Raw genomic sequence first — 48044 nt, forward strand, 5'->3', positions numbered from 1 at the left:
GCGCTGGGCGTACATGTAGGCGTGCGCCATGTCGCCCAGCGTCTCGCGGCCCTCCCAGCCCACCGACTCCCACTGCTCCGCCGTCAGCGGCTCGGTGGCGATCATGGAAGAGTTCATGGGCAGCCAGGTGCGCCGGTGGCCCTTCAGGCTCGCGGTGAAGCCCTCCGTGCAGCGCAGGACGTACGGCGCCCGCACGGTCCCGTACGGCGTCACCGCGAGCCTCGGCCGGATCTCCGTCACGGGCGTCGACTCGTGGACGGTCACCCCGAGCGCCTCGACGGCGGCCGCGAGCCCCTTGACCAGTTTCGCGGGATGCAGGCGCGCCCCGTGCGGGGTCCAGGAGGAGCCGACCGCGCCGGCGACCCTGATCCGCTCGGCGGTCTCCTCGGCGCCGTACAGCTCGCGGTCCTTCTCGCCGTACGACAGCTCGTGCTCGTGGAAGGCCCTCAGGCGTGCCGCCTGGGCCGGTGAGGTGGCTACCTCGAGGACTCCGCCCTTGTGGACGTCCGCCTCGATCCCCTCCTCCGCCGCGGCCCTGACGACCTCGTCGACGGTGTCGTTCATGGCCTTCTGCAGCCGCACGGCGGCCTCGTGGCCGTGCAGCCTCGCGTACCGGTCGCGGCCCGCGATGCCGTTGTAGAGCCAGCCGCCGTTGCGGCCGGAGGCGCCGTAGCCGCAGAACTGCTGCTCCAGGACGACGACCCGCAGGGAGGGGGCGGCCTTCTTCAGGTAGTACGCCGTCCACAGGCCCGTGTATCCGCCGCCCACGATCACCACGTCCGCCGTCGTGTCGCCGGGCAGTGGCGCCCGTGCCGTCGGGAGGCCGTCGTCCGCGTACCAGAAGGAGATGCCGCCGTTGACGGCACCACTGCTTGCCGAGCTGCTCATGGCGGGACGTTAATCCCTGATCGTGGCCGGTGTCTCCTTCGGATTCCATGCTTTTCCACGGCCTGTGGACAGCGGACGGCACCCGAGCCCGACGAGGACCGCCACGGCGTGCCCGAGATCGGTGAAGGTGGGCGCGAAGGCGAGCGGAAGGCCGTAGACGGCGGCGACGGCCGCCAGGTACACGTAGCGCCAGGGCACCGCGATCCGGTAGGCCAGGACGGCTATCACACCCGCCAGCGCGTAACTGACGCCGATGTCGAGGGTGTCGGCCGCCGACCGGGGGGCGACCCCGTCGCGTATCGCCAGCAGCAGGACGCCCTCGCTGACGAGCGTCGCCAGGACGTGCGACGCCGCGCACACCAGCAGCCAGCGCGCCGTCCCCAGCCATCGTTCGGCCTGCGCGTGGAAGACGGTGTAGAGCACGGCGTACGGCAGCCAGTGCCCGCCGTCGATCCACATCGCGCTGGCGAACAGCACCCGCACGGGGTTCTCGGACAGCTCGTGGAGGTTCGTGGAATGCCGCCGCAGGAACTCGTGCTCGAAATGCGGCGACATGTGGTGCAGCGCCACGGTGGTGACGAACAGGACGGCCAGCCACACATAGGTGCCGGGGGCGCCGCGGACGTACGCCCACGCCCTGTTCGGACCCCGGTCGCTCCGCCTGCGGCGCTTCACACCCGCAATTATCGGGGTGCCCGGGGCGATCGGCGCGGGAGTGACCGGCCGCCCGGGTCCTCGCTCGCATCGCCGGCACCGCTCACCCCGCTCGCACCGGCCGGCCGACGGACGGGTCGGCCGCGCGGTACCGTCCCGGACGTGATCGACCTTCCGATCGACATTCCGCGGGAGCTGATCGACCGGCACGAGCGGTTCGGCGGCGAGGCCGGGCGGGCCTTCGTCGCGGGGCTGCCCGAACGGGCCGCGCGGTTCCTCGACCGCTGGGAGCTGCGGCCGGACGGGCCGTCGTGGTGCGGCCGGTGGGCGCTGGTGCTGCCCGTGCTCCGCGCCGACGGGACGCGGGCCGCCCTCAAGCTCCAGGACGTCGACGAGGAGACCGCGGGCGAGCCGGTCGCGCTGCGGACCTGGGACGGTGACGGCGCCGTCCGGCTGCTGGCCGCCGAACCGGCGTCGGGCACGCTGCTGCTGGAACGGCTCCGTGCGGAGCGGCCGGCGGCCGGCCTGCCGGACTCCCGCGAGGCGACGCTGGTCGTCGCCCGGCTGCTGGCCCGGCTGACGTCCGTACCGGCCCCGGCGGGGCTGCGGCGCCTCGGCGACATCGCGCCGCGGCTCACCGAGCGGGCCGCGGCGGCGCTGCCCCGCCTCCCCGACCCCGGCGCGCGGCGGCTGCTCGCGGACTGCGCGGCGGCGGTGCGCGAGGTCGCCGCCGACCCCGGCGACCGGCTGCTGCACTGGGACCTGCACTTCGACAACGTCCTCGCCGCCGACCGCGCGCCCTGGCTCGCCATCGACCCCAAGCCGCTCGCGGGCGATCCCGGCTTCGAGCTCCTCCCGGCCCTGTGGAACCGCTTCGACGCCGACGAGGTCGGCTGGCGCTTCGACGCCATGGCGGACGTCCTCGGACTGGACCGGGACCGGGCACGCGCCTGGACGCTGGGCCGGGTGCTGCAGAACTCGGTGTGGCAGCTGGAGGAGGACCGCGCCCCGCTCGCCGCCCACCTCGAGATCGCCCGCCGCCTGCGCGGCCGTACGGGTTAGCCTCGCGGCATGATCCGCACCGCGACACCCGCCGACGTCCCCGTCATCCACGCCATGGTCCGTGAGCTCGCCGAGTACGAGAAGGCCGCGCACGAGGCGAAGGCCGACGAGGCGCAACTGCGCGAGGCCCTGTTCGGCGAGCGCCCGGCCGCCTACGCCCACATCGCGGCCGACGACAGCACCGGCGAGCCGGTGGGCTTCGCCCTGTGGTTCCTGAACTTCTCCACCTGGCGCGGCGTCCACGGCATCTATCTGGAGGACCTCTACGTCCGCCCCGCCGCCCGCGGCGCCGGCCACGGCAAGGCCCTCCTCACCGAACTGGCCCGCATCTGCGCGGAGCGCGGCTACCAGCGCCTGGAGTGGTCCGTCCTGAACTGGAACGCCCCGTCCATCGCCTTCTACGAGGCCCTCGGCGCCCGCCCGCAGAGCGAGTGGACGGTGTACCGCCTCACCGACGAGCCCCTGACCCGCCTGGCCGACGCCACCTGATCAGTACGTCGGCATCAGTACGTCAGTACGTCAGTACGGCCGGACCGCTGCGCCCGCCGCCAGCGCCCGCCCCAGCGCCAGCGGGTCGGCGGCGCCGCCCAGTTCGGCGTGCAGGGCGATGGCCAGCTCCGGGCGGGACAGCAGGCCGGCGCCGGCCGGGTCGCCCTCGGCGCGGGCGGCCAGGCCCAGGCCCACCCAGGTCTCGGGGTCGGCGGCGCCGCGCAGGACGCGGTCCCGCAGGGTGTGCAGCGCCTCCGCGGTGCGGCCCTCGACCAGGGCGACGTCCTCGGGGCGGGCGCCGGCCACGGTGGCGCCCGGATCGTCGCGCAGGTCCGCGAAGCCCGCCGGGTCGGCCAGCAGCCAGCGCAGCAGCACCGCCCGCGTGTCCAGGCCGCGTCCCGGGCTGCCGGGCACGAGCGCCGGCTCGTCCGCGCCCGCGGGCAGCGGCCCGCCGCGGGTCCAGGCCGCCGCGTGGGCGCGCACCGCCCGCGGGTCGGGCCGCAGGTGGTACGCCCGCCAGGTCGCCCGGTGGTCCGCCACCGCGAGCGCGGCGGCGGCACGCGTCCGCGCGTCCACCGGTTCGGCGAGCCAGGGCCGCGTCCGCCGCGTCAGTTCCGCCACCAGCCGCCGTCCGAGGCCGGTGAGCCCGTCGGCCGCGGCGATCGCGTGCAGCGCGTGCGCGGTCTGCTCCCGCCACAGCGCGAACTCGAACCGTCCGAGCGGATGCGGACGGCGCCGCCAGAACCCGGTGACGCCGGAGAACGCGTACACGCCCTGCAGCAGCCCGCCCAGCGGCCGGGGGTCGTCCCGCCACGGGGCGTAGAACAGCCGACCGCCCGGGTCGTCGTACAGGGTGAACAGGTGCATGAACGCGCTGAGCTTGTTGTGCTGGAACTCGTGCACCAGCGTCGAGGCGAACTGCTCGCCGTCGTCCGGCACCGACGCCAGCGCCGTGCCGAACGCGTCGCCCGAGGAGGCGCTGTGCGGGCGGAACCGCTCGGCGCGCGGGCGGGGCACCACCGCCGTCAGCCCCCCGGCCAGCGCCCGGGCCACGCCGTCGTCGGTGTCGCACAGCACGGTCCAGGCCGAGTCGAACAGCTCCTGCCAGCGCGCCGCCGGGCCGGCCGGCTCGGGCAGCGCCGGTGCGCGCAGGGTGCGGTAGGGGTCGGTGTCGTCCAGCAGCAGCGTGCAGCCGTCGGCGCGCAGCCTGGTCAGCGGGTGCCAGTGCGGTCCGGCCGGCGGGCGCCCGCCGATCAGCACGTTCCCGTCGCGGGCCGACACCTCCGCCACGCTCCACGGCTCCCGGTCCCCGGGCAGCCGCATCGCGCCGAGCATGGGCAGCACCGCCCACCCGTGCCGCACCGGCACGGCCGTACGGAAGTCGAGCCCGGCCCGGACCGCCGCCACGGCGGCGATCGCGTGCAGGTGCCCGAGGTGCACCCACAGGGGCGCGTCGTCGGCGGCGCTGCCGCGCAGCCGGCGCAGGGTGTGCGCCGCCCACACGCCCACGTGCGGGTAGCGCAGCAGTTCGTCCACCTTCTCCGCGGCCGCCGCGCCGGCCCGCGCCAGCAGCCGCCAGGCGTCCGCGGGCGGCGCCAGCGGCCCGGCCGGCGCCTCCGGCGCCGCGTCGAGCAGCGCCCGTACGACGAGCAGCCGCCAGCTGCGTTCGCCCCGGCGCAGCGCCTGGACCGCGGCGGGGTCGCCCGCGCCGGCCAGCAGGTCGCCGAACGCCTCCGGGGTCAGCTCATGGGGTCGGACCGTCTGCCACACGCCGGGTCCTAGGCGTCGTCGCGCTGCGGGTCGGCGTCGTCGCGCTGCGGGTTGTACCCGCCGAGGCTGCTCGCCGGGTCGTCGATACGGCTGAGCAGCCGCCGCATGGAGCCCTCGGCGTCCGCGTCCGGCAGGTCCAGCGACGGCCAGGCGTGCAGCGGGACGTCGCCGAGGTCGATCAGCTCCGACTGGACTGCTGGCTGCTCCATGTCGCCGTCCCTGTGCCCGTGTTGGTGAATATGTGTCAGATATCCGGCCTGTACCCGTACAGTGAAGTTTCGGGCGCTATTTCAGACCTCGTGGTGACCCTAGTGCATCGCGCGCACCGTACGGCCCGGTTGGCGTCGCGGACGCGGAATCCGCCCGGATCGAGTGACCGAACGACCGAGCGGGTAAGGAAGCGTGTGTGATTGAACTCGCTGAGCTGATCGAGGAGTTACGCCGGGAGCTGACCACGGCCAAGACCGCCGCCGACGGCGCGGACCTCTACTTCGAGGTGGGCCCGGTGGAGCTGGAGGTGGCCGTCGCGGTGGAGCGGTCGGCGACGGCGGGCGGCAAGATCCGGCTGTGGGTGGTGGAGGCCGGCGCGGACGGGCGGCTGGCCGGCAGTGTCACGCACCGGGTGAAGCTCACCCTGGATCCGCACACCCGCAGCGCCGGCGGACGGGCGCCGTGGGTGTCGGGCGCCGAGGGTGAGGGCGAGCGCTGAGCACCGTGCCGGGGGACGGACGCCGGGGCCTGGACCCGGTCCGGGTGGCGGAGGTGCTGGTGCGGCCGGCGACCGGCCCCGGACGGCGCGGCTCCGGCTACCGGGTCGCGGAACGCTGGGTGCTCACCTGCGCGCACGTGGTCCACGACGCCGGGGCCCTCCGGGTGCGCTTCGAGGCCGACCGGGCCGACGAGTGGACCGCGCCCGCCGAGGCGGTGCTGGCCAGCGAGAAGGCCGACGTGGCCCTGCTGCGGATCACCGGCCCGGTGCCCCCGGGCGTGCACGCGGAGGCGACCGCGCCGCCGGTGTACGGCGCCCTCCCCGACGCCGACGTCGTCCTGCCGTGCAGCGCGGTGGGCTTCCCGCGTTTCAAGCTCCGCGCGGACCGGATGCGCGTCCTGGACGACGGCTCGCCGTCCCAGTACCGCGACTCCTGCCACGCCACCGGGATGACGTCGGTGCTGTCCAACCGGCGCGAGGGGACCCTCGAACTCGTCGTCGAGCCGCCCGCGTCGGACGTGGAGAAGGACCGGTCGCCCTGGGAGGGCATGTCCGGCGCCGCGGTCTGGCACGACGGCACGATCGTCGGCCTGGTCACCGCCCACCACCGCGCCGACGGGCTCGGCCGGCTGGCCGCGGTGCGGGTGGACCGCCTCCACGACGTGCTGACCCCGGCCGAACTGGCCGTGCTGGAGCGGCACGCCGGGCTGCCGGCGTCGGCGTCCGCCCTGGCGCGCCCCGCCGCCGAACCCGGCCCGGCGGACGCCCCGGCCGGTCTGGCCCACCTGCCCGACGGCCTGCCGCTGCGCGAACTGAACGGCCTGGTGGGCGCGTTGACCGCGCTGCCCGCGGTGAGCAACCCCACCACCCTGGCGCTGCTGCTGGACAGCATCGACCCGATGGTCGCGGCCATGAGCCCCCGCTCGCCCTCCCTGCGCCCGGACGTCTTCGGCATCCTGAGAACCTGTCTGCGCTATCCGGGGTCCCTGGACCAACTCCTGGAAGCGATACGGTTGATGGAGGGTGACTCCGCAGGGGTGGCCCGCATGGACCAGGAGGCGGCGGAGTTGTCCCGGCGCCACCGTCGCCCCGGCCCGGCCCGCTGACCTGATATCGCGGAGCCGCCGGGGGCCGGGGTTTCATCGCTCGCACGATGGGTCACTATCTAGAGGATGTGGGCAGCCCAGCCACAACCGACTTCGGGGGAGAGGGGTTTGGCCGTCATGGAGCCGTCTGTGGCCGCCGTCGAGTCCAGTCTGGTCGACCTCGCGGGGGTATCTCTTGAAACGCTGCGCTCCATCGACAGCCACGTCCTCGCCGCGTCGCTGCGGGAGTTGCTTTCAGGAATCGACCACCAGACCGCCAGTGTCGCAGGCATCGACGGCGGCGCCGAACGTTTCGACTGACCGGGCCGGGGCCGCTCATGAGCGCTGAGTCCGCGCTGCCGCATCATCGCCTGCCGCCCGGCAACCTGGCCGAGCTGGTCAGCGGCGAGGGCGGCCCGGAGACTCTCACCCTGCTGCTGGCCGCCGAACGCAGCCGCCGTCTGCTGCTGTTACGGGCGCTCGACGACACCGTGGACCTGGGCCCCGCCTGGGACCTGCTCAGCCGCGCTCAGCGGCACGCGCCCGATGTCGTCGACGACCTGCTCATGTACCCGCAGACGGGCATGTGGCTGGCCACCGCGCTGCGCGGACTGCGCGAGGTGACGGCGGACGACGATCCGCCGCAGTGGGTGCTGCTGGGCCATTTCGCCGCCCTCGCGGCCGCGGCGGGGCTGCGGGCCGGGCTCGACTTCACCCTCGAGGTGCCCGTCCGGCACGGGCGCGTGCCGCTGCCGACCCTCGGCTGTGCGGTCCTGCCGGTGACCGAGCCCTGGACGACGGGCAGCGTGGCCGCCAGGTCCGGGCGAGCCGTGGTCGAGGCGGGCGGCGCCCGCGTCGCCGTACCGCTGCCGCCCGGGTCGGCGGGGCCGGGGTGGCATCCGTTGCGCCGGATCGCGGTGGGCCCGGCGGGCCGACGGCTCGACGTCATGCTGGACGACGTGGACCCGTACCGGACGTATCCGCGGCCGACCGAGCCCCGCCCCCTGTCCGAGGAGTCCGTGGCGCACTGGCGGCAGCTGCTGGAGCAGGCCTGGGAGGTGCTGCTGGCTCAGCAGCCGGAGACGGCCGGAGCCATGCGGCGAAGCCTGCTGTCGCTCACGCCGACGGCGGCTAGGGAAAGGTTTCGGCCACGGAGTGTGACATCCGGGGACGCCTTCGGCGGCATCGAGGCGTCGGAGCCGGACGACCCCGTGCAGCTGGCCGTCACCCTCAAGCACGAGTTCCAGCACACCAAACTCGGCGGTCTGCTGCACCTGACACCCCTGCTGACGCCGGCCGCCGACGAGGAACCGGAGTGGTGGTACGCGCCCTGGCGGGACGACCCCCGGCCGCTCGCGGGACTGCTGCAGGGCATCTACGCGTTCGCCGGCATCACCGACTTCTGGAGCGCGCACCGCACCGCCACGCGTACGCAGACCCCCATGGCGCACTTCGAGTTCGCGCTGTGGCGCCGCCGTACGGCCACGGCGCTGGAGCAGGTCCGCCGCCATCCCCGGCTCACGCGGGTCGGTTCGGCTCTGCTGGAGACGCTGCACGCCCGGTGCGCCGAGTGGCTGGCCCAGCCGGTCCCCGGGCAGGAGTCGGCCCTGGCCCGGCTGTGCGCCGACGACCACGTCGCCCGCTGGCGGGTCCACCACCTGCGGCCCCCCGCACCGGCCGTGGACGCGGCCGTGCGCGCCTGGCTGGAGGGAGCCGACGCTCCTCCCGGCGCCCTGGCGGCCGAGGCCGAGATCGTGCCCGATCCGTCGGCCCGCTGGCTGGACAGCCTGGCGACGCTGGTCCGCTACCGCCTCAGCGGCGCCGACGACGACCGTCTCCCGGCCGACGGAGCCGAGAAGGCCGCGGCCAGGGTCACCGGAGCGCTCGTCGGCGACGCCCTGCTGGCCGCCGGCGACGCCGCCGGGGCCCGCACGGCGTACCTGACCCAGCTGGCCGACGCCCCCCTGCGGCCCGGCGCCTGGGCGGGCCTGGCCGGCGCCCTCGCCACGGGCGGGACCGAACCCGCGGCGGCCCGCCTGCTGCTGCGTCACCCGGAACGGGCCCGGGCGGTCCACCAGGCCCTGCTGCGCACGACGGGCACGGCACCGGACCCGGTCCGGCTCGCCGCCTGGCTCGGATCGCCCCCCGCGTGACCGCCCGCCGGGAATCCGGGCGCTCGGATTCCGGGCGCCCGGATCACGCGCCAGGCCGGCACCTCACATCGGCATCGGGTCGATGTCGCAGTCGTTGCGCTGCCCCGCCCGGGCCTGCTCGGTCGCCGGGTGGGGAGAGGCGCCGCCGGTGTGCATGCGCGGCTCGTCCAGGACTCTCTCCATGCGCGCCAGGGTGTCCTCGCGCAGCGCCCGGCCCTCCGTCTCGTCACCGAGCGCGACGAGGTCCAGGGCGAGGTTCGCCGCGCACACCAGGGTGGTCGGGTGGTCCTCGCCCAGCCGCTCCCGGCACAGCGCCAGGGTCCTCTCGCCGAGGTCCCGGGCCTCGCGCACCTCTCCCAGGGCGCTGAGGTCACTGGCGAGGTTGATGGCGCAGGCCAGCGCGATCGGATGGCTCTGTCCGAGGCGCTCGGTCAGCGACGCCAGCGCCGACTCGTCCAGTCGCCTGGCCTCCTGCACCAGCCCCAGCCGCCGCAGCGTCACCGCCAGGTCGACGTCGGCCCCGCGGACGTGCGGGTGGTCGGCGTGGAAGATCTGCCGGAAGCGTTCGCACGCCTTCTCGCCCCGTTCCCGGGCCTCTTCCAGGTCGCCGTTCTGCCGCAACGCCACCGACAGGGCGAGCTCGGCCGTCAGGGCGTCGGGGTGCAGGCTGCCGTAGCGGCGGGTGAACTGCTGGAACGTCTCGCGCGCCAGTTCCAGCGCGGTGGCGTGGTCACCCTCCTTCCGGCAGGCCTCGCTGAGCTGCCGCATGGTCTCCAGCGTGGTGGGGTTCCGCGGCCCGAAGGCGGTGCGGTAGCCGTCGAAGACCGCCTGCTGCAGCGCCCGCGCGCCCACGTAGTCGCCCGTCTCGCGCACGTCGACGGCGACGCTCGCCTCGGTCACCAGCGCCTGCTGGTGGTCGCGGCCGAACAGCCGGGTCTTCATCGCGTGCGTACGCCGGTCGAGTTCCAGCGCGCGCGGGAAGTCGCCGACCAGCCGCAGACTCACGCCGAGGTTGTGGGCGGTGACCAGGGTGGTCGGATCGTCCTCGCCGAAGGCGCGCCTGGCCTGCCGGTAGGCGATCTCGTCGATCTCGGCGCCGGCCGCGAAGTCGCCCTGCACCCGCCGCACCGCGGCTTCGAGGTTCATCGTCACCAGCGCGTCCTCGCGGTTCTCCTCGCGGTCCGCGGGCGCGGTGCGGCCGTAGACGTCCCTGAGCCCGGAGACGACCCGGGAGGCGTCGTCGTAGCGGCCCACCCGCAGGTAGAGGAAGCCCAGCCACCAGCCCATCAGCAGGGTCTGCTGGTCATCCTCGCCGAACTTCTGCGTCCAGGTCTGGTACGCCTGCTCGGTGAACTCCCGCGCGACCTTGTGATCCCCCCAGTACCACAGGTACTTCGCGACGTTCATCACCAGCTCGCGCACCCACGGCTGGTCGGACTCGACGGCGCCGGAGGCGATGACATGGCCGTACAGCTCGGCGTAGCGCGGCCAGTTGGCGGCCTGGTTGGGGCCCTTGGGGTCGGCGGCGGCCAGCAGCGTGTGGGCGCCGTTGCGCATGCGGGTCTGTTCCTCGGGACTCATGCGGTTCATGAGAACCGCCTGGACCAGGCGGTGCATCTCGATCGAGTTGGTCCGGTGGTCTATGCGGGCGAGGGAGTAGCGGTTGATCTCCCTTATGGCCCGCGCGAGCCGCATGGGGTCGTTGAGGGCGCGGTCGAGTTCGGGGTCGATGCTGGAGCCGCCCAGGCCCGCGAAGATGGAACGCGAGATCGGGTCGGGCGCGAAGTAGGAGCACAGCTGGAGCAGACGCAGCGCGGTGAGGCTGCGGGTCTCCAGGTGGTCGAGGGAGACGTTCCAGGCGGCGGCGACCGGGAGCTGGTAGTCCGGCGGCGGGGACACCTCGAGCAGCTCGGTGCGCTTGTGCTCGAACAGGCGCAGGTACTCGGAGACGGGCATCCCCGTCTCCGCGCGCCAGGCGGCGGCCTGCTCCAGCGCCAGCGGGAGGTCGCCGAGCGCTTCGGCGAGCCGGTCGGCCTCGGCGTCGTCGAGGTCGTCGCCGTGCGGGCCGGAGCGGCGCAGCAGCTCCTTGCTCTCCTCGCGGGTGAACACGTCCACCTCGAGGGAGCTGCCGAGCAGGCTCCAGCGCCGGTTGCGGGAGGTGACGAGGATGGTGCCGCTGCCGCCGGTCGGGAAGTAGTCGCGGACCCGCTCGGGGCTGTCGGCGTTGTCGAAGATCAGCAGCCAGCGGGAGTACGGCCGGCCTTCGCGCAGCGCCTCGCGCACCGCGGGCCCGGCGATGTTGGCCTCGGCGCTGGTGACCAGGCCGAGACGCTGGGCCAGCTCCACCAGGGCCTGGCCGATCTGGCCGGGGCGCTCGGCGGGGATCCACCAGACGATGTCGTACTCGGACTGGTGGCGGTAGGCGTACTCGATCGCCAGCTGCGTCTTGCCCACGCCGCCCATGCCGTGGATGGCCTCGGGCAGCACCGTGGTGGTGCCCTCCCGGCGCAGGCGGTCGCTCAGCATCTCCAGAAGGTCCACGCGGCCGGTGAAGTTCGGGTTCCGCGGGGGGACGTTGCCCCAGATCCGCGGCTGCGTCGAACGCCCGCTCTCCACCGTGGGCTGCTGCGTGGCGGTCATGGCCGTCGCTCCTTCTGAAGTTGTCCCGGGCCCCTCGGGGGCGCTGTCGGCAGCCTGGTCCCGGGTGCGGTCCCGGGCGCCTGCGCCCTTGCGCAAGCTGACGGTGTTCTGGTGGTCGTAGGCGCGCAGCGCCTCGGCGAGCCGCTCGGCGCGCGGCAGGAAGCGGCCGGACAGGGCCCGCAGGGCGAGCAGTTCGACGCGCAGGAAGGCGACGTTGCGCCGGGTCACGAGCGGCACCGCGGCCGTCTCGTACGGCGCTCCGGCGTCCGGGTCCGCCGCCTCGGATCCCTCGGTGCCCGCCACCACCAGCGGCCGCACGTCCCGCAGCACACGGGCGGTGTCGCGGCGGCGGCTGAGCGCCAGTAACTCCTGGCGGATGTCGGGGCCGAAGACGAAGACGACGTCGTCCGCCCGCTCGGCCGCCGCCCCGGCCGGCCGGACCAGGCCGCTCATCAGCAGCTCGGTCAGGTGGGCGGGCCCGGCGCCCGGCACGGTGGCGCACACCGCGCGCATCACCGGCAGCGTGAGCGGCGCCGCCGCGAGCCGGGTGGCCAGGGCGAACGCGGTGGGCGACGCGGCGGCCCGGAACTCGGAGACCCGCTCCCAGGCGGGCACGGCGCTGCCCGGATCGGGCACGTCCTCCACCCACGGCACGGCGCGCGCCGCGTCCTGCCGCCGTTTCCACTCCCGCGCCCGGATCCCGGACATCTCCGCCCAGCCGCGGACGCGCCCGGCGACCAGGTCCACCCAGGCGGAGGTGGAACGCTCGGCCAGTTCCAGCACCGGCACGGGCACCACGCCGGCCCGCGCGTCGGCGTCGTCGACGGCTTCCAGGGGCGAGGTGTGCAGCTCCCAGCGCAGCTCGGCGTTGGGCGTCCAGGACCGTTCGGCGCGTAACCGCATCCGGTGCACGTCCAGCCCGCTGCGGCCCCACAGCCGCTGCGGCAGCAGGTGCAGCACGGCGACCGGTTCGCTGCGGCCCAGCACCTGCAGCAGCGGCAGCACCGCGTCCGAACGCCAGCCCGCGGCCAGCCCGTCGGTCACCACCAGCACGACACGCCGGCTGCCGATCGCCGCGGGCAGCTCCGCCAGCCGGACCCGGGCCGGCTCGGTGTCGTCCGAGGACAGCAGGAGCACGCGGGACACCCGGCCCAGGCCCGGCTGGCGGGCGAGCGAGGCGGCCAGTTCGTCGACGGTCTCCTGCCAGACCTGCATGGTCACGTGGGCGTCCACCACGAGCAGGACGTCCGGGCGGTCGTCGGAGTCCGGATCCCGGAGCGCGTTCAGGCTGTGCGGCACGGCGTCGGGCGGGGCGCCGTCGGCCTCCGGCGCCCGTGCTGATCGTGGGACGTCGTCACAGCGCATGGGCACTCGCAGCACGTCCGGCGACACCCGGGAACGTAAGGAGTGCCGAAGACGAGTCCCGCATTCCGCGGGCATGCGTGACATCCACGTGCCAAGCCTGGCAGCGGTGTGCGGGAGGTGCAAGACGGCAGGCCACAGGGGGGTGACGGAGTGAGGGTGCAACGGGGGCGTGTGCGGCGCGCCCCCCGGTGAGGCCGCGCACGTCCGACCGGCGACGGGCCGGTCCGCGCACCAGCCTGGCACCTCGGCCGGGCGGGTGCAAGGGCATCCCGTGTCCGGCCCGGCGTGGCGGCCGGAACCCCGCTCCGGGCTCGTCCCGGGTCCGCGGCGGCATCACGGCCTACACCGGCCCGGCCGGGCCGGGCTTGCGCTCCGGGTCGTCGAGGAGGATGGCCAGATGGCGGCCGACGTGCTGGTCCCAGCCCCCGGGGCCGAGGGCCAGCGCCTTGTTGCGCCACCGCCCGACACGCTCCACCAGGCTGCCGAGCTCCCGGTCCTGCAGGATCTCGCTGACGGCGTCCTGGAAGGTCGGGTCCGAGCAGTCGGCGCGGTGCCAGATCATCGCCGGCACACCGGCCCGCAGCCCGGCGAGCACCTCGCGCCGGCCGATGCCCGAGTCGTCGTCCGGGGGGCGGCTGAGCACCAGGCACACCGCGTGGCTGTCCTCCTTCAGCTCCCGCTCCAGGTGGAAGAAGTAGCCGTCCTCGTCGTCCGGGCGGCTCCAGTGCGGGTGGCTGTCGGCGGGCCGCTCCCGCAGCTGCCGCCACTTGTTGTGCCAGGGCCGGTGCCAGGCGGCGCGCTGCAGCCGCTCCAGGCTGCGCACCACCACCGGGTAGTCCAGCGCCAGCGGCGTCGGCGCGTCGGAGTCGGACTCCTTCAGCCACCACTCGACGGGCTCGTTGAGCAGCTCCCACGGCAGCACGAACTCCAGGATCACCGGCTGCCGCAGGTCCGCCCACAGGGCCTCGGCCTGCTCGATCAGCTTCTCCACCGCGCCCGGCAGGTCGTCCCGGCCCAGGTGCTCCGTCTCGCCGCGCACCGGGTGCCAGCCCTCTGAGTCGGACTGGCGCCAGTGCGAGAGGTAGTAGCGGTCCGGGTCCATCCGGTCCGGCTCGAACTGGATCAGCAGGTACGCGGGGATCAGCGACGGCTCGGGCGGCGGGAACTCCGGGTGCTGCCAGCCGGCCAGCAGGCTCTCGTGCCCGAGCGCCTTGGCCTGGCCGCGGTTGAAGCGGCGCAGCAGCTCGGCGTCGTCCGGGCGGCCGTCCTCCATCAGCCGGTCGGCGGCCAGCGCCAGGAACGCCATGCCGGGCGGCAGTTCGCCGTCCGGGGAGTTCACGCCCGACAGGCGCAGGAAGACCTGCCACGCCGTGTGGCACCACGGGGGCAGCTCCTGCACCCGGGAGCGGCTGGCCCGGCGGGCCATCAACGGCAGGTCCGGCGAGTTCATCGACAGCAGCACGGGCATCAGCTGGCGCAGGTCGGCGTTCGGGTAGAAGTCGAACGCCTCCCACTCGTCGACGAGCGGCCACAGCCCGGCGACCGTGGCCGACTGCTGCTCCACGTACTCCAGCGCCCGCACCAGACAGGCCAGGCCGTCCCCGACCTCGGTGCACATCCGCACCACCTGCAGCAGCCAGGGCCGTAAGCGGTCGCCGCCGAACGGCTCGACGGGCGCGGCCAGCTCGCCCGCCAGCATCTCGCGCCACAGGTCGCGGCTGCTCGACTGGTTCACGGTGGGCGAGCCCTGCAACGCGTCCACGATGGAGACGATCAATTCGTTGCGGACACGCTCCGGACTGCGCCCTTTCACCCCGTTGCCTCCAGACAGCCGGCGCGGTTCCCTGATGGTGCCGACCAGCGTACGGCCACGGGGCGTGACGGGGCAGAGAAAGCACAGCCATCGTGCGCCGGGCGGCGCGCCGCGGTGCGCGGGTGATACCTCGGAGCCCCCTGTCGGATTCGAACCGACGACCTTCGCTTTACAAGAGCGGCGCTCTGACCAGCTGAGCTAAGGAGGCCTGCACGCACGCGGGACGTGCGCGCCCGTGCAGTGTACCCAGGTCCGGGGTGCGGGCCGCCGGGAATTTCCGTGAAGTTCACATGGCCTGGAGTACTGACAGATCGGGTGGACGCCAGGTAGCGTCCTGACCCAGTTCACCCTCGTGGACTACACCACCACCTTCCTACAACGGATCGTCCGGCACGTTCCTGCCGGTAGAAGGGGGCCCATTCACCATGGCCACTGTCTCGTTCGACAAGGCGACCCGGATCTACCCGGGTTCCACCAAGCCCGCCGTCGACTCGCTCGACATCGAGATCGCGGACGGCGAGTTCCTCGTCCTGGTCGGCCCGTCCGGCTGCGGCAAGTCCACCTCGCTCCGGATGCTCGCGGGGCTCGAGGACGTCAACGGCGGCGCCATCCGCATCGGCGACCGCGACGTCACCCACCTGCCGCCCAAGGACCGGGACATCGCCATGGTGTTCCAGAACTACGCGCTCTACCCGCACATGACGGTCGCCGACAACATGGGCTTCGCCCTGAAGATCGCCGGCGTCAACAAGGCGGAGATCCGCAAGAAGGTCGAGGAGGCCGCGAAGATCCTCGACCTGACCGAGTACCTGGACCGCAAGCCGAAGGCCCTGTCCGGCGGTCAGCGCCAGCGTGTCGCGATGGGCCGCGCCATCGTGCGTGAGCCGCAGGTCTTCCTCATGGACGAGCCGCTGTCCAACCTGGACGCCAAGCTGCGTGTGTCCACCCGTACGCAGATCGCCTCCCTGCAGCGCCGCCTCGGCATCACCACCGTCTACGTCACCCACGACCAGGTCGAGGCCATGACGATGGGCGACCGCGTGGCCGTGCTCAAGGACGGTCTGCTCCAGCAGGTCGACTCGCCGCGCAACATGTACGACCGTCCGGCCAACCTGTTCGTCGCCGGCTTCATCGGCTCCCCGGCCATGAACCTGGTCGAGGTCCCGATCACCGACGGCGGCGTGAAGTTCGGCAACAGCGTCGTCCCGGTCAACCGCGACGCGCTCAAGGCCGCCGCCGACAAGGGCGACAAGACGGTCACCGTCGGCGTCCGCCCGGAGCACTTCGACATCGTCGAGCAGAACGGCGGCGCCGCCTCGGCCCTGTCGAAGGACACCGAGGACGCCCCGGCCGGCCTCGCGGTCTCCGTGAACGTCGTCGAGGAGCTCGGCGCCGACGGTTACGTCTACGGCACCGCCGAGGTCGGCGGCGAGACCAAGGACCTGGTCGTCCGCGTCGAGGGCCGCCGGGTGCCGGAGAAGGGCGCCACGCTGCACGTCGTGCCGCGGCCGGGCGAGACCCACGTGTTCTCCACCTCCACCGGCGAGCGCCTGACCGACTGACCCGCAAACCCCCGGCCGGGAAAACCACCGGCCGGGGTGAATTCACCCGGGTTGACGAAGAGGGGCCCCGCAGCCTGCCGCGGGGCCCCTCTTCGCTGTCGCCGAATACCCCGGCAGACCGGTCATTTCGAGCGGTGTACGTCAACCCGCCGACCGCGGGGAAGCGCCATCCTGTCCCTCGAAACGGTGACTGAATGTCGCCACATCATTACCGGACGCTACCCTCACTCGCGTGAAGCACTCCACTAACCAACAGACACGACGCGGCCGGGGCCCCGCCCGCCGGGTCGGCCGCAGTCTCGCCCTCGTCCTGCCCGTCGTCCTGGTGCTCTCCGGGACCCTCGCGGTCACCCGAGTCGACTGGTCCGGGAACTCCTCGGACTCGGTGCTCACCGCCTCCGCGGCCACGGACGTCACCACGGGCGCCGCCGCGGCCCACCATGCCCCGCAGGACGTGCTGCGCGACCGCCTCCTCGCCGAGCTCCAGAAGAAGGACCCCGGCACGGTGCTCACCCACCTCCAGCAGGCCGTGACCGAGCGGCCCTCGCTCGCCGGACACTGCGTGGCCATCGCCCGCACGCTCGGCCGCGCCGCGGTGCGCAGGTACGGGCCCTCGCGGGCACAGTCGTACGCCCGGCCGGTGTGCGACACCTCCTTCGCCTCGGGGGTCACCGCCGCGCAGAGCTGAGCGACCGGCCCCGGCCGTCCCTCCTCCGGATCCGCGGGGTCCGGAGGAGGGACACAGCCGGTGGAGGAGGGACACAGCCGGTCGAGGAAGGAAACACCCGGTGGAGGAGGGAAACAGCCGGCCAAGGAACGGCTGCCCGGCCCGGGGCGCGGGCGGGGCGGGCCGTACAGTGCGTTCATGACCGATCCGAACGTCGCCTCCCGCCCCGTTCAAGCCGTCGTCCTGGCCGGGGGCCAGGGCTCCCGGCTGCGCCCCTACACCGACGACCGGCCCAAGCCGATGGTCGAGATCCCCGGTACGGGCACCCCGATCATCGGCCACCAGCTCGCCTGGCTGGCCGAGGAGGGCGTGACGGACGTGGTGGTGAGCTGCGGCCACCTCGCCGACGTCCTGGAGAAGTGGCTGGAGTCCACCGACCTGCCGGTGAACGTGACGACCGTCGTCGAGACGGAGCCGCTGGGACGCGGCGGCGGCCTGAAGTACGCGGCCGCACGCCTGCCCGACCCGGACCGGCCCTGGTACGCCACCAACGGCGACATCTGGACCCGCTTCTCGCTGCGGGACATGGCCGGCTTCCACGCCGAGCGCGACGCGGTCGCGACGCTCGCCCTGGCCCGGCCGCGCCTTCCCTGGGGCGCCGTGAAGACGGACGGGTTCGGGCACATCACCGACTTCATCGAGGCGCCCCCGTCGACCTTCGAGATCAACGCGGGCGTGTACGTCTTCTCCCCCGAGTTCGCCGGGCTGCTCCCGGCGCGCGGCGACCACGAGCGCACCACGTTCCCGCGGCTGGCGCGGGAGCGGCGGCTGGCGGGCTTCCCGATCCCGCACGGCGCCTACTGGCGCGCGATCGACACCGCCAAGGACCTGACCGAGGCCGCGAAGGAGCTGGCCGCTCTGGGGCGGTGACGAGCCGTCCCCGTACCGCGAGACCGTGAAGGGGTCCCCCGCGCGTGACGCGCGGGGGACCCCTTCGGTGTGTGGGCCGGTGATTCAGCCGGTGGGCCTGCCCAGCATGCCGCCCACCGGCTCGGCTACCCCAACAGGCCGCCCACGAGGCCCGGCTGGCCGGTGGAGGAGCCCGAGCCGGCCGAACCGCCGCCCGAGCCGCCGGTCGAACCGCCGGACGCGGTGCCGCTGCCCGTGCTGCCGCCGGAGGTGGGTCCGGAGCTGGTGCTCGGGGCCTGTCCGGCCGGGGCGGGCTGCTGCGGCGGGGCCTGTCCCGCGGTGCCCTGCGTCTGGCTGGGCGAGCCGCCGGTGACCGCGCCCGTCGAGCGCTCCGCGCCCGGGGTGGTCGCGGCGCCGGTGGGGTCAACGCCGGCCGTGGCGCCCTGGGTGGGCCCGTTCGAGGCGGACGGGGACTGCCGGTGCCGCTCGCCGGGCTCCTGCGGGAGCGGGGAGCCGGGCAGCTCGTTGCGCGGGGCCTCGCCGGGTCCGGGGACGACCACCCGGCCGGCGTCGCGGACGGCACTGCCGAGCACCGAGCCGACGAGCAGGGTGAGCCCGGTGACGATCGCGGTGACGAGGGCGCCGCGGCGCAGCACGTAGGCGCGCAGCTCCCAGATGTCGGAGCGGGGCCCGAGCCGGCGCCAGGCGCTGCCCGCGAGGCGGCCGTCGATGGAGTAGACGGGCGCGCCGGCGATGATCAGCGGGGACCAGGCGGCGAGATAGATGATGTCGGGGGCGTCGTAGACGGGGACGGTCTTCCAGCTGACGGTGACGATGAGCGCGGCCGACAGCAGGGCGCCGAAGACGGCGGCGACGCGCTGCCAGCAGCCGAGGACGGTGAGGACTCCGACGAGCACCTGGGCGAAGGCGATGACGAGCCCGGAGCCGACGGGGTGGTGCAGGGCGAACTGGCGCAGCGGCTCGGCGACTTCCCAGGGGTGCAGGCTGTTCAGCCACTTGACCATGGAACCGCGCTTGCCGCCGTCGAAGTAGACGGGGTCGCAGAGCTTGCCCATGCCGGCGTAGACGGAGATGAAGCCGAGGAAGATCCGCAGGGGCAGCAGGACGACGCCGAGGTTCATCCGGCGGCCGGGGAAGTAGGCGTGCCGGGACGGGTCGTCGGCGCGGCGTTTGCCGGGCCGGGCGGCCGGGTCGGTCCCGGCGTCCTCTCCGTCCTCGCCGGTGTCGTCGTAGTCGTCGTAGTCGCCGTACTCGTCGTAGGCGCGGTACTCGCCGGTGTCGTCGTAGGCGCCGTACCCGTCGTCGCCGTAGCGGGGCTCGTCGTACGCGCTGCCCACGGTGCGCATGTTCGGCAGCAGGCGCGTCTGGCCGGGGGCGGGGCCGGGCGTGCGCTGGTGGCCGACGACGGGGGTCTCGACGGTGCGGGTCAGAGCGTCGTCGTCGTAACCGGGGTCGGCCACGACGCGCGGGATGACCTGCGTGGCCCCGGCGTCGCCGGACGGCTGCTCGCCGTGCCGGACGCTGCTGCCCCGCGCGGCCTGCAGCAGGCGGTGGGCGCCGGTGTCGTCGGGGGCGGAACGGCCGCTCCAGACGACGGGACGGCGGCGGGCGGTCGCGCCGGCGGCCGGGACGCGGGCGGTGTCCGCGCCGGCGCTCACCTGCCGTGCGCCCCGCGGGGACAGGGAACGCCGGGACGACGCGCCCAACTGCACGCGGAAGCTCGCATGATTGACGATGACCTGCGCCGGATCGCTCGGCACCTTCACCATGCTCAGCGCGGGAGAGTCGCCGGCCTGCGGCGAGCGGTCCCCCGTGGGTGTGCGGGGTGTTCTGGTGTCCACACTCATCTAACCGAGTGACGTGTGGTTAGGACACTGCCGCGACCGGTCCGAAGTGTCCGGACCGCGTCAAGCTCGCCCAGGACGCCCAGAACACCCCGATCGGGGGATGGCGCCGAACGTCCGTTCAGCTCCGCCGGCGCGCCGCCTCGTACAGCACGATCCCCGCCGCGACACCGGCGTTGAGCGACTCCGCGCCGCCCGGCATCGGGATGCGCACCCGGAAGTCGCAGGTCTCGCCGACCAGGCGGGACAGGCCCTTGCCCTCGCTGCCCACGACGATGACGACCGGGCCCTGCAGGGCGTCCAGCTCACCGAGTTCGGCCTCGCCGTCGGCAGCGAGGCCGACCACCACGAGACCGGCCTTCTTGTACGCCTCCAGCGCGCGCGTGAGGTTGGTGGCGCGGGCGACGGGCGTGCGGGCGGCGGTGCCCGCGGACGTCTTCCAGGCGCCGGCGGTCATGCCGGCCGCCCGCCGCTCCGGCACGACCACGCCGTGGCCGCCGAAGGCGGAGACGGACCGGACCACGGCGCCGAGGTTGCGCGGGTCGGTGACGCCGTCGAGGGCGACGATCAGCGGGTCCTGGTCGTCGTCGTGGGCGGCGGCCACCAGGTCCTCGGGGTGGGCGTACTCGTACGGCGGGACCTGCAGGACCAGGCCCTGGTGGTTGAGCCCGTTGGTCATGCGGTCGAGCTCGGGGCGCGGGGCCTCCATGAGGTTGATGCCGCCGCGGTCGGCGGCGAGCTGCAGCGCCTCGCGGACCCGCTCGTCGTTGTCGATGAACTGCTGGACGTAGAGGGTGTTCGCGGGCACGCCCTCGCGCAGCGCCTCGACGACCGGGTTGCGGCCGACGACCAGCTCGGACGTCCCCTTGCCGCCCCGGCGCTGCGGCTGGCGCCCCTGCGCGCGGCGCGCCTTGGCCTGCGCGGCGCGCTGCTTGGCGTGCCCCTTGCGCATCTCGGCGGGCGGGGTCGGACCCTTGCCCTCCAGGCCCCGGCGCCGCTGGCCGCCGCTGCCGACCTGCGCGCCCTTCTTGCCGGACATGCGGCGGTTGTTCGCGGCCATGACCTACCTGTCTGTCGTGAGAATGTCGTACGTACGTCTATGCAGTGTGCCGCCCGGGAGGCCGGGCGGCACAGTCGATCTCCGGTGCTCCGCGTCAGCGCGGGCCGAGACTCCAGCGCGGGCCCTGCGGGCTGTCCTCGATGGTGAGGCCCGCCTGGCCGAGCTGGTCGCGCAGGGCGTCGGCGGTGGCCCAGTCCTTGCGGGAGCGGGCCGCCTCGCGCTGGTCGAGGACCATGCGGACGAGGCTGTCGACGACGCCGTGCAGGTCCTCGCCGCGGTCGGTCTCGCCGGCCCAGTGCGCGTCGAGGGGGTCCAGGCCGAGGACGCCGAGCATGGCGCGCACCTCGGCGAGGCGGGCCACGGCGGCTTCCTTGTCGTCGGCGGCGAGGGCGGAGTTGCCCTGCCGGACGGTGGTGTGCAGCACGGCGAGGGCCTGCGGCACGCCGAGGTCGTCGTCCATCGCCTCGGCGAAGGCGGGCGGCACGTCGGCGGCCGGTTCGACGGTGCCCGCCTTCTCCACCACGCGCTGGATGAAGCCCTCGATCCGCGCGAACGCCGACTCGGCCTCGCGCAGCGACTCCTCGCTGTACTCGATCATCGAGCGGTAGTGCGGGGTGCCGAGGTAGTAGCGCAGCACGATCGGCCGCCAGGTCTTGACCATCTCGCTGACCAGCACCGAGTTGCCGAGCGACTTGGACATCTTGTCGCCGGCCATGGTCACCCAGGCGTTGTGCAGCCAATACCGGGCGAACTCGTCACCGAACGCCTTGGCCTGCGCGATCTCGTTCTCGTGGTGCGGGAAGATCAGGTCGAGGCCGCCGCCGTGGATGTCGAAGGCCGAGCCGAGGTACTTGTGGGCCATCGCCGAGCACTCCAGGTGCCAGCCGGGGCGTCCGCGGCCCCACGGCGTCGGCCAGTTCGGCTCGCCCGGCTTGGCGGCCTTCCACATGGCGAAGTCCCGCGGGTCCCGCTTGCCGGTCTCGCCCTCCCCGGACGGCTGGAGCAGGTTGTCCAGCTCCTGCCGGGACAGCTCCAGGTAGCCGGGGAAGGAGCGCACGTCGAAGTAGACGTTGCCGTCGGCCTCGTAGGCGTGGCCGCGCTCGATGAGCCGCTGCATCATCTCGACCATCTCGGGCACGTGACCGGTGGCGCGGGGCTCGTACGTCGGCGGGAGGCAGCCGAGGGCGTCGTAGCCGTCGTTGAACGCCCGCTCGTTCTCGTAGCCGATGGACCACCACGGGCGGTCCTGCTCCTGGGCCTTCGCGATGATCTTGTCGTCGATGTCGGTGACGTTGCGGATGAAGGTGACGTCGTAGCCGCGGTACCGGAACCAGCGGCGCATGATGTCGAAGTTGAGGTACGAGCGCACGTGCCCGATGTGCGGCGGTGCCTGCACGGTGGCACCGCACAGGTAGATCGAGACACAGCCCGGCTTGAGCGGGGTGAAGTCGCGGATCTGCCGGGCGTTGGTGTCGTACAGGCGAATAGTCACCACTCCAGGGTAGTGGGCGCAGGACAGTGCCCCACTACCCCTGGCTCAAGCAGCACGCTTTCGTGACCTACGCGGGCGGCTCGGGACGTGCGCGGGCGGCTCGCGACGTGCGCGGGCGCTCAGACGTTGCCGACGACCTTCCGCGGGACGATCCGTACGACGACCCGTTCGGCGTCCTGGGCGGACGCCGGGTTGAACTCGGCGTACTTCTTGCCGGTGTACTTCAGCGAGAGCCGGTCGATGAGCTCCTGCCCGCCCTCGGTGGTCAGCTCCGCCTGGCCTCTGATCTCCGCGTACTCGTACGGGGAGTCGGGGACCTGGACGACGACGCTGACGCGCGGGTCGCGGTCCAGGTTCCGCTTCTTGCGGCGGTCCACGGTCGTGGAGATGAGGAGGTCGTCCCCGTCGCGCGCCACCCAGACGGGGGAGAGCTGGGGGCTGCCGTCGGGCTGGATCGTGCCGACGTTCACGAAGACCGGGCTGTCGAGCAGTTCCTTGAGCCGGTCGGACAGTACGGCTGACATGGGGCACCCTTCCGTGGACCTCGATCGTTTCCCGGTGACGAGTACCCCGTCGGCCGTCAGCTCACCCGTACCACGAGCGCGGTGGCGATCGCCATCAGTCCCTCGCCCCGCCCCGGGAAGCCGAGCCCGTCCGTGGTCGCCCCGGACACCGACACCGGCGCCCCGGCCGCCTCGGAGAGGATCTTCTGGGCCTCCTCGCGCCGCTTGCCGATCTTCGGGCGCGGCCCCACCACCTGTACGGCGACGTTGCCGATCCGGAAGCCCGCCGCGCGCACGATCCGCGCGGCCTCGGTCAGCAGCGTCACCCCGGACGCGCCCGACCACTCGGGGCGCCCGGTGCCGAAGTGCTGCCCCAGGTCACCGAGTCCGGCGGCGGAGAACAGCGCGTTGCAGGCCGCGTGCGCGACGACGTCCGCGTCGGAGTGGCCGGCCAGTCCCGGCCCCTCGCCCTCCCACTTCAGGCCCGCGCACCACAGCTCGCGGCCCTCCTCGAAGGCGTGGATGTCGGTGCCGATGCCGACCTGGGGAAGCGGGATCCCTGGGGTCCCGTCAGAAGAAGCCATCGTTGAGCCTCCTGCGGGCCAGGACCGCCTCCGCGAGGACGAGGTCGAGCGGGCGGGTGACCTTGAAGGCCTCCTCGTGGCCCGGCACGGCCACGACCGTCAGCCCGAGCCGCTCCACCATGCCGGCGTCGTCGGTGACGTCGTCGGTGACCGTCTCGTGCGCGCGGACCAGCGTCGCCCGGTCGAAGCCCTGGGGCGTCTGGACGGCGCGCAGCCGGGCCCGCACCGGGGTGGCCACCACCGGCTCCGGGTCCCCGGGGACGGCGGCCGGCTCGACCTCCTTCACGGTGTCCGCGAGGAGCAGCGCGGGGACGACGGCCGGGGCGCCCGCGCGCACCGTCTCGATCACCGCGTCCACGGTGTCCACCGGCACCAGCGGCCGCGCCGCGTCGTGCACCAGCACGATGTCGTGGCCGGGCGGCAGCGCGTCCAGGCCGAGCTTGACGGACTCCTGGCGGCTGTCCCCTCCGGGGACGACGAGGAAGTCGGTCCGGTCGGGCAGCGCGTGCGCGTCGAGCAGCGACTTGACCTCGGCCACGCCCTCGGGCGGCGCCACGACGACGACCAGGGACACGGCGCGGGAGGCGGCCATGGCGCGCACCGCGTGGATGAGCATGGGGGTGCCGCCCAGCGCGCGGAGCGCCTTGGGCGCGCCCGGACCGAGGCGTACGCCCCGGCCGGCGGCCGGAATCACGGCTGCCGTACGCAGTTCCGTGGGCGAAGGGCGCGAATCGTCAGACATCGGTTCCTGTCAGGTTTGTGTGCTGGCCCGGCTTGGGTATGGCAGGGGAAGTGCCGGGCACGACGCCTTGACCGGACCCTTCCGTGACACCGGTCGAGCCGACTGCCCGGGCCCGGCACACCAGTATCGGGGCACCGAGTATCGGGGGAAGTCATCCCCGAGCAGGTGTACAGACGGCGTCCGCGTAGTACGGAGCGTCCGCGCTACGGACATCCGCGTACGGACATGCCGCAGCGCCCGGCGACGGAAAAGCGTCATCGGGCACCGCGGCATTTCCATGTTCCGAGTGCTGAAGCGGGCTCGCGCCTGCGTCAGTCGTTCAGGACGCGAGAACCTCGTCGAGCAGGGCCTCGGCCTTGTCCTCGTTCGTGTTCTCCGCGAGGGCGAGTTCGCTCACCAGGATCTGGCGGGCCTTGGCGAGCATGCGCTTCTCACCGGCGGAGAGTCCGCGCTCACGCTCACGACGCCACAGGTCACGCACGACTTCCGCGACCTTGATGACATCGCCGGAGGCGAGCTTCTCCAGGTTTGCCTTGTAGCGGCGCGACCAGTTCGTGGGCTCCTCGGCGTACGGCGCGCGCAGCACCTCGAAGACCCGGTCCAGCCCGTCCTGACCGACCACATCACGCACGCCGACGAACTCCGCATTGTCCGCTGGCACACGTACCGTCAGGTCACCCTGGGCGACCTTCAGCACCAAGTAGGTCTTGTCCACGCCTTTGATCTGGCGAGTTTCGATGGCCTCGATCAGCGCGGCCCCGTGATGGGGATAGACCACGGTGTCGCCAACCTTGAACGTCATGTGACAGGTACCCCTTCCGTGGCTATCCAGGGTAACACGGAAACCGCGGGTTCTGAATGGCGTTTCCGCAGGTCAGGGCATATCTCAGGGCTTGACAACAGCAACCGGAACGTGCTGCGCGGGGCCGGCGGGAGAAGGTATTCGCAGGTCGGAGCCGCTGTCCGGGGCAGGTGAAACGCGTACGTTACACGCATCCGGGGGCCCGCCGGAGCGTCCGAACGTCCCCAAATGTCTGGTTCCACACGTGCGACTTCCGCTACTCCGTTCGGCAGACGGGAGTCGGGTACGAGACGTTTCCGGAATTGATCACGGACCCCCGGCCGAGCGGCGTGTGCTCGATTTCCGGGCCGCCCCGCATTCCTTCACGGAAATTTTGCGAGCGGGCTTATGTGAATGCCGTACGGGCGTCACGGCAATGTGACTGGTGAGTCGGATGAGGCAGGTGAGACGCAGGTGAGATCGATGAGCGTTAGGTCCCGCGGAGGGAAGACGGGGCCTTGAGGGAGGGTCGGGTGCGGGCCCCGGGGAACGGCTCGGTAACCTGAGGCCGCTGACAGACACTTAGGGCGGCTTTATGGTCGCCACGCTCGAGTCAAGGAGTTGCCGCCGCCGTGAGCAGCAGCCTTCGACGCGGCGCCCTCGCCGCCTCCGCCATCGCGATCTCGATCGCCTCGCTCGCCGCGTGCGCAGCGGGCAACGACGCCCAGACGCTGCAGATCAAGCCGGACAACGCGGCGACGGCCGTCGGTGACCTCAGGCTCCAGAACGTCCTGATCATCACGCAGCCCGACCGTGAGTCGAAGGGCCCGGCCGTGGTCTCCGCGACCGTGTTCAACACGGGCGACAGCGATCAGACGCTGGACTCCGTCACCTTTCCCGGCACCAGCACGTCCGCCCGGATCACGCCCGCCAAGGGCACCGGTCCGCTGACCGTCCCGGCGCACGGCTCCGTGGTGATCGGCGGCAAGGGCAACGCCTCCGCCGTCCTGGCGAGCGGCCGCGAGGCCCTCAAGGACGGCAACGCGCAGAAGATCACCTTCACCTTCAGCAAGACGGGCGAGATCAGCCTGCGCGCGTTCGTCGTCCCGGCGGAGAGCTACTTCTCCTCCTGGGGCCCGAGCGAGATCCCCTCGGCGACCGCCTCGGCCACCGAGACGCCGTCCGCGTCCGCCTCCGCGTCGGCCTCGGCGAGCGAGTCGCCGTCCGGCGGGGCCACCGCCACCGGCTCGGCCACCGCGAGCGCCACGGCCACGGCCGGCTGAGCAGCCGTACGCCGAAGGGCGGGACCTCCCGGGGAGGTCCCGCCCTTCGGCATGTCCGGCACCGGCCGACGACCTGGTGACACAGGTGACACAGGTGACCGAGGTGTCATGGCGCTGCGGGGTCGGCGGCTCGGCGCCGGCGCTTCGGGTCGGCGGCTTACGGCTCGAACTTGTAGCCGAGACCGCGGACCGTGACCAGGTAGCGCGGCGCGCCCGGGTCCGGCTCGATCTTCGCCCGCAGCCGCTTGACGTGCACGTCGAGGGTCTTGGTGTCACCGACGTAGTCGGCGCCCCACACCCGGTCGATGAGCTGCATACGGGTCAGCACCCGGCCGGCGTTGCGCAGCAGCATCTCCAGCAGGTCGAACTCCTTCAGCGGCAGGTCGACCTTGGAGCCGGAGACCGTCACCACGTGCCGGTCCACGTCCATGCGGACCGGGCCCGCCTCCAGCGCGGCCGGCGTGACCTCCTCCGGCTCGCCCCGGCGGCGCAGCACCGCCCGGATGCGGGCGACCAGTTCCCGCGAGGAGAACGGCTTGGTGACGTAGTCGTCGGCGCCTATCTCCAGGCCGACGACCTTGTCGATCTCGCTGTCCTTGGCCGTCACCATGATCACGGGGACGTTGGAGCGGCCGCGCAGCTGACGGCACACCTCGGTACCGGGCAGACCCGGCAGCATCAGGTCGAGGAGGACGAGGTCGGCGCCGTTGCGCTCGAACTCGTCGAGTCCGTCGGGCCCGGTGGCCGCCACGGCGACCTCGAAGCCCTCCTTGCGGAGCATGTACGACAGGGCGTCGGAGAAGGACTCCTCGTCCTCGACGACGAGCACACGGGTCACGGAAGGACCTCCGGAGCGGGAAGCGGTTCGTACGGGGTGGTGTCAGGAGATACGTCGCGGGACTGCCCGGTCTCGTCATCGTGACCGGGGTGCTCGTGCGCACGGTCGCGGGTCGCGCCCGCCTCCGGCAGTCGCAGGGTGAACGTGGAGCCCTGTCCCTCGGAACTCCACACCGTGACCTCCCCGCCGTGCGAGGCGGCCACGTGCTTGACGATCGCCAGACCCAGGCCGGTGCCTCCGGTGGCACGGGAGCGGGCCGGGTCGACGCGGTAGAAGCGCTCGAAGATGCGCTCCTTGTCCTTGTCGGAGATGCCGATGCCCTGGTCGGTGACGGCGATCTCGATGCTGTCGCCGCCGGGTCCGGTCACCCGGCGGGCGGCGATGCCGACGCGGGTGCGGGCGGGCGAGTAGTTGACGGCGTTCTCGACGAGGTTGCCCAGGGCGGCGGCGAGCTGGCCGCGGTGGCCCCACACGCGCAGGCCGGCCGTGCCGCCGGAGGCCATCGTGATCTGCTTGGCGCCGGCCGCGTGCCGGCAGCGGTCGACGGCCTCGGCGACCAGTTCGTCGACCCGGACCGGCTCGGCGTCCTCGAGGGGGTCGTCGTTCTGCACTCGCGACAGGTCGATGAGCTCCTGCACCAGGTTGGTCAGCCGGGTCGCCTCGATCTGCATGCGGCCGGCGAAGCGCTCCACCGCCTCGGGGTCGTCGGATGCGTCCATCACGGCCTCGGACAGCAGGGAGAGCGCGCCGACCGGCGTCTTGAGCTCATGGCTGACGTTCGCCACGAAGTCACGCCGGACCGCCTCGATGCGGCGGGCCTCGGTGAGGTCCTCGACGAGCAGCAGCACCAGCCGGGAGCCGAGCGGGGCCACCCGCGCGGAGACGGCGAGGGCTTCCCCGCGCCCGGTCCCGCGTCTGGGCAGGTCGAGCTCGACCTGCCGTATCTCACCGTCCCGCCGGGTGTCCCGGGCCATCTGCAGCATGGGCTCGACGGAGAGCCGGCCGCCGCGGACCAGTCCCAGGGCGTACGCCGCCGAACTGGCCTTGACGACGGCGTCCGCCTCGTCGAGGACCACGGCGGACGACCGGAGCACGGACAGGACGGTGTCCACGCCCGGCGGAAGCACCGGGTCGGTGTGCAGAGAGGTGCGGGTGGGGCGTTTCAGCTCCCGCTCGCTCCAGCGGAACGCCAGCATGGCGATCACACCGGTGAGCACACCGGCGATCGCTGCCGCTGCGGCGACCGCCGCGTTCACGTCCATGCGTCCAGGTTAGGCATGGGGTAAGTCATGCCCACAGCCGTCGCGGTGCGACCTCGGACACTCGTCGCCCAGAGTTCACCTTGGAGCCAGGGATGGTTCATTTGGGGTGACGGAAACGGACGCGTACGGGCCGGAACGTGGGAGCGTGGGGTGCGAAGCGCCGGTTTCGCGCCGGCCCCGGCCCCCGGGCAGCCCCCGGATGAACACGTACGAGAGGGAATGCGAAGATGCGGGACGCGTACCACGAGGAACTGGACTCGATCGGCGACGGTCTGGTGGAGATGGCCCGGCTGGTCGGGTCGGCGATCGGGCGCGCCACGACCGCGATCCTCGACGCCGATCTGAAGCTGGCCGAGAGCGTCATCGAGGCCGACAAGAAGGTGGACGAGCTCCACCACGAGCTGGAGGCCCGCGCCATAGCGCTGCTGGCCCGCCAGCAGCCGGTGGCGACGGATCTCCGGATCGTCGTCACCAGCCTGCGGATGTCCGCCGACCTGGAGCGCTCGGGCGACCTCGCCCAGCACGTGGCCAAGCTGGCCCGGCTGCGCTTCCCCGAGCGCGCGGTGCCGCGCGACCTGCACGCCACGATCCTGGAGATGGGCCAGCTCGCGCAGCGCCTGATGGCGAAGGCGGCGGAGTGCATCATCACCAAGGACGTCGACCTGGCGCTGCAGCTGGAGGCGGACGACGACGCGATGGACCTGCTGCACCGCACGCTGTTCCAGCACCTGATCGACGACCGCTGGAAGCACGGCATCGAGACGGCGGTGGACGTCACCCTCCTCGGCCGCTACTACGAGCGGTTCGCCGACCACGCGGTGGCGGTCGCCAAGCGGGTGGTGTTCCTGGTCACCGGCGAGCACGCGGACGAACTGCAGTCGGACGTCCAGCCGGTCACGGGCGGCGAGGGGGCGTAGCCCTTCGGGGGCGCAGGTCATGGGCGCCCCCGCCCGGTTGCCGGTTGCCGGCTGCTCTGACCGGGCGGTGTGCGCCGTTGCCTCCGTGCGCCGTTGATGCGCCCAGGGGGACGGGGATGCAATGGGCAAAGGCACCCGCCTCGAGGAGGACCCATGGCCGAAGCCCCCATCACGCCCGACCCCACGCAGGAGCGCGAGACGGACCAGCCCGCCGAAGCCCGGAGCCTCCCGCTCTTCGGCGCGTGCGGCTGCGGCTCGGGCTGCGGCTGCGGCTGCCAGTCGGGCGGCGCGTGTCAGTGCGGCTGACGACGCCGCACGACACGTAGGACGCGACCAGGGGCCCCGGCACCTGACGGCCGAGGCCCCCTCGCACGCTGTGACCGCCGTCAGAGCGTGAGGCGAACGGCGTTCCCCTGCCCCAGCAGACGGTCGACGTGCTCTTCCCAGTAGCGCGTCAGCGCGGGCACGTACCGCTGCTCGACGGGCCCGCCGGACCGCACGCCCTCCAGCGTCAGCCCGGCGCACTCGGGTCGGCCGGCCGGCCACACGAGGCTGAGCGTCTCGGCGTCGAACGGCTCGGTGGCCGAGTCCACGTCGAACCGCACGAACGGCGCGTCGCCGCCCACGTCGAAGAGGTCCCGGCAGTAGGCGGCGCTGAGATCGGCGCACCCCTCGTCACCACGCACCTGGTCACCAGGCTCGGCGGCCACAACCCGCCTGCGGGCCAGCACCCCCTCGTCCACGTCGGCGACGAACACCGTGTCCCCGACCTGAACGGAACGGTCGAAGACGTACCAACGGTCGGTCCACCGCTCGCCGTCCCGCGCGCACGCGAAAATGTCGTGCATGCCGTAGAACAACCCCAGCTCATCCCTGAGACACCGCACAGCCACGCCCAACTCCCCCTCTGCTCGGCATTCTTGGCCCCGTCCCCGTGCCCCGTGGCCCGCCCCTGTGGGAGAGCGCATGGCGGCTGTCGGCGGCCGTCCCGTCGACGCTCGCTGTGCCGCAGTGCGCGGCGCTGCTTTCCCGGCAGGGTGGCGGCCAACTCGCCCACCGGGGCGACGTCGTGGCAGCCACCGTCCCGGCCGCCCCGGCACCACCACACCGGCGGGTTCGCCGCGTCCATTTCGCCCTGGTACCGGTCCTCAGCGGTACCGGCGGGACGCGGATGCATGCCGATCCTGTGTTCCCGGCAGACCGGCCAGACCTGCCACAGCAGTTCCATGACGGTCTCCTGCGCCGCCTTCGCGACCACCGTCAGGACCGTCGCCGCGTCGTCCGGCTCCGGCGGGTCGCCCTCCTCCAGGTCACACGCGTTCACCGGATTACCCTGCCAACTGCCGTCCGGCATCGCCACGTAGACCTGATCCTCGTCGTCGATCCCGCCCGGTGACGAAGGCCGCCGGGACGGCACGACCATCAGCACCAGCGCGTCCCGGCCCGGCAAGGTCGCCGCCAGGTCCCGGTTGACCACAGCGAGCGCGGCCTCCAGCTTCGGCCAGTCGCCGGGCTCGGCCCGCCTGGGCTCCGGGAAGGGCCGCCGGTCATGACCGTCACCGAGGCCGGCATACGAGAAGTAGTGCACTCAGGCATCGTCCCAGCCGACGCCGCAGGGACACCGGCGGCCCCGGCGGTGGGTCACATGAACCCCATGCCGCGCCAGGGCCTTCGGCTTCTGGCGCGGCATGGGGTCTGCGGAGGAGCAGCGTGGTGCCGGCACAGGGCGCTGCCCTCCCGTCCGGAACGAAAGGGCGCGGAGATCAGCCGACGCAGCCGGGGACCGGTGTCGGGCTGTTGAGGCAGTTGTTCGGCTTGTTGGCGGCCACCAGGCTGGCACGCAGGGTCACGGTGCCGCCGTTGTTGTAGATGCCGCCCGGGTTCGTACCGCTTGCCGAGTTGTTGACGATGGCGCTGGCGGTCACCGTGGCGGTGCCACCGGCGGCAGCGGGTACACCGTTGGCCAGGCCCCCGCCGCCGTTCGGCGCCGTGTTGTTCATGATGCTGGTGCCGCTGACCGTCAGTGTCCCGATGTTGGCGATGCCGCCGCCGACGTTGCCGGCCGTGTTGCCGCTGATCTGGGAGGCGGTGACGGACGCCGTGCTGTCACTGACGACGGCGCCGCCGTTCTGGGTCGCGCTGTTGCCCGTGAAGACGCTGGCGCTGATCTGCGCCTGGGATCCACTGAACACACTGACGCCACCGCCGAAGTCGGCGTGGTTGTTCCTGATCACACTGGCGGCGAGGTTCAGGCTGCCGTTGCCGGTGACGACGATGGCGCCGCCGGCTCCGTTCGCGATCGAGCTGCCCGTGGCGTCACCGTTGCTGAGGACGATCTCTCGGAGGGTCAGGGAGCCGGCGTTGACCGTGAGTATGCGGAACGTCCCCGACACCCGGCTGATGGTGTCGCCATTGCCGTTGATGACGATCGGCGAGGTGATGGCGGGCAGTTCGGCGGTCAGCCGGTACGTGCAGCGGGGCGCCAGGTTGAGGGTGTCGCTGCCGGGGGTGCTGTTGGCCGTGTTGATGGCGGACTTCAGGGCGGCCTCGCTGCACGCCACGGTCAGTGTCGCGGCCGAGGCGACAGGAGCCAGGGCCAGGGGGATGAGCGTTGCGGCGGTGCCTGCGCAGAGCACCTGGGCGGACCGGACGCAGAATTTACGCGTGAACATGCCACTCCTTTGGGGGACGCCTGCCGCGCACGAACAGGCACGAGAAGGCCTCGTGCGGCGCCGCGGCAAAGATGTTGTGCGAAAGGTGCCCGACACGCCGCACAACATCACGAATAACCTCCCGATTTACACCTAATGGCCCCATTCAGTGCGTTCGGGCCGGTGGAGAGGCCGATCCCTGAGCCCCCTGTCGTCATGAACGGCGTTCATGAGCACACCTCCGGCCACACGCCGGGGCCGGCCGCGGCCCGCGCACAGCGGGCGCGGCGGCGCCGCGGCGGCCTCCCGGCGATGCGCCGTACGAGGGATGCGCGCATGACACGGCATCACGTGCCGTGGCCGGCGGTGGGCGGCGTGGGTAACTGGCGGTCCTTGCACCGGAGAAGCCGCTCTTCCGGTACGGACGGCACATGGCGATGCGCCCCGGGCGTGAGTGTCCTCGGGCAGCCGTCGTAGGCAGGCGCGGCGTCGGCCGGTGCCGTCACCGGGCGAACCGATCCGAGGTTCGCCGACCGCTTTGGAGGCTTTGTGCAAGTCTTCCGTGGCCTGCGCTCGTTCTCGGCACTCGCAGCGCTGGGCGTGGCCCTGGCTGTCTTCCCCGCATGGTCCCCCACGCCCGCCGCCGGCGCCGATCTCGAGCGCACGGGGCGGGAGCGGCCGGTCCGGTCACCCGACTCGGGACCCGCGCTGCACCACGACACCTCGCCGCCCTTGCGCACGCTGGCGCAGACGCCCGGCCAGGTTCCGCCCACGCCACCCACCGCCCCTCGCCCCAGAAGGCTGCCGCCTTCCACTCTCCCCGGGCGAGCCGCCCCGGATCCGGTGGTGCAGCGGCACCAGGGCAGCCGGTCCCCGGTCCAGCTGCGCCGCAACTTCGAGGGCATCTCCCAGGGCGGCACCCATCCGCCGGACCCGAACACCTCGGTGGGCACCAGCCAGATCATGCAGGTCACCAACATCGAACTCGCGATCTACTCCAAGAGCGGGAGCACGCTGCTGGGGCCGACCCCGACCAACACCCTGTGGGAGGGCTTCGGGGGACCCTGCGAGACCGGGTTCAACGTGGACCCCGTCGTCCGCTGGGACACCCTCGCCCACCGCTGGGTCTTCACCCAGTTCTCCTACCCGGAGAAGCGGCTGTGCGTGGCCGTCTCCACCACGTCCGACGCGACGGGCTCCTACCACCGCTACGCCTTCGGGTACCAGTACGACCCCGACTACGAGAAGGTCGCGGTGTGGCCCGACGCCTACTACGTGACCATCAACCCTGTCGGTCTCGACATGAAGGAGGCGTGCGCCTGGGACCGCAGCAGGATGCTGCGTGGTCAGGACGCCGACCAGCAGTGCTACTACCTCCCGGTGAACCCCATCCCGCTCGCCTCCGACCTCGACGGCACGAATCCGCCCCCGTTCGGCGAGCCGAACACGCTGGTCACCCTGGGCGACGACGACAGGTCCCTGGACTACTTCCGCTTCCATATCGACTGGAGGAACCAGGCCGCCACCTCCGTGACCGGCCCGAGGAGGTTGAGTGTGGCTCCCTTCACCCGCGCGTGTGAGCGCACCAATGTCAACGGGCGAATGTGCGTCCCGCAGGCCGATACCACGCAGAAGCTGGACTCGCTCTCCCTCTGGCCGATGTACCGGCTCGCCTACCGCAACATCGGCGGCCGCGAGTCGCTGGTGTTCAACCACTCGGTCGACGCGCGCGGCGCCGTGGGCGTGCGCTGGTACGAGTTGCGGCTGCGCAACGGCCGGCCGGTGGTGGAGCAGCAGAGCACCTACGCTCCGGACCCCACCTACCGGTGGATGGGCTCCATCGCCCAGAACCGGGTGGGTGACATCGCGCTGGGTTACTCGCAGTCGTCCTCCCAGGACCATCCCTCGATCCGCGTCACCGGGCGTCTGGCCGGCGACCGGCCGGGCCGGATGACGTTCCGCGAGACCACGGTATGGACCGGCTCGGCCTCCCAGACCGAAGACGACCGCTGGGGCGACTACACCTCCATGGCCATCGACCCGTCGGACGACTGCACCTTCTGGTACACCAACCAGTACCAGGCATCCGAAAGCGCCGATGACTGGCACACCCGGATCGCCTCCTTCCGGCTCTCCGACTGCCGCGACCACCAGCACCGGTCCTGAGCCACGCCATACGGCCGGCGCACCGCCGTTCGCCCTGCGCCCGGACGCCACGCACAGCGCCCGGGCGCACGCCTGTCAGGACCGCCATGCAGACGGTTTTGCCCTCCTCCAGAGCCTGGCCCCGAGAACGGCCTCAGTCAGCGGCGGCAGCCTGCCACTGCGCAGTGATGCATCCCTCTTCCATCTCCCACCATTCCTCGGCCACTCCATGGCTGAGGAGCCTCTGCACCTTGGCGAGATCGGCAGTCGGCGGGACATCCAAGGCCACCATGCCGAACCGCTCTATGCCCTCGCTGCCGACGCCAAGTCTCTGAAACGCGTTGATCACACTCTGCCGTGCAGCTCCCGAGCCGCCGTCACGGAACAAGATGAGGCGAATCGTGCAGTTCTCCGAACGTCGAACCACCTCGCCGGCCCACCGCACGCCTTCGTCATCGGGCTCGGTTGCCACGATGTCCCCGCAGGCGATCCCTCGGACGAACCAGGGGATGTTGTCGAGCCGCGCGGTGCCGTCGCCCTGGTCGACGGCCCACAGACTCTCCACCGACGCCGGAGGCCAGTCATCTTCGACTTCAAGCCGGAAGTGCACCTTCACGTACGGGCCTTCGGGGTTCGTAATGGTGATCAGGATGCACAGTCCTGCCGCACCGGCCGCGGGTGGGTAGGTGACAGGAGACGTCTGCTCGGAGTTGGATTGGGCTCGCCTCTGCCCCAGCCGACGACAGTCGGCCACGACGGCGGGATTGCCGACCGATCAGACGCGCGCGTGCCTCGCTGCGCCCCCCACCGGCCTGCGCCAGACTGCCGGTGTCGTCGAATGATCAGATCCAACGGCCGGAGGGCGTCGACCTCGACGGTGGTGGCGACGGCGCCAGCGGTGCGGCTGGCTGCGGCCTCGGAGGGTGGGACCGCCTCGGATCTTCCAGGATTGACGTTGTATGAGCGGCAGTCCCTGCTTGCAAGAATGGTGCGACTGCAAGCCAGCACGCCGACAGAAATCGAATACTCGGCCATGCGCCCGTGCTAGGAAACTGCTGCCATTCTTAAAGCTGCGTCCGTACTGAAGAACGCCGACTTCCTCACCGGCTTCACCGACGAGTTCTCCTCGGTGGCCGCCTACGAGCGCATCGAGCGTGACGTCCTCCAGCGCCGCCTGCTGCTGGCCCTCTTCGCTCTGGGCACCAACATGGGCATCCGGGCGATCGTGGCGACCGGCGAGCACGGTGAAAGCGAGGCCGCGCTGCGGCACGTGCGTCGGCACTTCATCACCGTCGACAACCTGCGGGCCGCCGTCACCAGGCTCGTGAACGCCACCTTCGCCGCCCGCGACACCGCCTGGTGGGGTCAAGGCACCGCCTGTGCGTCGGACTCGAAGAAGTTCGGGTCCTGGTCCTCGCCGTATGGGTTGACGTTGGACCAGGACAGTGCGGTCAGGCCGCGCCGGTCCTCGGGTGTGAGCGCCTTGACCTGGGGCCGGCCGCGACCGTGCCCCGACCCCGCGCCACGGTCGATACCGCCGAACGATCCGCTGCGGACAAGCGATGACCGCCTTCCAGGACCTCGCCGACCTCCGGTGAAGGAGGCCACGTAATGGGCGCACTCGCTCACGCCGACCGCGAGGACGAGCGGGCGGGTTGCGGCGGTTGTCGCAACCACCCTCCTGTTCTCGCACTGCATCGCCGACCCGCCTGGATGCGCCGCTACTGCCCCACGGTGTAACGCAGCTGCGCGAAGCCGCCGACGGTGGTGGCCGAGTCCAGGCGCAGCGGGACGTCCTGGGTCAGCTCGCCGAAGAGACAATGTCCGGTGTCGACAAGGACCGGGGCGACGCTGATGATGAACGCGTCGACGCGTCCGGCGTGGATGAAGCTCTGGATGAGGCGTCCACCGTCAGGGTAGACGTGCTTGATCCCGCGCTCGTCAAGGTCGGTGACGAGGCCGTCCAAATATGTGGGAGAGAGCACATCGGCCCTGATGGTGCAGAACCAGCAAAGGTTATTCATGCGCGGTGGCCAGGGCGTCTGCTTAGCTTGTAGATCGTTTTTGTCCCGGCCAACTCCCCGAGGCCGTGCTGGCCCGAAAAGAAAGGCACCTGATGGTCAGGCCAACGCTGCCTGTGGAGGTCCCCCCGACGCGCCGTGTCCCTGAGAGCGGATACACGCTGCACGGCCGACGCTACGGGGACCCGTATGTCTGGCTGGAACGGCTCGACGACGACGAGACGGTCGCCTGGATCGCTGCCCAGGAGACGGTCACCCGCACGGTGCTCGACAGCGTCCCTGGACGCGATGGTTTGCGCACGGCCGTCACCCGTTCCGCTCGCTACGCGCGACTGTCCCCTCCGATCCCTGCGGGCCGGGGCGGGCGCACTTTCCTTTGGCAGGCCGGTGCCGATGACGAGAAGTCCGCCCTAGTGATGCACCGTTCGACCGGCGCCCCTTCAGAAACTGTGCTCGACCCGGGCGCTTGGCCGGCCGGCGACGTCCTGGTGTTCGCCGAGCCGTCCCCCGACGGCACCTTGGTGGCATTCGGCCGGGCCAGCGGCAGCACCCACAACGCGGTGATCCATGTCCTTGACGTCGAGACCGGCCAGCTGTTGCCCGACCGACTGCGAGGCACCGACCACGGCTCGGTCGCCTGGCGACCCGATTCGTCCGGGTTCTTCTACACCGCATGCCCAGAGCCCGGCGAGGTCCCGTTTGACGAGGAGGCCTACTGGCACGCCGTCTACGACCACCGGATCGGCTCGGACACCCCGGCCCGCAAGGTCTTCGGGGACGATCGCGACAAGGAACACTGGTGCACCGTGAGCACCAGCGAGTGTGGCCGGTACGCCGTCATCACCGTGTGGGACTTCGTGCACGCCAACGACGTTACCCTGCTGCGCCTGACCGACAACGAAGTGATCCCGGTGGCTACCGGAATGCGGTCGGTCAACCAGGTGCAGGTGATCGACGACTCGGTACTCGTGTGGACCGACCTCGACGCGCCGCGCGGACGCCTGTGCAGGGCTCCCCTCACCGACCCGACCTCATGGCACACGCTCATCCCGGAAAGCCCGGACATCCTGCAGACCGTCACCGGGATCGGGGGCCGCCTCTACGCCGTCTACTCGCACGCCGCCTCGCACAGGGTGGCCGTCCACGCCGAGGACGGCACTCATTTGAGGGACCTGGCGCTCCCGTCCCTCGGCTCGGTCAACCGGAACGAGGGGGAGGGCGTCGTCAGCGGGGTCACCGGCTCCTGGCACGGCGACGACGTGTGGGTGGCCTTCACCTCGTTCGTGCAGCCGCCGTCGGTCTACAAGTACCACTACGCACACGACCGCCTGGAGGCCTACCACGTACCGGACGCTGGCCTCGACCCGGCCGCGTACACCACGCAGCAGGTCTGGTACGAGTCGGCCGACGGCACCCCCGTGTCGATGTTCCTTGTCTACCGCACCGACCTGCCGCGCGACGGACGGCGACCGGTCCGGCTCAGCGGCTACGGAGGCTTCAACATCCCCGTGGAACCGCGCTTCTCAGCCGTCAGCGCCGCCTGGCTCAAGCTCGGCGGAGTGCTGGCCCACGCCAACATACGCGGCGGCGGCGAATACGGCCGCACCTGGCACCAGGCAGCCGTCGGCATGCGCCGGCAGAACGCCTTCGACGACTACATCGCCGCGGCCCGCCATCTGGTCGCCACCGGGTGGACCACCCCCGACAGGATCGCCTCGCGCGGCAACAGCAACGGCGGCCTGATGGTCGCCGTCACCGCACTGCAAGCACCCGATGCGTTCGGCGCCGTCTACTGCCGCGCACCCCTGCTCGACATGCTGCGCTTTCCCACCTTCCCCAACCTCAGTGGCACCACCGTTGAATACGGCTCGCCAGACGACCCCGACGAGTGCGCCTACCTCGCCGCCTACTCGCCCTACCACAACATACGGCCCGACCGCCGCTACCCGGTGATGGCGATCGCGTCAGCACTCAACGATCGCACCGTACCGCCACACGACCCGCTCAAGATGATCGCGGCCCTCCAAGCCGACGCCCCGCAGGGCGGCCCCTACCTGCTGGTACCGCTGCGTGACTCCGGCCATGGCGGAGGAACCACCCTGTCGGCCCTGATCGAGCAGGACGTCGACGAGCTGAGCTTCCTCTGCTGGGCGCTCGGCATCTCAGCGCGGCCGAGATGATCAGTGGCTGATCAGGCGGAGACGGACTCCCTGCCCTCGAAGAACCGGGGGTCCGCCCGCCGTCCCGCTGTTTCATAGGTGGCTGCCGCGCCCGGCCGGGGCCGACGCCGAGCCGGTCGGTCATGTCCGCATCGGTTACGCCCGCGCCTCCACCGCGCGCCAGTCCCTGGACTCGCAGCTCGACTCCTTGGCTGCTGCCGGGGTCACCCGGGTGTTCTCCGAGAAGATCTCGACCCGTGCCACGAAGCGGCCGGAGCTGGAGAAAGCCGTCACGCTCGCCCGCGAGATCCGCGCGTCCGGTGTCCGGGCCACCCTGGTCGTGCACGAGCACAAGCGGCTCGGCCGCGGCATCGACCTCGCCACGCTCGCCGAGGAACTGCGTGCCACTGACGTCGGCCTGGAGTTCCTCACCGGGGAGCTGCAGGGCTCGCACGACCCGGGCGGCGTCGTCTTCACCGTGCTCGCCGCGCTGTCGGGCATGGAGCGCGAGTACATCCGTGACCGCACGCTGGAGGGCCACGAGTCGGCGAGGAAGCGCGGCAAGTCGATCGGCGGCGCGAGCGTTACCGACGACGACATGCTGGGCATGGCGCTGCACCTGCGAGGCCAGGAGCTGAGCCTTCGCGAGATTGCTACCCGGCTCGTCATCACCAAGGGCGCCCGGAAGGGACAGCACCCCTCCCCGGCGACTGTCATGCGAATGCTGCGGGAGTACGACGAACAGACGGCCATCACGGATCTCGTAGCGGCCAACGACGGTGCCCCGGACAGGGAAACGGGACTCGCTCCGCTACTCACGACCTACTTTGCGGCTGGTGTCTGAGCTAGGACACCAGGGCCGTGAGGGCTGAGGGTTTGGTGCTCAGGAATCCTGTCGGGCCATGAGGGCTGGGATCGTGGCGATTTTTTCCGTCGTCAGGGCCGACCAGTCGACTCCTGAGGGCCGGTGGGGGTTCGGGCAGGTGATGGTCTCGTCGGGGGTCACGATCAGGTCGACGTCGACGTCGTGCTCGGTGGTGGGGATCGGGGTCTCTGTCACCTGGAGTGGGTGGACGGTGGTGGCGACGATGGTGTCCGGCGTCACCAGGCCGGCTTCGGTGAGCAGGGCGAACTCGATGTCGGAGTAGCCGGCGCCCTTTCCGATGCGGGCGCCGTCACGGTTGACGGCGACGCTGCCGAGAATGATCAGGTCCAACGGCCGGAGGGCGTCGACCTCGACCATGGGAGCGATGGCGGCAGCGGTGCGGCTGGCTGCGGCCTCGGAGGGTGGGACGGTGAGGGCAGCCGGGTCGAGGAGGTAGAAGGGCTTGAGAGTGGCCAGTTTCGGGACCGCCATGTAGACGGTTTTGCCCTCCTCCAGAGCTCTTGCCCGGACGGGGAGTTGCGCCTTGTCCGGTACGGCCTTGACCACGCTCGCGCGCTGCCAGGCCGGAAGTGCCGCGAGTCGGGCCGCAGCTTGCTCGGCACCCTTGAAATGGGGGATGCGACCGTGAACGGAGCGGTCGTGGACGGCGTCCGCGGCGGTCAGGGCGTCCCAGACCTGCGTGCGTACCGCCTGCTTGGCGCGGTCCAGGGAGTTGGCTGCCACCGTGTCTCCTCTTCTCTCCTAAGCTGCCGTCATCAAGCCGAACAGTCTGTCGTGGACCTCTGCGACGAGGGGTTCCTGTCGCCAGGGGCGTAGTTCGCGGGCGGCTCCGAAGACGATGTTCATGCCTCCGCCCCCGCGTGTGGTCTCCAACTCGGCGATGGCTTCGGTGAGGCTGGCCACTCCCGCCTCGACGTCGCGTTGACGGATACGGGCGAGCGTAAGGTTCCCCAGCACGATCGCGCGTGACTTTCGCCTGTCCCGTAGCTGTTCCGCCGCCTCGGCCAGCAGGGTCTCGGCCCGTTGGTGGTCTCCGAGGGCGAGGTAGCAGGAACCTGCGAGACGGCCGAACTGGGTGGGCGACACCAGGTCGGCTGCGGCGTCGCTGCCGTCCGCACGTGCCAGTCGGCGTTCCGCGCCGACGAGAGCACGTTCGCAGTCCGAGGCCGACCGCAGCATGGCGTGTGCCTCGGCGACGTGCAGGAGCGCCAGCCCGGCCAGGGCGGGACTCGTGCGCTCGGCGGTTTCGGCAGCTTGCTCCGCGAGCGCGAGCCCGGCCCGCGCGTCGCGTGCGCCGTACAGCGCGACGTAGCAGGTGCGCAGTAAGGCATGCGCTTCGAGAGTGGTGTCACGTAGGTGGCGGGCGAGACCGGCGCTCTGCTCGTAGTAGGTCTTGGCAGTGGTGTGGTCGCGGCGCTGGGAGGCGTCCCAGACCAACTGCCCCATGAGAGTGCACGCGTCGGCGTGCAGAGCGTGCAGTTCCCTCTGCACACGCCCGCGGGCCGAGCCAGCGGCGAGCCGGTCGATGCGGTTGAGTTGTGCTGCTGCTTCTGCGATGAGACCGGCCGAAGGAAAACGGTCGTAGCGAGCGGCGCAGTCGTCGAAGCGCGTGCGAAGTGCGGTGATGGCGGACAGGTCGATGCGGCCGGGGTGAAGCATCGCGTGATCGAGGGCATCCTGTCCCTGCGTGTCATCTGGCGACCGCACGGTCAGCAGGTCATTGAGACCCTCGGCATCGACGCGCAGAAGGCGGGCCAGCCGCGGACGCATCCAGGGCTGCGGAGCGGTGCGGCCTGATTCCCAGCGGGTGACGGTGGAGCGGTCCACCCGCATGTGCTCGGCGAGAGCCTCTTGGGTGAGGCCCACGGTCCGGCGGCGCGCTGCGAGGCCGTTGCGGCGGTGTGCCATGACGCTGTCCCCCGTTTCTCCTGCTCTGCCAGAGATGTGCGGCTGGGCGACTCCCAGGTGAGACGTGGTGATGACGCACGGATGCCGCATCGGTGCGTCCATTGTGCTCTGGGCGTTGTCCGTTGTGGGCGGTTGTGTGGAACTCCGACGCACTCCGCCAGGAAGGTCCGCCCTCCATGACGCTCCGAACGCCCGCCCCGAAGTCCTCGTCCTTCCGTGTCCCGTCCGACGTCGGCTCCGTGTCTTCCGCTCGTCGCAGGGTCGTCGCGGTCGTCCGTGACTGGGACCTGCCGCTGGTTGAGGACACGGTCGAGACGCTGGAACTGCTGGCCGGCGAGGTGATCGCGAACGCCGTGCTGCACACGGGGCAGGGCTGCCAGGTCACGGTGAGCTGGGACGGGACCTGTGTGCGGTTCGAGGCGGAGGACGCGGAAGGCGGCCTCCTCCCGCAGCGGACGCCGGCCAACTCGGACGAGGAGAGCGGGCGCGGACTGCAGTTGGTCGACAGCCTGGCCCAGAGGTGGGGCTCCCGACCGACCCCGGACGGAAAGGTGGTCTGGTTCGAGATCGGCAGTTGCTCACGCCCGCCGCTCCGGCCGTGTCCCGGCGTAATCGGCAGCGATCTTCCGTACGGGGGTGCACAGCGGCCGGTGTCAGTTGCCGAACCGGGATGCGGCGTGCTCAGCGGCTCCCGTGCGCATGTCACTTCCACCTGATTACTGCCCCTTGATCAGTGACCTCCTGACTTCGGATGCACGAGCGCCGAAGTCAGGCACAGGCGCCTCCAACCGGACCGCCACCGCCCGGTGGGGGCGGCCGGAGACACCACAGCCAGGGAGCGGGCAGCCGGCTCGCTTCCGCCCACGCCGAAGGAGATACGCCTGAGCAGAACACGACCACGAACGGTGGTCAGGAGGACCACGGCCTGCTGATCACCCATCGTCGGATCGTCGCCGCCCGTGCCGCTGATCCCCCACCATTCCTCGGCCACTCCATGGCTGAGGAGCCTCTGCACCTTGGCGAGATCGGCAGTCGGCAGGACGTCCAGAGCGACCGTGCCGAACCGCTCCATGCCCTCGCCGCACACTCCGAGTTTCTGACACGCGTTGATCACGCTCTGCCGTGCAGCTCCAGAGCCGCCGTCACGGAGCACGATGAGACGGATGGTGCAGTTCTCCGAGGTGCGCCGGGAGCAGCAGCGGTCGGCCCTGTCGGCTGCAGCCGTCACACGGGCCATTCGCCGGTTCTGCGCCGACTGCGCTCGCTGTGGGACCTCGGGTGCGGACACCCCTGCGTTCAACCATGTGGTGATGCGGGCGCGTCGAAGGTCGTAGGGTCGGCCGCCGAAGATCGACGCTTGACCACGCACCGAAGCTGACAGAGGTGTGCCCGAGTCCTCGGTTGCCGAGGAACTCAACCGGGTGAACCATGGCATAGGTACGGTTTCTCACGCTTAGAGCAACGAAGGTGGTTTTTTCGTCGAGGCTTGCACGTGCGACCTGCGGAGGACTCGTGTACACGACTCGATCCCGTGCCCGTTTCGCCGCCGTATGCGCCACCACCCTGTGCGTCACGGGTGTCACCTCGCTGCCGGCCCTCGCGTCCTCGTCGTTCGCGTCGTCGGCGGTCTCCACCCTGGACAGGCAGCTCCTGACCGCGGCACACCAGGGAAACCTGTGGGAGATCACGACCGGTCAGCAAGCTCAGAGCGCCGCGACCACCGCCTGCGTCAAGCGGGTCGGCGCCGACTTCATTCGCGACCACAGAGGCCTTGATGCCGACGTCGTCAAGACCGCGGCAGAACTCGGCGTGGCACTGCCGTCCGGGCAGACGAGTGCGCAGCTGAGGCAAACTGCCGCCCTCAAGTCCCTCGCCGGGACGTCCGCGTACGATGCCGCGTGGCTCAAGGCCCAGTACCCCGCCCACGTGCAGACCCTCGCGCTCATCGACAAGGAGATCGCCTCGGGTACCAACCCGCTGGTGAAGTCGCTGGCCAAGAGCGCGCGCCCGGTGGTCTCACGCCACACTCAGATGGTCAACCACGGCATGTGTCACGCGTAGGCGCCTGCCGGCTCACAGACGTGATCTCGGATCACTGATGCGCACCTTCGATGGGATCACGATGCGGAGTTGCAGGACACCACGGAGACGAGAGGCAGACGGGCCCAATTCGTACGGCCGTAGGAGTGATCAAAGCATGACTGGCGTTACGCGCTGATCCTCTTTGCGCATCGTTCTCCATGTGTCTGCCCGATCTGGGGCAGAGCAGTGGAGGAGGACATATGAGGAACGTCCAGAAGATTGCTGCCGTGGCCGCAGCCACGTGCGGAATCCTCTTCGCCGGCATCGGCGGGGCCAGCGCTGACACCGGTAACGGGGGAGACAACATCCCCGTGCTCAGCAACATCAACCAGCTCAACTGGGACGATTCACCCTTCTGCGGAATCCAGGTCAAGACCAAGGACAGCGAGCAGAACACGTCCTGTCCGGTAGTGCACAACGAGGGCAGCTCCAACAGCCCGGTCTACATCGTCACCTTCGGAGATTGATCTTTCATAGTGGTCCGGCGGTTCGCCTGTCGGACCGTTCTGGCTGTCGGGGTGTCGGCAGGCAGGTCAATGATCCGGCTGTCGTGTCGGGTGGGTGCCCAGGGCTTCGGCATGGTTCGGCCTCGCAATTTTGATCACGTCAGGCCGAACCACCCTCCGCGACATGATGGTGCGCGCCGGCCAGTCCTCCGAGACGGCGGCGCTGATCTACCATCACTCCGCCGAGGAGCGGCAACGGGAGGTCGCCGCCGGGCTCGACGACCTCGTACGCGCCGAAGGTACGAAGCACCACACCGGCGGCCGCGGGCACCACAACGAAGGGCCACCGGAGGGCCAATGGCGCGGTTGTGGTGCGCGCATCGCCGACCGGTCTGGACAATGAAGAACCCCCGGGCCACTGGCCTGGGGGTTCTTCGTGGAGCGGGTGACGAGAATCGAACTCGCGATCTCAGCTCGGGAAGCTCGTGGTTTCTTGGCGGCGATTGCCGACAGCCGCGCTGACCTGCGTCGGGCTGCGTACGGCACTGGCGCCTCCTCCCGATGTGCTCCCCGCTGTTCCCCGTGATTGGCCACAGTGGATCGCCCTGGTCGTGGTTCGCAGGCACTCCGCTGCCGTGGCAGCCGATGCAACTGTCATAGGCGTGACGTCGGTGGACCCTGAGTGACTGGGCGGCTCGGCAATGGCCGCCGTCCATCGACTGAGGACGGCGGCCATTACAGGCACAGGCTTTGCGGTCTGGCCTCATCCTTAAGGCGCCGCATCTGGTGCCAGGTGGCGAAGTGTTGTAGAAGCTGACGGTGCTCGGGCTCCTCGATGGAGGCGAGCCGTTCGGTCAGCCACCCCTGGTAGAGGAGGAGCTGCCGGTCGACTCGCGGGAGGACGCCACTGTCCATCAGCAGGTCACGCAGGTGAGTAACGGTTCGCCAGGGGGGTTCCTGGTGCAGCCCGTCGTGGGTGAGCGGGATGCTGCCGGTGGCCGGCCCCTGGAGGAGACGGACGACGTTGGGGTTGCGCAGCCAGATCAGTCGGCTCTTGGGCCGGTCCATCTCCAACAGGATCTTGACCAACGGCAGGAACTCCGGGGCGACACGCCCAGTGCCGTCGTCGAGGAGGTGGGCAAGCGTGTCGGCGAGGGTGCACTGTTCGCAGAGACGCCCACCGAGTAGGAGTCCCTCGAAGCCGCAGCGATCACAGAAGAAGTCGCGGACGATGCCCGCGCAGTCGCGGCAGATCGGTGTGCCATCGGTGTCCCGTCCGGGCAGCAGCCGGTCGGTGTCGCAACAGGGGCAGCGGCCGCGGACGCGCATCGCGCGTTCGTAGCAGGTCCGGCAGATCGGACCGTCTGACCGCTCGGCGGACTTCGAGGCCCGACGGCCGCAGCGTGCGCAGTCACGGATCATCCACCGCTCGTACTCCTCCGGCGTCACCGCTCACCCTTCGGGCGTCAGCCGGACCCGTGTGGGTCGTCGGGCGGCCAGGTTGATCGGTGCTTCCTCGCCGACCACGCGGCGGGCCGGGAGGTTCTGGGCGGAGGTGGTGATCAGGTCGGTGGGCGTGCAGTCGAGGATGTCGCAGAGGGTGGCCAGAACGGGCAGGGACAGGCGTTCCGGGGTGCCGGAAACCAGGCGGTGGACTTGGGAGGAGGACAGCGTGATGCCGCGTTCGGTCAGGTGCGGCATGAGCTCGGCGACAGTGAACATGCCGCGGGCGGCCATCAGCTCGCGCAGGCCCCACCGGTAGCTGATCTGGCGTGGCATCAGGAGTTGCTGGTACTTGCGCGCGACGACCTCGATGAACGGGGTGTCGCCCCGGCTTGACCACGAAGTACATCGACGCCGCCGTCGCCCGGCTGCGGGCCGAGGGCCACGAGATCCGCGACGAGGATGTCTCACGCCTGTCGCCGCTGAAGCACAAGAACCTCAACGTGCTCGGCCGCTACAGCTTCACCCCGTCCGTCCCGGCCGGCGGCCTGCGACCGCTGCGCGACCCGGACGCCCCCGGGCTGGACGACGAGGAAGAGGACGACGGAGCGGAGGACTGAACGCCGATGCCCTTGCCGAGTGCTGGCGGGCCCGCCGGCCGGGCCCGGCTGCCGCCCCGGAAGAGATGCCGTGGCCGATCTTCTTCGCCCCGCGGTCATCCTCAGGTAGGAGGACGGCGTCCTCGTCTCGCACGAGGACGGCCCCTTGCCTGCTGCACGGCCACGAGGAGCAGGTCACGGCACGGGCAGGATGCTCCGGCGGCACCTGGAAGGACAGCCTTGGTACCTACCTGAGAACTCATGTTGGAGAGACCTTCTCGTGGCTACCTTCCTGTACCGACTGGGCCGGACCGCCTTCCGGCGGCGCTGGCTCGTGACCTTGTTGTGGGTGGTGGTCCTTGGCGGTGTCGGTCTCGGCGCCGCCAAGGCCCCGGCCGCCAGTGACGACGGCACGTCGTTCATGCCCGGCATCGAGGCCCAGAAGGCGTTCGACCTCATCGGTGAGCGATTCCCCGGCTCGGATGCCGACGGCGCGAACGCCCGCATCGTCTTCATCGCCCCCGGCGGGGAGAAGGTGACGGCCGAGGAGAACCAGGCCGCCATCGGCGAGCTGGTGTCCGCGGTCGCCGATGGCGCGCAGGTGGACAGCGCCGTCGACCCTTTCAAGGCCCACGCGGTCAGCAAGGACGCCTCGACCGCGTACGCCACGGTCAACTACAAGGTCAAGGCTGACGACCTGACCGAAGCCAGCAAGGACGGCCTTGAAAAGGCCGTCGCCCAGGCCCGCGAAGCGGGGCTCACGGTGGAGGTGGGTGGCACTGCTCTCGCCTCGCAGCCGGCCGCAGGGGGTTCGGCTGAGGCGATCGGCATCGCCCTCGCCGCCGTCGTCCTGCTGATCACCTTCGGCTCCCTGGCCGCGGCCGGGCTGCCGCTGCTCACCGCCGTCATCGGCGTCGGTGTCAGCATGTGCGCGATCATCGCTCTCGGCAGCGCCCTGGGGCTGTCCATGACCACTGGCACGCTCGCCTCGATGCTGGGGCTCGCGGTTGGCATCGACTATGCCCTTTTCGTCGTCTCCCGCTACCGGGAGGAGCGCGCGAACGGACACGACCCGCGGGAAGCGGCGGGCCTCGCGGTCGGCACGGCCGGTTCCGCCGTGGTCTTCGCCGGTCTGACCGTGATCATCGCGCTCGCCGGTCTGTCTGTGGTCGGCGTGCCGATGCTGACCAAGATGGGTCTGTGTGCCGCCGGAGCGGTCGCCGTCGGTGTCCTGGTCGCGCTGACCCTGGTGCCTGCGCTGCTCGGGATGTGGCCGAACGCCGTCCTGTCCCGCAAGGTCCGCAAGCCCGGCAAGCGGGTCGGCGGCGCCGGGCGCCGCTCCGGGACCGCCGGCAGTGGCGGGACCCGGTGGGCGCGCTTTGTGATGAGGCGGCCCGTGGCGGTCCTTCTGCTGGGTGTGGCCGGTCTGGGAGCCCTGGCGCTGCCCGCCGCTCAGCTGGAGATGGGCATGCCCGGCGCTGAGGCGAAGCCCACGTCGACGACGGAGCGACGTGCCTACGACGCGTTGGCCGACGGCTTCGGTGCGGGTTTCAACGGACCGCTGACCATCGTCGCCGACGTCAAGGGAGCCGCGGACCCGCAGGCGGCCGCGGCGACGATGGCCGAACAGATCAAGGGCACCGAAGGCGTCGTGTCCGTCACGCCCCCGCAGTTCAACGAGGCCGGGGACGCCGCACTCTTCTCCGCGGTGCCGGCCACCGGCCCGAACGAGGAAGCCACAAAGGACATCGTTCAGACCATCCGGGCGGAACGTCCCAAGCTGGAGGCGGACACCGGCGCGACGTTCGAGGTCACCGGCAGCACGGCGATGAACATCGATGTCGCGCAGGCCCTTCAGGACGCCCTGGTGCCCTACCTGGCCGTCATCGTGCTGCTGTCCCTGCTGCTGCTCCTGATCGTCTTCCGCTCGATTCTCGTGCCCATCAAGGCGGCTCTCGGGTTCCTGCTGTCGGTACTCGCCTCGCTCGGGACGGTCGTTGCGGTCTTTCAATGGGGCTGGGGCGCCGAACTGCTGGGCGTGGAGCAGACCGGCCCGATCATGAGCCTCATGCCGATCTTCCTGGTGGGCATCGTGTTCGGCCTGGCCATGGACTACGAGGTCTTCCTCGTCTCCCGCATGCGCGAGGCGTACGTCCACGGTGAGCGCCCCGGCCAGGCCGTGGTGAGCGGTTTCCGGCACAGCGCCCGCGTGGTCGTCGCCGCGGCCGTGATCATGATGGCGGTGTTCTCCGGCTTCATCGGGTCCGGGGAGTCCATGATCAAGACGATCGGGTTCGGTCTCGCTGTCGCGGTCCTCTTCGACGCCTTCGTCGTCCGCATGGCCCTGGTGCCCGCTGTACTCGCCTTGCTGGGGGACAAGGCATGGTGGCTGCCCCGGTGGCTCGACAAGGCACTGCCCCGAGTCGACGTCGAGGGCGCCGCACTCACCTCCCAGACGCAGGCATCCGCTGCCACGGGCTCTGAGGCTCGCACGCGGGAGCCGGCCCGCACCGTCTGCTGATACCTCCGGCGCTCGCGGCCATCGGCCCGGGGCGGCACGGGGAGAGCTGATTCGCCGCGGTGGAACTGGACGCCGCCACCCAGGCGCTCC

43 protein-coding genes, 2 tRNA genes and 3 pseudogenes (1 of these 48 only partly in view) are annotated in these 48044 nt (G+C 71.5%); 22 read left to right on the plus strand and 26 right to left on the minus strand.

The window, feature by feature from the left end; translation table 11 throughout:
- On the minus strand, positions 1–888 hold the 5' portion of the coding sequence (locus AB0G63_RS05000; RefSeq protein WP_360744361.1) for an FAD-dependent oxidoreductase. The gene continues 522 nt to the left of window position 1, outside the view; 888 of the gene's 1410 nt are visible here — the first part of the coding sequence; the start codon lies at positions 886–888; its stop codon lies beyond the left edge, outside the window.
- 9 nt (positions 889–897) lie between these two features.
- A complete protein-coding gene (locus tag AB0G63_RS05005) occupies positions 898–1563 on the minus strand; it encodes a rhomboid-like protein (RefSeq protein ID WP_360744364.1) in 666 nt (221 codons plus the stop codon).
- A gap of 141 nt (positions 1564–1704) precedes the next feature.
- Here AB0G63_RS05005 and AB0G63_RS05010 point away from each other — a divergent pair, with 141 nt between their 5' ends.
- Both AB0G63_RS05010 and AB0G63_RS05015 read left to right on the plus strand, forming a co-directional pair.
- Positions 1705–2604 (plus strand): aminoglycoside phosphotransferase family protein, encoded by a 900-nt coding sequence (locus tag AB0G63_RS05010; RefSeq protein ID WP_360744367.1) that lies wholly within the window; start codon positions 1705–1707, stop codon positions 2602–2604.
- Between the two features lie 9 nt (positions 2605–2613).
- Positions 2614–3093 carry a GNAT family N-acetyltransferase gene (locus AB0G63_RS05015; RefSeq protein ID WP_360744370.1) on the plus strand — a complete coding sequence of 160 codons (480 nt, stop codon included), beginning with the start codon at positions 2614–2616 and terminating at the stop codon, positions 3091–3093.
- Between the two features lie 30 nt (positions 3094–3123).
- Here the strand turns inward: AB0G63_RS05015 and AB0G63_RS05020 are convergent, their stop codons facing one another.
- Together AB0G63_RS05020 and AB0G63_RS05025 are read right to left on the minus strand one after the other, a co-directional pair.
- Positions 3124–4863 carry an HEXXH motif domain-containing protein gene (locus AB0G63_RS05020; protein WP_360744373.1) on the minus strand — a complete coding sequence of 580 codons (1740 nt, stop codon included), beginning with the start codon at positions 4861–4863 and terminating at the stop codon, positions 3124–3126.
- Positions 4864–4871: 8 nt separating this feature from the next.
- The gene (locus AB0G63_RS05025) at positions 4872–5072 is read right to left on the minus strand and encodes a hypothetical protein (RefSeq protein ID WP_360744376.1); all 201 of its coding nucleotides are present in this window, start codon (positions 5070–5072) and stop codon (positions 4872–4874) included.
- A 197-nt stretch (positions 5073–5269) separates the two neighbouring features.
- Between AB0G63_RS05025 and AB0G63_RS05030 the strand changes: the two genes are divergently transcribed.
- From AB0G63_RS05030 to AB0G63_RS05045, 4 genes are all read left to right on the plus strand, one after another.
- A complete protein-coding gene (locus AB0G63_RS05030; protein ID WP_360744379.1) occupies positions 5270–5572 on the plus strand; it encodes a trypco2 family protein in 303 nt (100 codons plus the stop codon).
- 5 nt (positions 5573–5577) lie between these two features.
- Positions 5578–6678: a trypsin-like peptidase domain-containing protein gene (locus tag AB0G63_RS05035; protein ID WP_360744382.1), complete on the plus strand. Its 1101-nt coding sequence runs from the start codon at positions 5578–5580 to the stop codon at positions 6676–6678.
- A 129-nt stretch (positions 6679–6807) separates the two neighbouring features.
- Entirely contained in the window at positions 6808–6978 is a 171-nt protein-coding gene (locus tag AB0G63_RS05040) for a hypothetical protein (protein ID WP_351894207.1), read from the plus strand.
- 17 nt (positions 6979–6995) lie between these two features.
- On the plus strand, positions 6996–8810 hold the full coding sequence (locus AB0G63_RS05045) for an HEXXH motif domain-containing protein (RefSeq protein WP_360744385.1): 1815 nt from the start codon (positions 6996–6998) through the stop codon (positions 8808–8810).
- A 63-nt stretch (positions 8811–8873) separates the two neighbouring features.
- Here the strand turns inward: AB0G63_RS05045 and fxsT are convergent, their stop codons facing one another.
- The 3 genes from fxsT to AB0G63_RS05060 all read right to left on the minus strand — a co-directional run bounded on the left by fxsT (position 8874) and on the right by AB0G63_RS05060 (position 14836).
- On the minus strand, positions 8874–12830 hold the full coding sequence (fxsT, locus tag AB0G63_RS05050) for an FxSxx-COOH system tetratricopeptide repeat protein (protein ID WP_360744388.1): 3957 nt from the start codon (positions 12828–12830) through the stop codon (positions 8874–8876).
- A 325-nt stretch (positions 12831–13155) separates the two neighbouring features.
- Positions 13156–14628: a hypothetical protein gene (locus tag AB0G63_RS05055; RefSeq protein ID WP_360744391.1), complete on the minus strand. Its 1473-nt coding sequence runs from the start codon at positions 14626–14628 to the stop codon at positions 13156–13158.
- Between the two features lie 134 nt (positions 14629–14762).
- Positions 14763–14836 (minus strand) — tRNA-Thr (locus tag AB0G63_RS05060).
- 217 nt (positions 14837–15053) lie between these two features.
- Between AB0G63_RS05060 and ugpC the strand changes: the two genes are divergently transcribed.
- The 3 genes from ugpC (at position 15054) to AB0G63_RS05075 (ending at position 17787) form a co-directional block, all read left to right on the plus strand.
- Positions 15054–16190, plus strand: a complete 1137-nt coding sequence (gene ugpC / locus AB0G63_RS05065) for a sn-glycerol-3-phosphate ABC transporter ATP-binding protein UgpC (RefSeq protein WP_360744394.1) — start codon at positions 15054–15056, stop codon at positions 16188–16190.
- A 232-nt stretch (positions 16191–16422) separates the two neighbouring features.
- Positions 16423–16878 (plus strand): hypothetical protein, encoded by a 456-nt coding sequence (locus AB0G63_RS05070; protein ID WP_360744397.1) that lies wholly within the window; start codon positions 16423–16425, stop codon positions 16876–16878.
- 177 nt (positions 16879–17055) lie between these two features.
- Positions 17056–17787: a nucleotidyltransferase family protein gene (locus AB0G63_RS05075; protein WP_360744400.1), complete on the plus strand. Its 732-nt coding sequence runs from the start codon at positions 17056–17058 to the stop codon at positions 17785–17787.
- Between the two features lie 125 nt (positions 17788–17912).
- Here the strand turns inward: AB0G63_RS05075 and AB0G63_RS05080 are convergent, their stop codons facing one another.
- The 7 genes from AB0G63_RS05080 to AB0G63_RS05110 form a co-directional block, all read right to left on the minus strand.
- A complete protein-coding gene (locus AB0G63_RS05080) occupies positions 17913–19634 on the minus strand; it encodes a DoxX family protein (protein WP_360744402.1) in 1722 nt (573 codons plus the stop codon).
- A gap of 118 nt (positions 19635–19752) precedes the next feature.
- A complete protein-coding gene (rlmB, locus tag AB0G63_RS05085) occupies positions 19753–20691 on the minus strand; it encodes a 23S rRNA (guanosine(2251)-2'-O)-methyltransferase RlmB (RefSeq protein WP_360744405.1) in 939 nt (312 codons plus the stop codon).
- Positions 20692–20785: 94 nt separating this feature from the next.
- Positions 20786–22183: a cysteine--tRNA ligase gene (cysS, locus tag AB0G63_RS05090; RefSeq protein ID WP_360744408.1), complete on the minus strand. Its 1398-nt coding sequence runs from the start codon at positions 22181–22183 to the stop codon at positions 20786–20788.
- Between the two features lie 119 nt (positions 22184–22302).
- Complete coding sequence (locus AB0G63_RS05095) at positions 22303–22707, minus strand: PPOX class F420-dependent oxidoreductase (protein ID WP_360744411.1); 405 nt, start codon at positions 22705–22707, stop codon at positions 22303–22305.
- A gap of 56 nt (positions 22708–22763) precedes the next feature.
- A complete protein-coding gene (gene ispF / locus AB0G63_RS05100) occupies positions 22764–23270 on the minus strand; it encodes a 2-C-methyl-D-erythritol 2,4-cyclodiphosphate synthase (protein ID WP_360744414.1) in 507 nt (168 codons plus the stop codon).
- Positions 23257–24012 (minus strand): 2-C-methyl-D-erythritol 4-phosphate cytidylyltransferase, encoded by a 756-nt coding sequence (gene ispD, locus AB0G63_RS05105; RefSeq protein WP_360744417.1) that lies wholly within the window; start codon positions 24010–24012, stop codon positions 23257–23259. Before ispD ends, ispF begins: the two co-directional genes overlap by 14 nt.
- Positions 24013–24331: 319 nt before the next feature.
- Positions 24332–24814 (minus strand): CarD family transcriptional regulator, encoded by a 483-nt coding sequence (locus AB0G63_RS05110; protein ID WP_003953493.1) that lies wholly within the window; start codon positions 24812–24814, stop codon positions 24332–24334.
- A 611-nt stretch (positions 24815–25425) separates the two neighbouring features.
- On the opposite strand from AB0G63_RS05110, the gene AB0G63_RS05115 reads away from it, so the two are divergent.
- Positions 25426–26076, plus strand: a complete 651-nt coding sequence (locus AB0G63_RS05115; protein ID WP_360744420.1) for a DUF461 domain-containing protein — start codon at positions 25426–25428, stop codon at positions 26074–26076.
- Positions 26077–26233: 157 nt separating this feature from the next.
- On the opposite strand, the gene AB0G63_RS05120 is transcribed toward AB0G63_RS05115, so the two are convergent.
- Positions 26234–26914 carry a response regulator transcription factor gene (locus AB0G63_RS05120; RefSeq protein WP_010358452.1) on the minus strand — a complete coding sequence of 227 codons (681 nt, stop codon included), beginning with the start codon at positions 26912–26914 and terminating at the stop codon, positions 26234–26236.
- Positions 26911–28176: an ATP-binding protein gene (locus AB0G63_RS05125; RefSeq protein ID WP_360744423.1), complete on the minus strand. Its 1266-nt coding sequence runs from the start codon at positions 28174–28176 to the stop codon at positions 26911–26913. Before AB0G63_RS05125 ends, AB0G63_RS05120 begins: the two co-directional genes overlap by 4 nt.
- A 227-nt stretch (positions 28177–28403) precedes the next feature.
- On the opposite strand from AB0G63_RS05125, the gene phoU reads away from it, so the two are divergent.
- Positions 28404–29093, plus strand: a complete 690-nt coding sequence (gene phoU / locus AB0G63_RS05130) for a phosphate signaling complex protein PhoU (RefSeq protein WP_324783519.1) — start codon at positions 28404–28406, stop codon at positions 29091–29093.
- Positions 29094–29246: 153 nt separating this feature from the next.
- On the plus strand, positions 29247–29399 hold the full coding sequence (locus AB0G63_RS05135) for a hypothetical protein (RefSeq protein ID WP_360744427.1): 153 nt from the start codon (positions 29247–29249) through the stop codon (positions 29397–29399).
- Between the two features lie 80 nt (positions 29400–29479).
- Here the strand turns inward: AB0G63_RS05135 and AB0G63_RS05140 are convergent, their stop codons facing one another.
- Together AB0G63_RS05140 and AB0G63_RS05145 are read right to left on the minus strand one after the other, a co-directional pair.
- Positions 29480–29941 (minus strand): hypothetical protein, encoded by a 462-nt coding sequence (locus tag AB0G63_RS05140; protein WP_360744430.1) that lies wholly within the window; start codon positions 29939–29941, stop codon positions 29480–29482.
- 915 nt (positions 29942–30856) lie between these two features.
- Positions 30857–31765 (minus strand): hypothetical protein, encoded by a 909-nt coding sequence (locus AB0G63_RS05145; protein ID WP_360744433.1) that lies wholly within the window; start codon positions 31763–31765, stop codon positions 30857–30859.
- 825 nt (positions 31766–32590) lie between these two features.
- Between AB0G63_RS05145 and AB0G63_RS05150 the strand changes: the two genes are divergently transcribed.
- Complete coding sequence (locus AB0G63_RS05150; RefSeq protein ID WP_360744436.1) at positions 32591–33910, plus strand: hypothetical protein; 1320 nt, start codon at positions 32591–32593, stop codon at positions 33908–33910.
- Between the two features lie 133 nt (positions 33911–34043).
- Here AB0G63_RS05150 and AB0G63_RS05155 read toward each other — a convergent pair whose 3' ends face one another.
- Positions 34044–34529, minus strand: a complete 486-nt coding sequence (locus AB0G63_RS05155; RefSeq protein WP_360744512.1) for a DUF4265 domain-containing protein — start codon at positions 34527–34529, stop codon at positions 34044–34046.
- 441 nt (positions 34530–34970) lie between these two features.
- Between AB0G63_RS05155 and AB0G63_RS05160 the strand changes: the two genes are divergently transcribed.
- Positions 34971–35501, plus strand: a complete 531-nt coding sequence (locus tag AB0G63_RS05160) for a Tn3 family transposase (protein ID WP_360744515.1) — start codon at positions 34971–34973, stop codon at positions 35499–35501.
- Positions 35502–35610: 109 nt separating this feature from the next.
- Here the strand turns inward: AB0G63_RS05160 and AB0G63_RS05165 are convergent, their stop codons facing one another.
- Positions 35611–35913, minus strand: a complete 303-nt coding sequence (locus tag AB0G63_RS05165; RefSeq protein WP_360744439.1) for a dihydrofolate reductase family protein — start codon at positions 35911–35913, stop codon at positions 35611–35613.
- A 92-nt stretch (positions 35914–36005) separates the two neighbouring features.
- On the opposite strand from AB0G63_RS05165, the gene AB0G63_RS05170 reads away from it, so the two are divergent.
- Together AB0G63_RS05170 and AB0G63_RS05175 are read left to right on the plus strand one after the other, a co-directional pair.
- On the plus strand, positions 36006–38090 hold the full coding sequence (locus AB0G63_RS05170) for a prolyl oligopeptidase family serine peptidase (RefSeq protein WP_360744442.1): 2085 nt from the start codon (positions 36006–36008) through the stop codon (positions 38088–38090).
- 130 nt (positions 38091–38220) lie between these two features.
- Positions 38221–38913 (plus strand): recombinase family protein, encoded by a 693-nt coding sequence (locus AB0G63_RS05175; RefSeq protein ID WP_360744518.1) that lies wholly within the window; start codon positions 38221–38223, stop codon positions 38911–38913.
- 39 nt (positions 38914–38952) lie between these two features.
- Here AB0G63_RS05175 and AB0G63_RS05180 read toward each other — a convergent pair whose 3' ends face one another.
- Both AB0G63_RS05180 and AB0G63_RS05185 read right to left on the minus strand, forming a co-directional pair.
- Positions 38953–39678 carry a 5-formyltetrahydrofolate cyclo-ligase gene (locus AB0G63_RS05180; RefSeq protein WP_360744445.1) on the minus strand — a complete coding sequence of 242 codons (726 nt, stop codon included), beginning with the start codon at positions 39676–39678 and terminating at the stop codon, positions 38953–38955.
- Positions 39679–39696: 18 nt separating this feature from the next.
- A complete protein-coding gene (locus tag AB0G63_RS05185; RefSeq protein ID WP_360744448.1) occupies positions 39697–40863 on the minus strand; it encodes a helix-turn-helix domain-containing protein in 1167 nt (388 codons plus the stop codon).
- A gap of 176 nt (positions 40864–41039) precedes the next feature.
- On the opposite strand from AB0G63_RS05185, the gene AB0G63_RS05190 reads away from it, so the two are divergent.
- Positions 41040–41579 carry an ATP-binding protein gene (locus AB0G63_RS05190; protein ID WP_360744451.1) on the plus strand — a complete coding sequence of 180 codons (540 nt, stop codon included), beginning with the start codon at positions 41040–41042 and terminating at the stop codon, positions 41577–41579.
- Positions 41580–41836: 257 nt separating this feature from the next.
- Here the strand turns inward: AB0G63_RS05190 and AB0G63_RS05195 are convergent.
- Positions 41837–42049, minus strand: a pseudogene (locus tag AB0G63_RS05195) (DUF4265 domain-containing protein); the annotation flags it as partial.
- Between the two features lie 326 nt (positions 42050–42375).
- Between AB0G63_RS05195 and AB0G63_RS05200 the strand changes: the two are divergent.
- The 3 genes and pseudogenes from AB0G63_RS05200 to AB0G63_RS05210 form a co-directional block, all read left to right on the plus strand.
- Positions 42376–42924 carry a DUF4142 domain-containing protein gene (locus tag AB0G63_RS05200; RefSeq protein ID WP_360744454.1) on the plus strand — a complete coding sequence of 183 codons (549 nt, stop codon included), beginning with the start codon at positions 42376–42378 and terminating at the stop codon, positions 42922–42924.
- Positions 42925–43145: 221 nt separating this feature from the next.
- The gene (locus AB0G63_RS05205) at positions 43146–43412 is read left to right on the plus strand and encodes a hypothetical protein (RefSeq protein WP_360744457.1); all 267 of its coding nucleotides are present in this window, start codon (positions 43146–43148) and stop codon (positions 43410–43412) included.
- A gap of 151 nt (positions 43413–43563) precedes the next feature.
- Positions 43564–43794, plus strand: a pseudogene (locus AB0G63_RS05210) (hypothetical protein); the annotation flags it as partial.
- A gap of 34 nt (positions 43795–43828) precedes the next feature.
- Here the strand turns inward: AB0G63_RS05210 and AB0G63_RS05215 are convergent.
- From AB0G63_RS05215 to AB0G63_RS05225, 3 genes are all read right to left on the minus strand, one after another.
- Positions 43829–43908, minus strand: a tRNA-Gly gene (locus AB0G63_RS05215).
- Between the two features lie 218 nt (positions 43909–44126).
- Positions 44127–44840 (minus strand): hypothetical protein, encoded by a 714-nt coding sequence (locus AB0G63_RS05220; protein WP_360744460.1) that lies wholly within the window; start codon positions 44838–44840, stop codon positions 44127–44129.
- 3 nt (positions 44841–44843) lie between these two features.
- A complete protein-coding gene (locus AB0G63_RS05225) occupies positions 44844–45170 on the minus strand; it encodes a helix-turn-helix transcriptional regulator (protein WP_360744463.1) in 327 nt (108 codons plus the stop codon).
- 59 nt (positions 45171–45229) lie between these two features.
- On the opposite strand from AB0G63_RS05225, the pseudogene AB0G63_RS05230 reads away from it, so the two are divergent.
- A pseudogene (locus AB0G63_RS05230) lies at positions 45230–45454 on the plus strand (Tn3 family transposase); the annotation flags it as partial.
- A gap of 259 nt (positions 45455–45713) precedes the next feature.
- Positions 45714–47954 (plus strand): MMPL family transporter, encoded by a 2241-nt coding sequence (locus AB0G63_RS05235; protein WP_360744521.1) that lies wholly within the window; start codon positions 45714–45716, stop codon positions 47952–47954.
- Positions 47955–48044: the final 90 nt, after the last annotated feature.

It is taken from the genome of Streptomyces sp. NPDC020996 (assembly GCF_040641355.1).
Classification (GTDB): domain Bacteria; phylum Actinomycetota; class Actinomycetes; order Streptomycetales; family Streptomycetaceae; genus Streptomyces.

Excerpts from the sequence above, each read along its gene's own strand:
- AB0G63_RS05140 (WP_360744430.1), bottom strand. The coding sequence starts at position 29,941 with ATGCACGACATTTTCGCGTGCGCGCGGGACGGCGAGCGGTGGACCGAC.
- AB0G63_RS05170 (WP_360744442.1), top strand. The coding sequence starts at position 36,006 with ATGGTCAGGCCAACGCTGCCTGTGGAGGTCCCCCCGACGCGCCGTGTC.
- AB0G63_RS05095 (WP_360744411.1), bottom strand. The coding sequence starts at position 22,707 with ATGTCAGCCGTACTGTCCGACCGGCTCAAGGAACTGCTCGACAGCCCG.
- ugpC (WP_360744394.1), top strand. The coding sequence starts at position 15,054 with ATGGCCACTGTCTCGTTCGACAAGGCGACCCGGATCTACCCGGGTTCC.
- AB0G63_RS05025 (WP_360744376.1), bottom strand. The coding sequence starts at position 5,072 with ATGGAGCAGCCAGCAGTCCAGTCGGAGCTGATCGACCTCGGCGACGTC.
- phoU (WP_324783519.1), top strand. The coding sequence starts at position 28,404 with ATGCGGGACGCGTACCACGAGGAACTGGACTCGATCGGCGACGGTCTG.
- AB0G63_RS05015 (WP_360744370.1), top strand. The coding sequence starts at position 2,614 with ATGATCCGCACCGCGACACCCGCCGACGTCCCCGTCATCCACGCCATG.
- AB0G63_RS05225 (WP_360744463.1), bottom strand. The coding sequence starts at position 45,170 with ATGCCACGCCAGATCAGCTACCGGTGGGGCCTGCGCGAGCTGATGGCC.
- AB0G63_RS05125 (WP_360744423.1), bottom strand. The coding sequence starts at position 28,176 with ATGGACGTGAACGCGGCGGTCGCCGCAGCGGCAGCGATCGCCGGTGTG.
- AB0G63_RS05165 (WP_360744439.1), bottom strand. The coding sequence starts at position 35,913 with ATGAATAACCTTTGCTGGTTCTGCACCATCAGGGCCGATGTGCTCTCT.
- ispD (WP_360744417.1), bottom strand. The coding sequence starts at position 24,012 with ATGTCTGACGATTCGCGCCCTTCGCCCACGGAACTGCGTACGGCAGCC.
- AB0G63_RS05190 (WP_360744451.1), top strand. The coding sequence starts at position 41,040 with ATGACGCTCCGAACGCCCGCCCCGAAGTCCTCGTCCTTCCGTGTCCCG.
- AB0G63_RS05080 (WP_360744402.1), bottom strand. The coding sequence starts at position 19,634 with ATGAGTGTGGACACCAGAACACCCCGCACACCCACGGGGGACCGCTCG.
- ispF (WP_360744414.1), bottom strand. The coding sequence starts at position 23,270 with ATGGCTTCTTCTGACGGGACCCCAGGGATCCCGCTTCCCCAGGTCGGC.
- AB0G63_RS05205 (WP_360744457.1), top strand. The coding sequence starts at position 43,146 with ATGAGGAACGTCCAGAAGATTGCTGCCGTGGCCGCAGCCACGTGCGGA.
- AB0G63_RS05045 (WP_360744385.1), top strand. The coding sequence starts at position 6,996 with ATGAGCGCTGAGTCCGCGCTGCCGCATCATCGCCTGCCGCCCGGCAAC.
- rlmB (WP_360744405.1), bottom strand. The coding sequence starts at position 20,691 with ATGGCCGCGAACAACCGCCGCATGTCCGGCAAGAAGGGCGCGCAGGTC.
- AB0G63_RS05145 (WP_360744433.1), bottom strand. The coding sequence starts at position 31,765 with ATGTTCACGCGTAAATTCTGCGTCCGGTCCGCCCAGGTGCTCTGCGCA.
- AB0G63_RS05185 (WP_360744448.1), bottom strand. The coding sequence starts at position 40,863 with ATGGCACACCGCCGCAACGGCCTCGCAGCGCGCCGCCGGACCGTGGGC.
- AB0G63_RS05110 (WP_003953493.1), bottom strand. The coding sequence starts at position 24,814 with ATGACGTTCAAGGTTGGCGACACCGTGGTCTATCCCCATCACGGGGCC.
- AB0G63_RS05075 (WP_360744400.1), top strand. The coding sequence starts at position 17,056 with ATGACCGATCCGAACGTCGCCTCCCGCCCCGTTCAAGCCGTCGTCCTG.
- AB0G63_RS05135 (WP_360744427.1), top strand. The coding sequence starts at position 29,247 with ATGGCCGAAGCCCCCATCACGCCCGACCCCACGCAGGAGCGCGAGACG.